At 70.2% G+C, this 57,671-nt stretch carries 46 protein-coding genes, 1 tRNA gene and 1 pseudogene (2 of these 48 running past the window's edge); 29 read left to right on the top strand and 19 right to left on the bottom strand.

The window, feature by feature from the left end; all coding sequences use genetic code 11:
* Both trpA and C4V41_RS20710 read left to right on the top strand, forming a co-directional pair.
* Positions 1–687, top strand: the 3' portion of a protein-coding gene (trpA, locus tag C4V41_RS20715) for a tryptophan synthase subunit alpha (protein ID WP_200824115.1). 108 nt of this gene lie to the left of the window's left edge; 687 of the gene's 795 nt are visible here — the last part of the coding sequence; the start codon falls outside the window, past its left edge; the stop codon is at positions 685–687.
* 166 nt (positions 688–853) lie between these two features.
* Positions 854–4,792, top strand: coding sequence for an endo-alpha-N-acetylgalactosaminidase family protein (locus C4V41_RS20710; RefSeq protein WP_103957546.1), 3,939 nt, complete (start codon positions 854–856; stop codon positions 4,790–4,792).
* On the opposite strand, the gene C4V41_RS20705 is transcribed toward C4V41_RS20710, so the two are convergent.
* Entirely contained in the window at positions 4,779–5,426 is a 648-nt protein-coding gene (locus C4V41_RS20705; RefSeq protein WP_103957545.1) for a VC0807 family protein, read from the bottom strand. The genes C4V41_RS20710 and C4V41_RS20705 overlap by 14 nt on opposite strands.
* Positions 5,423–6,028 (bottom strand): TetR/AcrR family transcriptional regulator, encoded by a 606-nt coding sequence (locus tag C4V41_RS20700; protein ID WP_103957544.1) that lies wholly within the window; start codon positions 6,026–6,028, stop codon positions 5,423–5,425. Before C4V41_RS20700 ends, C4V41_RS20705 begins: the two co-directional genes overlap by 4 nt.
* A 196-nt stretch (positions 6,029–6,224) precedes the next feature.
* Here C4V41_RS20700 and C4V41_RS20695 point away from each other — a divergent pair, with 196 nt between their 5' ends.
* From C4V41_RS20695 to C4V41_RS20665, 7 genes are all read left to right on the top strand, one after another.
* Complete coding sequence (locus C4V41_RS20695) at positions 6,225–6,716, top strand: MauE/DoxX family redox-associated membrane protein (protein ID WP_200824114.1); 492 nt, start codon at positions 6,225–6,227, stop codon at positions 6,714–6,716.
* Complete coding sequence (locus C4V41_RS20690; protein WP_103957542.1) at positions 6,716–7,480, top strand: DsbA family protein; 765 nt, start codon at positions 6,716–6,718, stop codon at positions 7,478–7,480. Before C4V41_RS20695 ends, C4V41_RS20690 begins: the two co-directional genes overlap by 1 nt.
* A 26-nt stretch (positions 7,481–7,506) precedes the next feature.
* Positions 7,507–8,817: a prolipoprotein diacylglyceryl transferase gene (gene lgt, locus C4V41_RS20685; protein ID WP_103957541.1), complete on the top strand. Its 1,311-nt coding sequence runs from the start codon at positions 7,507–7,509 to the stop codon at positions 8,815–8,817.
* On the top strand, positions 8,814–9,518 hold the full coding sequence (locus tag C4V41_RS20680) for a VIT1/CCC1 transporter family protein (RefSeq protein WP_103957540.1): 705 nt from the start codon (positions 8,814–8,816) through the stop codon (positions 9,516–9,518). Before lgt ends, C4V41_RS20680 begins: the two co-directional genes overlap by 4 nt.
* A 951-nt stretch (positions 9,519–10,469) precedes the next feature.
* Positions 10,470–11,465 (top strand): hypothetical protein, encoded by a 996-nt coding sequence (locus C4V41_RS61930; RefSeq protein WP_160150344.1) that lies wholly within the window; start codon positions 10,470–10,472, stop codon positions 11,463–11,465.
* 197 nt (positions 11,466–11,662) lie between these two features.
* Positions 11,663–12,415 (top strand): hypothetical protein, encoded by a 753-nt coding sequence (locus tag C4V41_RS20670; RefSeq protein ID WP_146103721.1) that lies wholly within the window; start codon positions 11,663–11,665, stop codon positions 12,413–12,415.
* Positions 12,415–13,068: a hypothetical protein gene (locus tag C4V41_RS20665; protein WP_103957538.1), complete on the top strand. Its 654-nt coding sequence runs from the start codon at positions 12,415–12,417 to the stop codon at positions 13,066–13,068. Before C4V41_RS20670 ends, C4V41_RS20665 begins: the two co-directional genes overlap by 1 nt.
* A 255-nt stretch (positions 13,069–13,323) precedes the next feature.
* Here the strand turns inward: C4V41_RS20665 and C4V41_RS20660 are convergent, their stop codons facing one another.
* On the bottom strand, positions 13,324–14,871 hold the full coding sequence (locus tag C4V41_RS20660; RefSeq protein WP_235030271.1) for a bis-aminopropyl spermidine synthase family protein: 1,548 nt from the start codon (positions 14,869–14,871) through the stop codon (positions 13,324–13,326).
* A 259-nt stretch (positions 14,872–15,130) separates the two neighbouring features.
* Between C4V41_RS20660 and gltB the strand changes: the two genes are divergently transcribed.
* Both gltB and C4V41_RS20650 read left to right on the top strand, forming a co-directional pair.
* Positions 15,131–19,636, top strand: coding sequence for a glutamate synthase large subunit (gltB, locus tag C4V41_RS20655; protein WP_200824113.1), 4,506 nt, complete (start codon positions 15,131–15,133; stop codon positions 19,634–19,636).
* A 14-nt stretch (positions 19,637–19,650) separates the two neighbouring features.
* Entirely contained in the window at positions 19,651–21,129 is a 1,479-nt protein-coding gene (locus C4V41_RS20650) for a glutamate synthase subunit beta (RefSeq protein ID WP_103957536.1), read from the top strand.
* Positions 21,130–21,173: 44 nt separating this feature from the next.
* Here C4V41_RS20650 and C4V41_RS20645 read toward each other — a convergent pair whose 3' ends face one another.
* Positions 21,174–22,001: a helix-turn-helix domain-containing protein gene (locus tag C4V41_RS20645; RefSeq protein ID WP_103957535.1), complete on the bottom strand. Its 828-nt coding sequence runs from the start codon at positions 21,999–22,001 to the stop codon at positions 21,174–21,176.
* 88 nt (positions 22,002–22,089) lie between these two features.
* On the opposite strand from C4V41_RS20645, the gene C4V41_RS20640 reads away from it, so the two are divergent.
* The 4 genes from C4V41_RS20640 (at position 22,090) to pyk (ending at position 26,694) form a co-directional block, all read left to right on the top strand.
* On the top strand, positions 22,090–23,154 hold the full coding sequence (locus tag C4V41_RS20640) for an aldo/keto reductase (protein WP_103957534.1): 1,065 nt from the start codon (positions 22,090–22,092) through the stop codon (positions 23,152–23,154).
* Positions 23,155–23,270: 116 nt separating this feature from the next.
* A complete protein-coding gene (locus C4V41_RS20635; RefSeq protein ID WP_103957533.1) occupies positions 23,271–24,881 on the top strand; it encodes a S8 family peptidase in 1,611 nt (536 codons plus the stop codon).
* Positions 24,878–25,228, top strand: coding sequence for a DUF2784 domain-containing protein (locus C4V41_RS20630; RefSeq protein WP_103957532.1), 351 nt, complete (start codon positions 24,878–24,880; stop codon positions 25,226–25,228). The genes C4V41_RS20635 and C4V41_RS20630 overlap by 4 nt, the downstream gene beginning before the upstream one ends.
* 35 nt (positions 25,229–25,263) lie before the next feature.
* Positions 25,264–26,694: a pyruvate kinase gene (pyk, locus tag C4V41_RS20625; protein ID WP_103957531.1), complete on the top strand. Its 1,431-nt coding sequence runs from the start codon at positions 25,264–25,266 to the stop codon at positions 26,692–26,694.
* Between the two features lie 206 nt (positions 26,695–26,900).
* Here the strand turns inward: pyk and dapD are convergent, their stop codons facing one another.
* The 3 genes from dapD to C4V41_RS20610 all read right to left on the bottom strand — a co-directional run bounded on the left by dapD (position 26,901) and on the right by C4V41_RS20610 (position 29,445).
* Positions 26,901–27,872 carry a 2,3,4,5-tetrahydropyridine-2,6-dicarboxylate N-succinyltransferase gene (gene dapD / locus C4V41_RS20620; RefSeq protein WP_103957530.1) on the bottom strand — a complete coding sequence of 324 codons (972 nt, stop codon included), beginning with the start codon at positions 27,870–27,872 and terminating at the stop codon, positions 26,901–26,903.
* A 25-nt stretch (positions 27,873–27,897) separates the two neighbouring features.
* Positions 27,898–28,320 carry a pyridoxamine 5'-phosphate oxidase family protein gene (locus C4V41_RS20615; RefSeq protein ID WP_103957925.1) on the bottom strand — a complete coding sequence of 141 codons (423 nt, stop codon included), beginning with the start codon at positions 28,318–28,320 and terminating at the stop codon, positions 27,898–27,900.
* Positions 28,321–28,428: 108 nt separating this feature from the next.
* The gene (locus tag C4V41_RS20610) at positions 28,429–29,445 is read right to left on the bottom strand and encodes a LysR family transcriptional regulator (protein WP_103957529.1); all 1,017 of its coding nucleotides are present in this window, start codon (positions 29,443–29,445) and stop codon (positions 28,429–28,431) included.
* A 71-nt stretch (positions 29,446–29,516) separates the two neighbouring features.
* On the opposite strand from C4V41_RS20610, the gene C4V41_RS20605 reads away from it, so the two are divergent.
* Positions 29,517–30,365: an SDR family NAD(P)-dependent oxidoreductase gene (locus tag C4V41_RS20605; protein WP_103957528.1), complete on the top strand. Its 849-nt coding sequence runs from the start codon at positions 29,517–29,519 to the stop codon at positions 30,363–30,365.
* Positions 30,366–30,372: 7 nt separating this feature from the next.
* On the opposite strand, the gene C4V41_RS20600 is transcribed toward C4V41_RS20605, so the two are convergent.
* A tRNA-Leu gene (locus tag C4V41_RS20600) sits at positions 30,373–30,455 on the bottom strand.
* Positions 30,456–30,564: 109 nt separating this feature from the next.
* Here C4V41_RS20600 and C4V41_RS20595 point away from each other — a divergent pair.
* The 3 genes from C4V41_RS20595 to C4V41_RS20585 all read left to right on the top strand — a co-directional run bounded on the left by C4V41_RS20595 (position 30,565) and on the right by C4V41_RS20585 (position 34,113).
* Positions 30,565–31,149, top strand: coding sequence for an ANTAR domain-containing response regulator (locus C4V41_RS20595; protein WP_235030270.1), 585 nt, complete (start codon positions 30,565–30,567; stop codon positions 31,147–31,149).
* A 152-nt stretch (positions 31,150–31,301) separates the two neighbouring features.
* Positions 31,302–32,585: an ABC transporter substrate-binding protein gene (locus C4V41_RS20590; protein WP_103957526.1), complete on the top strand. Its 1,284-nt coding sequence runs from the start codon at positions 31,302–31,304 to the stop codon at positions 32,583–32,585.
* A 220-nt stretch (positions 32,586–32,805) separates the two neighbouring features.
* A complete protein-coding gene (locus C4V41_RS20585) occupies positions 32,806–34,113 on the top strand; it encodes an ABC transporter substrate-binding protein (protein ID WP_103957525.1) in 1,308 nt (435 codons plus the stop codon).
* Here the strand turns inward: C4V41_RS20585 and C4V41_RS20580 are convergent.
* Positions 34,110–34,928 (bottom strand): hypothetical protein, encoded by an 819-nt coding sequence (locus C4V41_RS20580; protein WP_103957524.1) that lies wholly within the window; start codon positions 34,926–34,928, stop codon positions 34,110–34,112. The two genes, C4V41_RS20585 and C4V41_RS20580, sit on opposite strands and share 4 nt — an antisense overlap.
* 216 nt (positions 34,929–35,144) lie before the next feature.
* Between C4V41_RS20580 and C4V41_RS20575 the strand changes: the two genes are divergently transcribed.
* The gene (locus C4V41_RS20575) at positions 35,145–36,437 is read left to right on the top strand and encodes an ABC transporter substrate-binding protein (RefSeq protein WP_103957523.1); all 1,293 of its coding nucleotides are present in this window, start codon (positions 35,145–35,147) and stop codon (positions 36,435–36,437) included.
* A 50-nt stretch (positions 36,438–36,487) separates the two neighbouring features.
* Here C4V41_RS20575 and C4V41_RS20570 read toward each other — a convergent pair whose 3' ends face one another.
* The 6 genes from C4V41_RS20570 to C4V41_RS20545 form a co-directional block, all read right to left on the bottom strand.
* Positions 36,488–36,889, bottom strand: a complete 402-nt coding sequence (locus tag C4V41_RS20570) for a hypothetical protein (RefSeq protein WP_146103720.1) — start codon at positions 36,887–36,889, stop codon at positions 36,488–36,490.
* A 65-nt stretch (positions 36,890–36,954) separates the two neighbouring features.
* Positions 36,955–37,749, bottom strand: coding sequence for an ABC transporter ATP-binding protein (locus tag C4V41_RS20565; RefSeq protein WP_103957521.1), 795 nt, complete (start codon positions 37,747–37,749; stop codon positions 36,955–36,957).
* Positions 37,746–38,684 carry an ABC transporter ATP-binding protein gene (locus C4V41_RS20560; RefSeq protein ID WP_103957520.1) on the bottom strand — a complete coding sequence of 313 codons (939 nt, stop codon included), beginning with the start codon at positions 38,682–38,684 and terminating at the stop codon, positions 37,746–37,748. The genes C4V41_RS20565 and C4V41_RS20560 overlap by 4 nt, the downstream gene beginning before the upstream one ends.
* On the bottom strand, positions 38,674–39,672 hold the full coding sequence (locus C4V41_RS20555; RefSeq protein WP_103957519.1) for a branched-chain amino acid ABC transporter permease: 999 nt from the start codon (positions 39,670–39,672) through the stop codon (positions 38,674–38,676). Before C4V41_RS20555 ends, C4V41_RS20560 begins: the two co-directional genes overlap by 11 nt.
* A gap of 11 nt (positions 39,673–39,683) precedes the next feature.
* On the bottom strand, positions 39,684–40,976 hold the full coding sequence (locus C4V41_RS20550; RefSeq protein WP_235030269.1) for a branched-chain amino acid ABC transporter permease: 1,293 nt from the start codon (positions 40,974–40,976) through the stop codon (positions 39,684–39,686).
* Positions 40,977–41,374: 398 nt separating this feature from the next.
* The gene (locus C4V41_RS20545) at positions 41,375–41,719 is read right to left on the bottom strand and encodes a hotdog fold thioesterase (protein ID WP_103957923.1); all 345 of its coding nucleotides are present in this window, start codon (positions 41,717–41,719) and stop codon (positions 41,375–41,377) included.
* A gap of 131 nt (positions 41,720–41,850) precedes the next feature.
* Here C4V41_RS20545 and polA point away from each other — a divergent pair, with 131 nt between their 5' ends.
* The 4 genes from polA to C4V41_RS20525 all read left to right on the top strand — a co-directional run bounded on the left by polA (position 41,851) and on the right by C4V41_RS20525 (position 48,674).
* A complete protein-coding gene (gene polA / locus C4V41_RS20540) occupies positions 41,851–44,541 on the top strand; it encodes a DNA polymerase I (RefSeq protein WP_235030268.1) in 2,691 nt (896 codons plus the stop codon).
* 74 nt (positions 44,542–44,615) lie between these two features.
* Entirely contained in the window at positions 44,616–45,716 is a 1,101-nt protein-coding gene (locus tag C4V41_RS20535; protein WP_103957517.1) for a polysaccharide deacetylase family protein, read from the top strand.
* A gap of 192 nt (positions 45,717–45,908) precedes the next feature.
* Positions 45,909–47,396: a 30S ribosomal protein S1 gene (gene rpsA / locus C4V41_RS20530; RefSeq protein ID WP_103957516.1), complete on the top strand. Its 1,488-nt coding sequence runs from the start codon at positions 45,909–45,911 to the stop codon at positions 47,394–47,396.
* Positions 47,397–47,540: 144 nt separating this feature from the next.
* Positions 47,541–48,674, top strand: a complete 1,134-nt coding sequence (locus tag C4V41_RS20525) for an epoxide hydrolase family protein (protein WP_103957515.1) — start codon at positions 47,541–47,543, stop codon at positions 48,672–48,674.
* A 119-nt stretch (positions 48,675–48,793) separates the two neighbouring features.
* Here the strand turns inward: C4V41_RS20525 and C4V41_RS61925 are convergent, their stop codons facing one another.
* Complete coding sequence (locus C4V41_RS61925; protein WP_160150343.1) at positions 48,794–49,369, bottom strand: hypothetical protein; 576 nt, start codon at positions 49,367–49,369, stop codon at positions 48,794–48,796.
* A 163-nt stretch (positions 49,370–49,532) separates the two neighbouring features.
* Here C4V41_RS61925 and C4V41_RS20515 point away from each other — a divergent pair, with 163 nt between their 5' ends.
* Positions 49,533–50,786, top strand: a complete 1,254-nt coding sequence (locus C4V41_RS20515) for an alpha/beta fold hydrolase (protein WP_103957514.1) — start codon at positions 49,533–49,535, stop codon at positions 50,784–50,786.
* 13 nt (positions 50,787–50,799) lie between these two features.
* Positions 50,800–51,270, top strand: coding sequence for a GNAT family N-acetyltransferase (locus C4V41_RS20510; RefSeq protein ID WP_103957922.1), 471 nt, complete (start codon positions 50,800–50,802; stop codon positions 51,268–51,270).
* 433 nt (positions 51,271–51,703) lie between these two features.
* Here C4V41_RS20510 and C4V41_RS64275 read toward each other — a convergent pair.
* Positions 51,704–51,844, bottom strand: a pseudogene (locus C4V41_RS64275) (Clp protease N-terminal domain-containing protein); the annotation flags it as partial.
* A 49-nt stretch (positions 51,845–51,893) separates the two neighbouring features.
* Here C4V41_RS64275 and coaE point away from each other — a divergent pair.
* Together coaE and C4V41_RS20495 are read left to right on the top strand one after the other, a co-directional pair.
* A complete protein-coding gene (gene coaE / locus C4V41_RS20500) occupies positions 51,894–52,496 on the top strand; it encodes a dephospho-CoA kinase (protein ID WP_103957921.1) in 603 nt (200 codons plus the stop codon).
* A 71-nt stretch (positions 52,497–52,567) separates the two neighbouring features.
* Entirely contained in the window at positions 52,568–54,004 is a 1,437-nt protein-coding gene (locus C4V41_RS20495; protein ID WP_103957512.1) for a glycoside hydrolase family 43 protein, read from the top strand.
* A gap of 38 nt (positions 54,005–54,042) precedes the next feature.
* On the opposite strand, the gene C4V41_RS20490 is transcribed toward C4V41_RS20495, so the two are convergent.
* Positions 54,043–54,864 carry an SDR family NAD(P)-dependent oxidoreductase gene (locus tag C4V41_RS20490; protein ID WP_103957511.1) on the bottom strand — a complete coding sequence of 274 codons (822 nt, stop codon included), beginning with the start codon at positions 54,862–54,864 and terminating at the stop codon, positions 54,043–54,045.
* Positions 54,865–54,961: 97 nt separating this feature from the next.
* On the opposite strand from C4V41_RS20490, the gene C4V41_RS20485 reads away from it, so the two are divergent.
* Positions 54,962–55,561, top strand: coding sequence for a TetR/AcrR family transcriptional regulator (locus C4V41_RS20485; RefSeq protein ID WP_103957920.1), 600 nt, complete (start codon positions 54,962–54,964; stop codon positions 55,559–55,561).
* On the opposite strand, the gene C4V41_RS20480 is transcribed toward C4V41_RS20485, so the two are convergent.
* Positions 55,550–57,671, bottom strand: partial view of a WD40 domain-containing protein gene (locus tag C4V41_RS20480; protein ID WP_103957510.1) — the 3' portion only. The gene runs 3,452 nt beyond the window's last position; the window shows 2,122 of its 5,574 coding nt (coding positions 3,453–5,574); the start codon falls outside the window, past its right edge; its stop codon occupies positions 55,550–55,552. The genes C4V41_RS20485 and C4V41_RS20480 overlap by 12 nt on opposite strands.

The following is a 57,671-nucleotide window of genomic DNA, read 5'->3' as shown; positions in this document are numbered from 1 at the left end:
GCCGCGGCCCTGGTGGAGGCCGGCTGCGACGTCATCGAGATCGGCCTGCCCTACTCCGACCCGCTCATGGACGGGCCGACGATCCAGGACGCCGTGCACCGGTCGCTGGTCAACGGCACGCGGATCGCCGACGTCATGCGCACCGTCGAGGGCGTCGCCGCGACCGGCGCGGCCACACTCGTCATGACCTACTGGAACCCGATCGACAAGTACGGCGCCGACCGCTTCGCCCGTGACCTGGCCAACGCCGGCGGCGTGGGCACGATCACGCCCGACCTGACGCCCGAGGAGTCCGAGCCGTGGCGGGCCGCGTCCGCGTCCGCCGGCATCGACACGGTGTTCCTGGTCGCGCCCAGCTCGACGGAGCAGCGCATCAAGGCCGTCGTCGACTGCTGCACCGGCTTCGTCTACGCGGCCTCGCTCATGGGCGTCACCGGCGCCAGGGAGAGCGTCAACGTGGCCGCCGAGGGGCTGGTCAAGCGCACCAAGGCGCACACGGACCTGCCGGTGTGCGTGGGCCTGGGGGTCGGCACCGGGGCGCAGGCGGCCGAGGTGGCCACCTATGCCGACGGGGTCATCGTGGGGTCGGCGTTCATCCGGCGCATCCTCGACGCTCCTGACGAGGCGGCGGGGCGGGAGTCCATCGCGCAGCTCGCCGGGGACATGGCCCGGAGCGTTCGCCGCTGACCTGCCGGTAGCGGAGCGCGGTTCCCTTTGCGGGGGCCGCGCTTTTTTGTAGCGAAATTTCGGGATAAGAGGGAGGATCTGGCGCTCAGGTCCATGGTGTGCGGTCCTGGGCGGGGCGATGATCGGGGCTCCCGAGCGGTGTGACGCATGACCCGGAAGGACAGCTATGCGTCCCGTAACTCTCGCAGCAGCCCTCGCCCTCACGGCCGCCACCCTGGCCGCCACCACCGTTGACCGGCCCTCCTCGGCGCTCGCGGACCCGCCCTCCGAGCGGCCCACGGCGGCGGTCGCCGAGCCGCCCTCCGACCGGCCCACCGGGGCGGTCGCCGAGCCGCCGTCGCCGGAGCCCGACTACGAGTTACCCTCGCCCGACCCCTCGCGTACCGGGCCGGAGCCGCCGCGTCCCACCGTGCAGGAGCTGCCGCCCACGCCCGCGCAGGTGGCCGAGCCCATCGTGATCTCGTCGGCGGCCCTGCGGGTGGAGCTGGACCCGGGGTTCCCGCGCGTCCTGGGCTACACCGACCGGGCGAGCGGCGCCACGATGGGCGGCAGCGCGGCCGTACCCGCCGTCGTGCTCAATGGCGAGCCCCGCGCCGCCGCCGTCACCCTGGCGGCGAACGACGGCGCGACCGCCCGCTACCGGCTCACCTTCGAGGACCTGCCGGGGGTCGCGCTGGCGGCGAGCGTCGGGGTCAGGGGCCGGGTGACGACGTTCGCGATCGACGAGGTGAGCGACACCGAGGCGTTCCGGGTCGGCACGATCGACCTGCCGGGCCACGACCTGGTGTCGGTGTCGAGCACGCAGGCGCGCGCGGCGACCGCGTTCACCCGGCTGGACCCCAACTCCACCCGTACCGCCGACGTGTTCGCGCAGGTCACGGCCGATACGGCGGCGGAGGCAGCGCCGGTGGGGGCGACGTACGCGATTCTCAGCACCGACCGGCTGGCCGCCGCCGTCGAGTCGAACTCCACCTACGACCGCCCCTCCGGCGCGACCGACCGGGACGCGGCCCGGTTCTGGCACCAGGCCAGAAAGGAGGGCGACGGCACGGTACGGGTCGGCGTCTGGAGCGGCCAGTGGACCCACCGCGCGAGCGGCGCCCCGTTCACCGAGGACCTGCCGTGGGCGAAGGTCGTGCTCACCCCCGACGCCAACGGCGACCGTACGCTGGACTGGCAGGACGGCGCGATCGCGTTCAGGACCATCGGCGTCCGGGCTCTCGGCGCGGAGCGGACCAAGGACCGCGTGGTCACGCACATCCCGTTCAACTTCTCCAGCCAGGCCACCCACCCCTTCCTGCGCACGCTCGACGACGTCAAGCGGATCTCGCTGGCCACCGACGGGCTCGGGCAGCTCGCGCTGCTCAAGGGCTACCAGTCGGAGGGCCACGACGCCGCGCACCCCGACTACGGCGGCAACTACAACCGCCGCGCCGGCGGTCTCAAGGACCTGAACACGCTGCTGAGGGCGGGTAAGGGCTGGAACGCCACGTTCGGCGTGCACGTCAACGCCACCGAGTCCTATCCCGAGGCGCGGAGCTTCGACGAGGTCCTGGTGAACAAGGACGCCAAGGGCTGGAACTGGCTCGACCAGGCGTACCTGATCGACCAGCGCGGCGACCTGACCAGAGGCACCCTCGCCGGGCGGCTGCGGCGACTGCGCGACGAGACCGACAAGAACCTCGCGGCGCTGTACGTGGACGTCTTCAGGCCGTTCGGCTGGGTCGCCGACCGTACGCTGGCCGAGCTGCGGAAACAGGGCTGGCAGGTCACCACGGAATGGTCGGACAAGCTGGAACGCTCGTCGCTGTGGGCGCACTGGGCCAACGACCTCAACTACGGCGGCGTCACCAACAAGGGGCTCAACTCGCAGATCATCAGGTTCATCCGCAACGACGAGAAGGACGTCTGGAACGCCCACCCGATCCTCGGCAACGCCCGCATCGTCGAGTTCGAGGGCTGGACGGCGGAGAACGACTTCACCGCCTTCTACCGCAACATCTGGGAGCACAACCTGCCGGTCAAGTTCCTGCAGCAGCACCGGATCATGGACTGGAACGCCGACGAGATCGTGTTCGCGGGCGGGGTGCGCGGGACGTACCGTGACGGCCGGCGGGAGCTGTTCGCCGGTGGGCGCAAGGTGCTGGACGGCGGCGCGTACCTGCTGCCGTGGCAGGGCCGGCACTACCACTACAACGCGGCCGGTGGGGAGACCACGTGGGCGGCCGACCGGGCGATGACCGTCTACCGGCTCACCGACCAGGGCCGCGTGCGGACCGGCAGGGTCGTCCCGTCGGACGGCAGGATCACGCTGCGGGCCGAGGCGGGCGTGCCGTACGTGCTCTATCCCGGCGCCGCGCCCGCGCCGCCCGCGCCGGGCTGGGGGCAGGGGAGCGGGGTGCGCGACCCCGGCTTCAACGGCGACGACCTCACGGGATGGACCCGCAGCGGGCCCGTCAGCGTGGCCGTGAACGACCTGGGGCAGCGGACGGCCGTCCTGGGCGGTGGCGCGCGGGCGCGGCTGGAGCAGCGGCTGAGCGGCCTGCGGCCGGGCCGTACATACACCGCGTCGGCGTTCGTCGAGGTCGAGCCCGGTAAGACGCGGCGGACGACCCTGGAGGCCGGTGGGCGGGCGATCGGCATCGACCGGTCCACGGCCAGGAACTACATCGCCTCCGACGAGAAGCACGACACCTTCTTCCAGCGGCTCAAGGTGACCTTCACCGCGCCGGGGCCGTCGGTCACGCTGCGGATCACGGCGGCGGCCGCCGACGGGGACGTGCGGGTGGACGACGTGCGCCTGTTCGAGCGGGAGCCGGTGGGGGAGGTGGAGACGTTCGAGTCGGCAGAGCCCGGCTGGGGGCCGTTCGTGAAGGGCGACGCGGGCGGGTCGTTCGACGCGCGTACGCATCTGTCGGAGCGGCACGAGCCGTACACGCAGGCCGGGTGGAACGGCAAGACGGTCGACGACGTGCTGAACGGCGACTGGTCGCTGAAGGCGCACGAGGAGCGGCAGGGGCTGATCTACCGGACGCTGCCGCAGACGGCGCGGTTCGAGCCGGGGCGCGCCTACGAGGTGTCGTTCGCCTACCAGAACGCGCTGGCCGGGACCTACGAGTGGGTGACCGGCTACGACAAGGGCGGGACGAGCGTGGAGACCCGGCGCACGCCTCTCCCCGAGCGGCGGAGCACGGCCAGGTTCACCGAGCGGGTGGTCTCCGGGTGCGGCGACGGGTGGGTCGGGCTGCGCTCGCTCAGGGCCGAACTGGCCGGGGCCGACTTCGTCCTCGACGACTTCTCGGTCACCGATCTCGGTATGACGCCGGACGCGCGGGCGTGCGGTTCGCTGGCGCTGGTGCCCGCCTCGGCGGCGTTCGAGCAGGGGGCCGCCAACGAGGTCACCACCACGTTCACGAACCTGGAGGACGTGGCGGTCCGGGACGTGGCCGTGACGCTGGACGTACCGGAAGGGTGGACGGTGGAGGGCGACGGGACCGGCGGCGCGGAGCCCGGCGGGACGCTGAGCACCACCTGGCGGGTCACGCCGCCCGCCGGCGCGCCCTACGACACCTACGAGCTGCGGGCCACCGCCGCCTACACCGTCGGGGGCGCGGCCAGGTCGCTGACCGCCATGGCGAGCGTGCGCACCCTGCCGCCGCCTCCGACGGCCGATGCCTACGCCGGCGACCTGGAGTGGGTCGGCGCGGACAACGGCTGGGGGCCGGTCGAGCGCGACCGGTCCAACGGCGACACCGGACCGGCCGACGGCGGGCCGATCGTCATCGGCGGGCAGACGTATGCCAAGGGGCTGGGCACGCACGCGCCCGCCAAAGTGCGTTTCTACCTGGGTGGCCGGTGTACGGCTTTCACGGCCTTCGTCGGTGTTGACGATGTGCAGGCCACTCGGGGGTCGGTGCGGTTCAGTGTCGTGGCCGACGGGGTGGAGAAGGCGGGGAGCCCGGTGCTGCGGGCCGCCGACGCCGCGTACGAGCTGAGCGCCGACCTGACCGGTGCCCGCTACGCCGACCTCGTGGCCGGCGACGGGGGCGACGGCATCGGCAACGACCACGCGGACTGGGGTGAGGCCCGATTCAGGTGTGCCTGAGCTCCGCGTACAGCGGGGACCATCGATTGAAGACGCCGGTGGGCACCAGGTAGACGTTGATGGCGACCTGCACCAGCAGGAGCCAGACGACGTACTGCGCGGCGTTGACGCCGGGCACGGCGTCCACCGGCAGCGTGTACGCGATGACGAGCCGCACCACGGCGTCGACCAGCAGGCCGACGCCGTAGATGACCGTCACCACCCGCCAGATCCGGCGGAAGGCGGGCAGCCGCTCCCACAGCACGTCCCACGACTCCCGGTTCGGCCCGATACGGCCTTCGAAGATGAAACGGGTGAACGTGAACGCCAGCGGCCGCTCGCCGCGCACGCTGGACAGGAACCACAGGCCCGCGACCGCCGTGAACCAGCCGTCCTTGGCCAGTAACAGCCGGGTGTCGTGGACCACCAGGGACACGACGGCGCCGGCCAGCATCATCGTCGTCATGTACAGGCCCAGCCGGTCCGGTTTACGGCGGCGCACGAGGTCGGAGACGACGCTGAGGCCGGGGATGAGCGAGCTGATCACCAGCGCCGTGTGGAACCCGACGCCGCAGGCGCGCAGCGCGTAATAGAGGCCCATCGGCAGGACGATGTCGATCGCCAGGGTCAGCAGGCTCCGCGTCCGGTGGCTCATGCGCGGGTGGCCCGGGCGAAGAGGGCGGCCAGCTCGTCAGCGTATTCGTCCAGGTCGGCGCCGGGGTCGGCCTCCAGCAGGAACGGCAGCCCGTCCAGCGCTCGCTGGACCGCCATCGCCATCACCCGCGTGTTGAACGCGCGGAACTCGCCGCTCTCCTGCCCCCAGGCCAGCAGCCGTTCGATGTGGGAGAGCGCCGTCAGGTTCGTCGCGGCGTCCTGGGCGCGGGATCCGCCCTCCGGCCGGAAGTTGAGAAAGATCTCCGTGGCCACGCGCATCTCGGCGCGGTGGTCCCTGATGTACTCCACCAGCGACCTGATGTAGGTGTCCAGCGCGCCGCCGGGCGTCGTCTGGGCGCCCACCCGCCGTCCCATGAACGCCGACAGGTCGTCGTAGATGGTGACGAGCGTCTGGCCGATCAGCTCGTCCTTGCCGTCGAAGTGGTACGAGATCAGCCGCGTGCTGCTGAGCCCGGCCCGCTCGGCTATCCGGGCGAAGGACGCCTGGTGGTAACCGAGCTCCGCGATCGTCGCGATCGTCGCCGTCACGATCTGCGCCCGTCTGGCGGAGCTCGTGACCGACTCATCCCTCTTTACTGGCATGAGTAATTTTTAACTTAGATGAGTAACTCGCGCAACCTCGTACCGGTTTCCGGGCGCTGACCTGCCTTAGCGAATGCTTATTCGCCCCGTGGTCACATGGGATCCCGGTACTGTGCGCTTTTCGGCGCAGAGACAGAGGAGAACAGTTGTGGCCGCGTCACCATCGTCACCGAACGCCAGATGGGCGCTACCCTGGGTGACGACCGCCGCCCGGCTCGTGCTGGGCGGGGTGCTGATCGTCGCGGGCGCGCTCAAGATCGGCACCCCGGCCGACTCCGTCGTGGCGGTCAAGGCTTACCAGTTGCTGCCCGAGCCGATCGCCGTCACGGTGGGCTACGCCCTGCCGATCCTGGAGATCGTGGTCGGCGTGCTGCTGGTCGTCGGTCTGCTGACCAGGGTGGCCGCGGTGATCGCCGCGCTGCTCATGCTCGCGTTCGTGTTCGGCATCGGCTGGGCGTGGGCGAAGGGCCTGCGGATCGACTGCGGCTGCTTCGGCGGCGGTGGCCAGCTCGGGAAGGGGCAGGAGCCGACCTACCTGCTCGACATCCTGCGTGACTTCGGCCTCGTGCTGCTGGGCGTCTGGGCCGCCCGTTTCCCGCCGGGACGCTTCGCGCTCGACGGGGCCCTCGGTCTCGGGGGCGACACCGGTGACGACACCGGGGTCGATGATGACTTGGAGGAGGACTGATGGGCAAGGGCGAGCGCACGAAGACGAAGTCGCAGTCGGCGCGCGAGAAGATCAGGGAGCAGCAGGCCGCCGCGCGCGCCCGCGACAAGCGCAAACGGCTGGTGACGTACGTGGCCGCGGGGGTGGTCGCCGTGGCCGCCGTGGGGGCCGGCTGGTGGTACAACGTGAGCACGTACAAGTCGGAGGAGGCCTCCGGCGCCGCGGCGCCGGTCACGGTGCAGCCCGACGGCACGGCGGTGATGGCCAAGAGCGGCGTCACCAAGCCGGTGGTGGACATCTACGAAGACTTCCAGTGCCCGGCCTGCGCGGAGCTGGAGCGGGTCAACGGGCAGACGTTCAAGAACCTCGCCGCCGAGGGCAAGGCCAAGGTCGTCTTCCATCCCATCACGATCTTCTCCCAGGAGCCGACCAAGGCCAACTCCGTACGCGCGGCCAACGCGGCCCGGTGCGTCGCAGACGGCAAGCAGTGGCTGGCCTTCCACGACCTGCTGTTCGAGAACCAGCCTCCCGAGAACGAGCAGGGGTTCCTGCCCGGCCAGCTCAAGCAGTGGGCCAAGCAGGCCGGGGTGACCGACGGGGCCTTCGATGCCTGTGTGACGTCGGAGAAGCACGCGTCGGCGCATCTCGCGTACAGCAAGAAGGTCGGGGACGAGCAGAAGCTCACGCACACGCCGACGGTGAAACTGAACGGAACAGAAATAGACAATCAGGTACTCTTCAGCCCGTCGCAACTGCGCGATGCGATTACCGAGGCGGCTAAGTAGGCTCGCTTCCGCTACCCTCACCTGACATGCCCCTTGCCTCGATTCCCAGCCCTTCCGAAGGGGTCTGGTATCTCGGATTCATCCCGATCCGGGCTTATGCGCTATGCATCGTGCTCGGCGTCATCGTCGCCGTCTGGCTGAGCGAGCGCCGCTGGCGCGCCCGTGGTGGCCAGGCGGGGACGATCATCGACATCGCGGTCCCCGCGGTCATCTTCGGCCTGATCGGCGGCCGGCTCTACCACGTCATCACCGACTGGCAGACCTATTTCGGCAGCCGCGCGATCAAGGAACCCTACCGGGCCCTGTTCATCTGGGAGGGCGGCCTCGGCATCTGGGGCGCGATCGCGCTCGGCGGCGTCGGCGTGTGGTTGTCCGTGCGCAAGCGCGGCATCTCCATGGGCGCCATCGCCGACACCGTCGCGCCCGGCATCGCCTTCGCGCAGGCCATCGGGCGCTGGGGCAACTGGTTCAACCAGGAGCTCTACGGCTCGCCGACGACGCTGCCGTGGGGCCTGGAGATCGACCTCGACCACGGCGGCGAGCCCGGCGTCCTCTACCACCCGACCTTCCTGTACGAGTCGCTGTGGGACGTGGCGCTGGGCTTCGTGCTCATCCTCGTGGGGCGGCGCTTCGCCCTGCACCACGGTCGGCTGTTCGCCCTCTACGTCGCCGGTTACACGCTCGGCCGCTTCTGGATCGAGGGGCTGCGCATCGACCCGGTGGGCGGGGTCGACCACGCCGTGCTGTTCCTGGGGCTGCGGATCAACCAGTGGACGTCGATCGTGCTGTTCCTGGGGGCGATCTTCTACTTCTGGGCGACCAGGAACAAGGACGGGGTCGAGGTCCTGGTGCCGCCGTCCGAAGACCCGGATCCGGCGCACTCGTCGGGTCAGGCGGATCCGGCGACCTCCGATGTCACCGACGGGGAGACCGCGGTGGCACCGGCCGAGTCCGGCGAAGCGACCGCACCACCGGAAACCGAAAAGCCCAAGGCCGAGGCGGCTGAGGCCGCCTCCGCCGAAGCCGAGACGGCCGAGGCCGGAGTCGCCGGGGCCGAGACCGCTGAAGACGAGACCGCGGCGGCCGCGACCTCGAAGCCTGAGGCGTCTGCGTCCAAGCCGGCCGCATCCGAAGCCGAGGCGCCCGCGACCGAGGAGCCTGAAGCCGAGACCCCCGCAGCTCAAGAGGCGGAAGCCGAGACCGCCGCGGCCCAGGAGCCGGAAGCCGAGACCCCTGCGCCCCAGACGGCGGAGAAGACTTCTGACGCTGAAGCGGCGGCGGCGCAGACCGCTGACACCGAAGAAGCAGCCGTGAAGAAGGAGAAGAACTCGCGATGAGCGGTCGCGCGGAGGCCCACCACCATCATCGCGACGTCACCGGAGGCTGGTTGCGGCCATCGGTGTTCGGCGCGATGGACGGCCTGGTGTCGAACTTCGCGCTGATCGCGGGAGTCGCGGGTGGCACCACCAACACGAAGGTCGTCGCGCTCGGCGGGGTCGCCGGGCTCGCGGCCGGGGCGTTGTCCATGGCCGGCGGCGAATACGTGTCGGTGGCCAGCCAGCGGGAGCTCGCCCAGGCGGAGATCGCCGTCGAGCGGCGTGAGCTGGCCGGGCACCCCGAGGAGGAGCAGGCGGAGCTGGCGCAGAGCTTCGCCGACCAGGGCGTGGCGCCCGGCCTGGCCGCCGAGGTGGCCAGGCAGATCTCCCAGAACCCCGACCGAGCGCTGGAGGTCCACTCCCGCAACGAACTGGGCGTGGGGCCGGGCGACCTGCCGTCGCCCCTCGTGGCGGCGGTGTCGTCGTTCCTGTCGTTCGCGGTGGGGGCGGTGCTGCCGCTGCTGCCGTACCTGCTCGGAGCCACGGGGCTGGGGGTGTCGGCGATGGTGTCGTGCGCGGCCCTGTTCGCGGCGGGCGCGCTGGTGTCGGCCGTGACGGCGCGAAGCTGGTGGTATTCCGGGCTACGGCAGCTCCTGGTGGGCTCGGGGACGGCCGCCGTCACCTTCGGCGTCGGCAACCTGATCGGGGCGTCGGGCTTGTGATGGCCAGGAGAAGAGCCGGATCGGGCTCCAGCAACGGCCGCTCGTCCTCCGGCACGGGCCGGTCGAGGGGCAACCGCTCTAACCCGAACACGGACGGCACCGGCTGGGACGCGACCCCCTCGGACGCCCGTCAGGTCGACGACAGAGACGCCGGCCGCCAGACCGGCGACCGGAACGGTGGCCACCCGACCGGAGACGGTGGCCGCCCGGCCGGCGACAGGAACGGTCGCCACCAGGTCGGTGACAGGAACGATGGCCGCCGGGCCGGCGACAGGGGCGGCGGATGGCCGGCCGGTGGCGCGGACGATGGCCGCCAGGTCGGTGACAGGCTCAGCGACCGCCAGACCGGCGGCGCGGAAGGCCGCTGGCAAGCCGGTGGCGCGGACGGTGGTTGGCCAGCCACTGATGGCCGTTCCGGGGCGCACCCGGACGGCGGCGCCTGGGAAGCGGCAGACCGTAGCCGTCCGGCGGACGGTGCCGGTCTGGCGTCGGGCACGGGCGGTCGTGGTCGGCGCGCCGCGCGCACGGATGGCCGCGGCCGGCGTGCTGCGGCCACGGACGGACATGGCTGGCAATCCGCGAGTCCGGATGCCTCTGGCTGGCATTCCGCGAGCGCGGACGGTCACGGTCTCCAGGCCGCAGGCACGGACGGGCGCGGCGGTCGGCGTGGCGCCGGCCCGGATGATCGCGGTCAGCAGCCTGCGGGCACGGACGGCGGTGGCTGGCAGGCCGCCAGCGGGGATGGCCGCGATCGGCGGGCTGGGAGCGGCGCGGATGCCGGGGGCAGGTCGGTCGCGGGTACCGATGCCTTTGGCTGGGAGATCGCCGGCCCGGACGGCCGTGGCTGGCAGGCCGGGAACGCGGACCTCGGCGGCCGGTCGGCCGCGGGCACAGACGCCTTCGGCTGGCAGGTCACAGGCCCCGAAGGCGGCACCGGAGAAGGGGCCAGCGGTGGCCGTCCTGGAATGGGCGCCGATGGGCGCGGCTGGGCCGCCGCAGGCAATGGCTGGTCCGCCGATGGTGCCGGTGGCGATGACCGGTCGGGCGATGGTGCCGGTGGCAATGGTCGGTTGGCCGGTGGCGTCGGTGGCGATGGCTGGTCATCTGCCGGTGCTGGTGGCGGCGGTCGGTCGGCCGGTGGTGCTGGTGGTGATGGCTGGTCATCTGCGGGCGCTGGTGGCGATGGTCGGTTGGCCGCAGGTGCCGGTGGCGACAGTTGGTCGGCCGGTGGCACTGGCGGCGACGGTTGGTCGGCTGCGGGCGGCCGGTCGGCTAGCGCTGCGAGTGGTGGATGGCAGGCGGCTGGGGCGCACGGTGACGGTCAGGCGGCGGGTGTTGCGGACGATGGCCGGTCGGCGCGTGCTGACGATGGTCGGTCGGGCCGCCGCGCCGGCGGTGGTCGATCGGCGGGTGCCGCCGGTGACGGTCAGGAGACAGGAGCCGTTGGCGGCCGGTCGGCGGCCTCCGGTAGAGGCCGTAGGGCGGCGGCGCGGTCAGCGGAGACCGGCGACGCCGGTCAGGCGGCGGCAGCCGACGGCGGTCAGTCGGTGGGAAGCGATGCTGGGCGTCGATCGACGGGAGCCGAGGGTGGCCATCGGTCGGCGGGAGCGGGTGGTCGCGGTCACTCGGGGGCTGCCGATGAGCGGGCGGAGCCTGCCGGCAGGGGCCGTAGAGCGGCGCGCCGGTCCGCAGGAGCCGACGGTGACGGTCGGTCCGAAGCGGGTCGGTCCACAGGAGCCGACGGCGCTGACCGGTCCGAAGCCGGTCGGTCCAATACGGGTTGGTCCGAAGCCAGCCGACCCGAAGCCGGTCGGTCCGAAGCGGGTCGGTCCGAAGCGGGTCGGTCCGAGGCTGGGCGGTCTGCGGGAGCCGATGGTGCTGGGCGGGCCGAAGGTGGGCGGAGTGGTGGACGAGCTGCTGGTGGCGGGGGTAAGCGCGGGCGGTTGATGGGGCTCGCGGGGCGTCGCCGGGCCGGAGATGACGATGGTGGCGAATGGGCCGTCGAGGTCGGTGATGGCGGGCAGTGGCCGGAGGATGCCGGGGTTCGGAATCCTGGGCGGGCCACCGGGGGAAGTGATGCCGGGCAGGTGGAGGGCGGGTCGCGGAAGCGGCGCCGTACCCCCAAGTCCGACTGGCAGTTCCCGGTGCTCACCGACATTGGGCTGCGGCCCGAGCAGCAGAAGCTGATCGTCATCATCGTCACCGTCATCGGTGTGCTGGCGGCGGGTGTGGGGCTGGTGATGGTCGTGACGTCCATCGGTGAATACGCGCCGGAGCGGCAGGCCGATACCACTGTGGTGGGGCCCGACGCGGCGCTGCCGCAGGTGTTCCGTGGATGGAGTTCGCCCAAGCTGTTCGACCCCCTCACAGAACGGACCAAGGACGGTAAGGCGCTGACCGAGAAAGAGGTGTTCGGTCAGAGCGAGTTCGTCGTCAGCAAGAAGCTCAAGCTCAAACTCGTCGCCAAGAAGCTCGAAACCGACTGCGCCGGGGCGGTGTGGGGCCAGCGCCTGGTCGAACAGGTGTCGGACGCCGGATGTACGCAGGTCGCCCGCGGTCTGTACGCCAGCTCAGACGGCCGCTACGTCGGCCAGTACACGTTACTCAACCTGAAAGACGGAAAATCGGCCTCAGAACTGGTCGAGTCATTGAAGACCCTGCACCGGGGCGGCTGGGCGCGCCCCCTGGCCTCCTCCAAGGCGACCTTCCCCGCGGGCGGCTACTCCGAGGCGGGCGGCTACGCCCTCGGCCACTACGTCGGGCTGGTGTGGCTGGGCCGGGCCGACGGCACTGAGCCCACCCCCAAGGACGACTTCGTCTCGCTCACCCTGGCCCTGCGCGGAGCGGAGAAGGCCCTCTACCGCCGCGTCGTCACCATCACCGGGCCGTCGTCCTGATGTCCTCCCGTACCGACACGGTCGAGAGCACAGGAGACGACGACGCGCGTCCGAAGTCGCGCCGTCTGCTCATCTCCATCGTGGCCGTCGTGGTGGTCCTCGCCGTCGCCGGCTGGTGGTTCCTGTGGCCTGACCCTCCCCGCCCGGCCACCCTCCGCGCCGAGCCCACCTCCGCCTTCTACGCGGCCATCGACAGCCGTCAGAACGACGCCGCCCCGCTGACCCTCCAAGAGGTCTTCACCCCGGCCACCCAGAACCTGGGCGGGATGACCCTGGCGGGCAGCCAGGCGTACACCGACTGCGACGAGGTCCTCTGGGGCGTCTCGGCGGCGGGTTGCACGCAGGCGCTGCGGGCCTCGTACAAGGGCGGGGCGATGGCGGGGCAGTTCGTCATCTTCAACCTCGGCGACGGGCGCGCGGCCGACGCGCTGGTGTCGGCGCTGGGCAAGGACGGGTTCGTACGACAGCAGGACGTCGTGTTCGAGGCCGCCGGGAGCAGTGCCCAGGTTCGTGCGATGGGCCACTACGTGACGGTGAGCTGGGCCGGCGCGACGGCCCCCGTGCAGCAGAAGGCGCCGGACCTGACCACCGCCCTCGTGGCGCTCGACGGCCTCGGGCGAGTGGTCCAGAGCCGGATCGTCGCAGCCACCTGACTGGCGACCTGGCTGACGGGGCACGGGTCCTCAGCGGCCGCCTGACCGACCAGGCTCAGCACCTGCTCCAGGGGCTTAAGGGCCGCCTGGCTGACCAGGCTCGGCGCAGTGGTCCCCTGGAGGCTGCCTGGCCGACCCAGGCTCAGCGCCTGTCCTGAAGGCGCCTGGCTGATGCCCGGCCCCCGGCTCCGGCCGCGCCTCGCCGACGGGCTTGAGGTACCCCGGTGTCGGTGCCCTGTAGCTGCGGTGAAGGTGTCAGGTGGTTGTGGTCAGGGCGGAGACCGTGGTGGTGACGGCCGCGGGAAGAGCCGACAGGTGGTGGAGGGAGGCATCCAGGGGGGTCACGTCGTCAGACCAGGGGGCGGCCTCGCGGATCAGTGTGCGGGCCTCGTTCTTGGTCAGGGCCGTGCCCTGGTTGCGGGCCACCGCGATGAGGGCCTCCCGCCACGTGTTGGCCAGCTTGGCGTGCCCGTTGTCCAGGATCCTGCGCAGGACGACGGCCGCGTCGCCGTCCGGCTGGGGCAGGCGTACGGCGTCCAGCACACCCTCGGCCTCGGTGAGCGAGTAGACGGTGGACAGCACCTCGGGCAGCCCCGGCAGGGCGTCGGCGACATGGACGCGGACGTGTGAAGCGCGGGTGGCCAGCAGGACGCGGGGGAGCGTGGCGGAAAGGCCGGGCGGCAGGGACACGGCGACCCGGTCGGGGGCGGCGGCGTGCGGTTTGGCCAGCCACGTCGAGAGCCGCGCCCGGGGCTGGGTGAGCTCCTTGGGCCAGTCGCCCACCAGCAGGCCGGCCTCGAAACCCCCAAGAGCCCCAAGAGCCCCGCTGGGAGCCGAAGGCGTGCTTTCGACGGACTGCGGGCCCTGGGTGTAGATGGCGGTCGCCTGACGGCTCAGCCGGGACGTCACGGCCGGGCGTGTCTTGGTGGTGGGGCGCAGAACGTACAGGTCGGCGGCCGAGCCGATGGCCTCCGCGCCGAAGTAGCGGTTGAAGTCGGGGTGAATGGCCTCGTACGCGAGGTTGAGGTCGGCCAGCGCCTGCTGCACCTTCAGGGCCAGCATCGGCGTACGCTCACTGGCCCCGTACGCCAGCAAAACCCGCCCCTCGTCCTTCAGCCCCTCCACGGCCCGCGCCACGAACAGCCCCACCCCCTCCGGCGTGTACGGCGGATCCGTGATCGCCAGGTCGTGCTCCCGCGCCGAGGTGGGCAGCCCCAGCCGCAGGTCCGCCCAGCGGGTGCGCACGCCCAGCCCCTGCTCGTCGATGTAGGCCAGGATGCGCTCGTCGATGTCGACGACCGTGACGTCGGTCTCGGGATGGACGAGCTTGACGGCCAGCGAGGTCAGATCGTGGTCGCCCACGCACAGCAGGCGCGCGCCGGGCAGCCAGAACCGGGCGCCGAGCAGCAGCGCCCGCCGCAGCACGGTCTCCGGCGTGGCCGAGACGTGGTCGAGCACGTGGCGGGCGCGCGGCGCGCCGGCGACGAGCGCGGTGAGGCGCTCCAGGACGGCGGAATAGTGGGGGACCAGGTGGCCGACCGGGTCTTCGGGCGGCGGTGCCAGCGCGAACAGGTCCTGGAAGGCGGGGGTGTCGATGAGCGGCACCCGGAATCTCTCCCCTTTGCGCTCCAGGGGAAGCTCGCGGAGTAGCGCCTCGATGGTACGCCGGGACGTGGCGGTCTCCCTCACCAGATCGGCCAGGGCCCACCACTGCCCGTCGCACAGCAGGGTCAGCGCGTGCCGCAACCGCCTGCTGTCGGCCCCGGCCTCGGTGAGCAGCCGTTCCACCCCGTCACGATCCATGGGCGAACCCTATCGAGGGTCCCGCGGGTATCGCTCCCCGTGCCGCATTCCGGTGGTCACATCGGGAATTTCGGCGGCCACGTCCGGGGTTTGGGATAGAGAGTTCGGATGCCGAGACCGGGGGAAATGTTCGCAATGCGGACCTGGCGGGCACCATTCCGGCACGGTGGGGTAACCTCTACCCACGATATGCAGCAGGGCCAACGTCGTCCCCGCCTGTAGCGCAGTTCAGACAGACGAAGACGACGGGAGGGATTCAATGCCTGCTGCCCACCTCGGGTTCCCCGAGCCCCAGGGCCTGTACCACCCCGCCAACGAGCACGATGCCTGCGGTGTCGCCATGGTCGCCGACGTCGCGGGACACCGTGGTCATGGCATCGTGGTCAAGGCGCTGACGGCGCTGTGCAATCTTGATCACCGGGGGGCCAAGGGTAGCGAGCCGGACACCGGCGACGGAGCCGGGATCCTGACGCAGATCCCCGATGGGTTCTACCGCGCGAGCGTGCCGCTCACGCTGCCCGCCGCCGGCTCGTACGCGACCGGCATCGCCTTCCTGCCCAGCGACGAAGAGGCCAGGGCCATCGCCGTCCGGCTGATCGAGGAGATCGCGGCCGAGGAGGGCCTCACCGTGCTCGGCTGGCGCGACGTGCCGGTCGACCGCGCCCTGCCGGGGCCGAGCGCCCGGGCCGTCATGCCGCACTTCGGCCAGCTCTTCGTGGAAAGCCCGGACGGGCACGCGGGGCTGGAGCTGGACCGGCTCGCGTTCTGCCTGCGCAAGCGGGCCGAGCACGAGGCCGACGTCTACTTCCCCTCGCTGTCCGCCAGGACGATCGTCTACAAGGGCATGCTCACGCCCGACCAGGTCGAGCCCTTCTTCCCCGACCTGAGCGACGAGCGTTACGAGACCGCGATCGCGCTGGTGCACTCGCGCTTCTCCACCAACACCTTCCCGAGCTGGCCGCTGGCCCACCCTTACCGCTACATCGCCCACAACGGCGAGATCAACACGGTCAAGGGCAACCGCAACTGGATGCGGGCTCGCGAGGCGATGCTGGAGTCCGCCCACATTCCTGGCGATATTTCGCGACTTTTCCCCATCTGTGACCCGGATGGCAGCGACACCGCCAGCTTCGACGAGGCTCTCGAACTGCTGCACATCGGCGGCCGCAGCCTGCCGCACGCCGTGCTGATGATGATCCCCGAGGCGTGGGAGAACCACACCGAGATGGACCCCGCGCGGCGGGCGTTCTACGAGTTCCACTCCTCGATGATGGAGGCGTGGGACGGTCCCGCCTCGATCACCTTCACCGACGGCACGCTGGCCGGCGCCGTGCTCGACCGCAACGGCCTGCGCCCCGGGCGTTTCTGGGTGACCGCCGACGGCCTGGTCGTGCTGGCCTCCGAGGCCGGCGTGCTCGACTTCAAGCCGGAGGACGTGGTCCGCAAGGGCCGCCTGCAGCCGGGCCGCATGTTCCTCATCGACACGGCCCGCGGCAAGATCATCGAGGACGACGAGATCAAGGCCGAGCTCGCGGCCGAGCTCCCCTACGCCGACTGGCTGCACGCCGGCCTGGTCCGCTTCGAGGAGCTGCCGGCCCGCCAGCGCGAGATCCCCACGCACGAGGCGCTCGTCAAGCGGCAGCAGACCTTCGGCTACACCGAGGAAGAGCTGCGCATCATCCTGTCGCCGATGGCGAAGGCCGGCATCGAGCCGATCGGCTCCATGGGCACCGACACGCCCGTCGCCGTGCTGAGCGAGAAGCCGCGGCTCCTGTTCGACTACTTCACCCAGCTGTTCGCGCAGGTCACGAACCCGCCGCTGGACGCCATCCGTGAAGAGCTGGTCACCTCCCTGGCCAGCACCATCGGGCCCGAGGGCAACCTCCTCGACCCGGGGCCGACGTCGTGCAGGCAGCTCGTGCTGCCGTACCCGGTGATCGACAACGACGAGCTCGCCAAGATCATCCACATCAACGACGAGCACGACCTGCCCGGCTTCCACCCGTACGTCATCAGCGGCCTGTACGAGGTCGGCGGCGGCGGCGAGGCGCTGCTGCGGCGGCTGGAGGAGATCAGGGCCGAGGCGTCCAAGGCGATCGCGGACGGCGCGCGCATCATCGTGCTGTCCGACCGCGGCTCGTCCGACGCGCTGGCGCCGATCCCGTCGCTGCTGCTGACCGGCGCGGTGCACCACCACCTGATCCAGGAGAAGACCCGCACCAAGATCGGCCTGGTCATCGAGACCGGCGAGGCCCGCGAGTGCCACCACATGGCGCTGCTGATCGGCTACGGCGCGGGCGCGATCAACCCCTACCTGGCGATCGAGACCATCGAGGACCTGGTCGACACCGGCGCCCTGGAGATGGACAAGCGCAAGGCCGTGCGCAACCTGATCAAGGCGTACGGCAAGGGCGTCATCAAGGTCATGTCCAAGATGGGCGTGTCCACGGTGGCCTCCTACACCGGCGCGCAGATCTTCGAGGCGCTCGGCCTGAGCCAGGAGGTCATCGACTCCTGCTTCGCGGGCACCACCTCCCGCCTGGGCGGCGTCGGCTTCGGCGTGCTGGCCCAGGAGGTCGAGCAGCGGCACCGCCACGCCTACCCGCGCGTGGAGAACGCCCACCGCAGGCTCCAGGTCGGCGGGGAATACCAGTGGCGGCGCGAGGGTGAGCCGCACCTGTTCAACCCCGAGACCGTCTTCAAGCTGCAGCACGCCACCAGGACCCGCCGCTACGAGATCTTCAAGGAGTACACGGGTCTCGTGGACTCCCAGGCGGAGCGGCTGATGACCCTGCGCGGCCTGTTCAAGCTGCGCAAGGGCGACCCGATCCCGCTCGACGAGGTCGAGCCGGTGGAGAGCATCGTCAAGCGGTTCTCGACCGGCGCGATGTCGTACGGCTCCATCTCGATGGAGGCGCACGAGACGCTCGCCATCGCGATGAACCGGCTGGGCGGCAAGTCCAACACCGGTGAGGGCGGCGAGGACCCCGAGCGTCTCTACGACGCCGCCCGCAGGTCCGCGATCAAGCAGGTGGCCTCCGGCCGGTTCGGCGTCACCTCCGAATACCTGGTCAACGCGGCCGACCTGCAGATCAAGATGGCCCAGGGCGCCAAGCCCGGCGAGGGTGGCCAGCTGCCCGGCCACAAGGTCTACCCGTGGATCGCCAAGACCCGGCACTCCACGCCCGGCGTCGGCCTCATCTCGCCGCCGCCGCACCACGACATCTACTCGATCGAGGACCTGGCCCAGCTCATCCACGACCTGAAGAACTCCAACCCGGAGGCCAGGGTCCATGTGAAGCTGGTCGCCGAGGTCGGGGTCGGCACGGTCGCGGCGGGTGTGTCCAAGGCGCACGCCGACGTGGTGCTCATCTCCGGGCACGACGGCGGCACCGGCGCCTCGCCGCTGACGTCGCTCAAGCACGCGGGCGCCCCGTGGGAGCTCGGCCTGGCCGAGACCCAGCAGACGCTCCTGCTCAACGACCTGCGCGACCGCATCGTCGTCCAGGTCGACGGCCAGCTCAAGACCGGCCGCGACGTCGTCATCGCCGCGCTGCTGGGCGCCGAGGAGTACGGCTTCGCCACCGCTCCGCTGGTCGTCTCCGGCTGCGTGATGATGCGGGTCTGCCACCTCGACACCTGCCCGGTGGGCGTGGCCACGCAGAACCCCGAGCTGCGCAAGCGGTTCACCGGCAAGCCCGAGTTCGTGGTCAACTTCTTCGAGTTCATCGCCGAGGAGATCCGCGAATACCTGGCCGAGCTGGGCTTCCGCTCGCTCGACGAGGCGATCGGGCACGTCGAGATGCTCGACATGACGGCGGCCGAGAACCACTGGAAGGCCAGTGGCCTCGACCTGTCGCCGATCCTGCACCGGCCTGAGCTGCCCGCGGGCACCACGCTGCGCCAGGTCATCGAGCAGGATCACGGGCTGCAGCACGCGCTGGACAACACCCTGATCCAGCTCGCCGAGGGCGCGCTCAACGACGGCACCCCGGTCACGCTGGAGCTGCCCATCCGCAACGTGAACCGTACGGTCGGCACCATGCTCGGCTACCAGGTCACCAAGCGCTACGGCGGCAAGGGCCTGCCCGACAACACGATCGACATCTCGTTCACCGGCTCGGCGGGCAACTCGTTCGGCGCGTTCGTGCCGCGCGGGATCACGCAGCGCCTGACCGGCGACGCCAACGACTACCTCGGCAAGGGCCTGTCCGGCGGGCGGATCACCGTCCGGCCGCACGAGGAGGCCCCGCTGGACGGCCACATCATTTCCGGAAATGTCGCCCTGTACGGCGCCACGTCCGGCGAGGTGTTCGTCCGCGGCGTCGTGGGCGAGCGGTTCTGCGTACGCAACTCCGGCGCCACGGCGGTCGTCGAGGGCGTGGGCGACCACGGCTGCGAGTACATGACCGGCGGCAAGGTCGTCGTGCTCGGCCCGACCGGGCGCAACTTCGCGGCCGGCATGTCGGGCGGCGTGGCGTACCTGCTGGACCTGCGGCCCGAGCGCGTCAACCGCGAGATGGTCGCCATCGAGGCGCTCACCGAGCAGGACGCCGAGTTCCTCAAGGAGACGGTCGAGAAGCACTTCGCGGAGACCGGCTCGCCGGTCGCCAAGGAGCTGCTGGCCGACTGGGACGCGGCGCTCGGCCGGTTCGGCAAGATCATGCCGACCGACTACAAGAGGGTGCTGGAGGCCGCCGAGGCCGCCCGCGCCGAGGGCAGGGACATCGACGAGGCGGTCATGGCCGCCGCTGTTAAGGGATAAGGGAGGCGTACCGAATGGCTGACCCGAAGGGTTTTCTCACGCACGACCGGGAGCTGCCGGCGCGCCGCCCCGTGGACGTCCGCATCAGCGACTGGCGCGAGGTCTACCAGGACTTCTCCCAGGAGAAGCTGACCAAGCAGGCGGCCCGCTGCATGGACTGCGGCATCCCGTTCTGCCACAACGGCTGCCCGCTGGGCAACCTCATCCCGGAGTGGAACGACCTCGTCTTCCGCACCGACTGGCGCGAGGCGATCGAGCGGCTGCACGCGACGAACAACTTCCCGGAGTTCACCGGCAGGCTCTGCCCGGCTCCGTGCGAGGCGGCGTGCGTGCTCGGCATCAACTCCGACCCGGTGGCGATCAAGCGGGTCGAGGTCGAGATCATCGACCGCGCGTTCGCCGAGGGCTGGGTGACCCCGCGGCCCCCGGAGGTCAAGACCGGTAAGAAGGTCGCGGTCGTCGGCTCGGGCCCCGCCGGGCTCGCCGCCGCCCAGCAGCTCACCAGGGCCGGGCACGACGTGGTGGTGTTCGAGCGCGCCGACCGCATCGGCGGGCTGCTGCGCTACGGCATCCCCGAGTTCAAGATGGAGAAGCGCCACATCGAGCGGCGCCTGGAGCAGATGCGGGCCGAGGGCACCGAGTTCCGCACCGGCGTCAACGTCGGCGTCGACATCACGGCCGCCGAGCTCCGCGCGGAGTTCGACGCCGTGGTGCTGTCCGGCGGCGCCACCCAGTGGCGCGACCTGCCGGTGACCGGGCGGGAGCTCAAGGGCGTCTACCAGGCCATGGAATACCTGCCGCTGTCCAACAAGGTCCAGGAGGGCGACTACGACCAGCCGCCGATCTCGGCCGAGGGCAAGCACGTGGTGGTGATCGGCGGCGGCGACACCGGCGCCGACTGCATCGGTACGGCGATCAGGCAGGGCGCCAAGTCCGTCACCCAGCTCGAGATCATGCCGAAGCCGCCCGGCAGCAGGCCCGGCAGCCAGCCGTGGCCGACGTTCCCCATGCTGTTCAAGATGGAGAGCGCCCACGAGGAGCTGGCCGACGGCGGGGGAGAGCGCGTCTACGCGGTCTCCACCACCGAGTTCGCCGCCGACGCTGACGGCAACGTGCGCGCGCTGCGGCTGGTCGAGGTCGAGGGGCCGCAGGCCGGGTTCAAGCCGATCCCGGGCACCGAGCGGGAGATCCCGGCCGAGCTGGTCACCCTGTCGATGGGCTTCACCGGCCCGGAGAAGGGGGCGCTGCTGCAGGACCTGGCCTCGGAGGCCGGCGACGGCTTCTACGACGCCAGGGGCAACGTGGCGCGCGACAAGACGTACATGTCCAAGGTGGACGGCGTCTTCGTCGCCGGTGACATGGGACGCGGTCAGTCGCTCATCGTGTGGGCCATCGCCGAGGGGCGGGCCGCCGCCTCGGGCGTGGACCGGTTCCTGACCGGGGACACGGCGCTGCCGTACCCGATCCTGCCGACCGCGCGACCGCTGGTCTGACACACGCAAGAGCCCGGCCGTCACAGGCCGGGCTCTTCCGGATTTCAGCAGTCGCGGGCGATGGCGTCGAGGGCGCGCTGGGAGGCCGGGTCGGCGGCGCGGTAGACGATCAGGCGCTGGCCCGGCGCCTGGAGCGGGGCCAGGACCTCGTATTCGACGGTCAGCGGCCCCTCCGTGGCGTGCCTGAGCCGCTTGCGGCCCCTGGCGTTGACCCTGACGTCGCGCAGCGCCCACAGCCGGGCGCACTCCTCGCTGCCCGACGTCAGCTCGTCGACCAGCTGCGCCAGCGCCTTGTCGTCCGGATGGGCCGCCCACGAGGCCCGCAGGTCGGCGATGCCCTCGCGCAGCGCGCGCTCGCGGTCGAGGAAGAAGCCGCGCAGCCCCGGGTGCAGCATGCACAACCACAGGCTGTTGCGCTGCTCCGGCGGCAGCGTGCCGAAGTCGAGCATCAGGCCCGCCATCTCCGGGTTCCAGGCCAGGATGTCGAAGCGGTGGTTGACCAGCATGGCGGGCAGCGGCGACAGGTCCAGCACGAGCCTGGACAGCGGCCCGGCCTCGTCGTCGGCGGCCGCCTGCCGGGTCGGGCGCTGCTGGGCCAGGTCGAACAGGTAGGCCCGCTCGTCCTCGCTCAGCCGCAGCGCGCCGGCCAGCGCCTCCAGCACCTCGGGCGAAGGCCGCAGCCCGCGCCCCTGCTCCAGGCGGATCACGTAGTCGACGCTGACGCCGGCCAGCTCGGCGACCTCCTCGCGGCGCAGGCCGGGAGTGCGGCGGTGGGCGCGGCGGGCGGGCAGCTCGACGGAGCCGGGATCGAGCCGCTCGCGGCGGGTGCGCAGGAAGACGGCGAGCTCACGGGTCCGGTCGGCGGCGCTCATCCCCTCGATTCTAGGCCTGCCTGGGACGGCCGATCCCAGGAAGAGCCTTCCCTTACCCCCGTCACCCGGGCGGAGCAACCTTGAGGTCATGACGACTCTTGACACCTACCGCCTGCTGGGCCGTTCGGGGCTGCGGGTCTCGCCGCTGTCCCTGGGCACGATGACGTTCGGGACCGACTGGGGCTGGGGCTCGGACAAGGACGAGTCTCGCCGGATCTTCGACACGTACGTCGACCGCGGCGGCAACTTCATCGACACCGCCAGCCAGTACACCGAGGGCACCGCCGAGACGATGGTCGGCGAGTTCGCGACCGGCCGGCGGGAGCGGCTCGTGCTGGCCACCAAGTACACGATGGCCAGGCGCCAGGGCGACCCGAACTCCGGCGGCAACCACCGCAAGAGCATGGTCCAGTCGGTCGAGGCCAGCCTGCGCCGCCTGAACACCGACCACCTCGACCTGCTCTACCTGCACGCCTGGGACTTCACCACCCCCGTGGAGGAGATCCTGCGCGCGATGGACGACCTGGTCAGGATGGGCAAGGTGCTGTACGTCGGCATCTCCGACACGCCCGCCTGGCAGGTCGCCCGCATGCAGGCCATCGCCGACCTGCGCGGATGGACGCCGCTCATCGCCCTGCAGATCGAGTACAGCCTGGTCGAGCGGACCGTGGAGCGCGATCTCATCCCGATGGCACGGGAGCTGGGCCTCGGGGTCATCCCCTGGTCGCCCCTCGCCAGCGGCGTGCTGACCGGCAAGTACAGCCGTGCCGACCTCGAAGGGGAGGTCTCGGCGAGTCCCGCGGGCTCGCGCAAGAACGTCGCGGCGGCCAACGGCTCGCTCACCGTACGGGCGCTGGACATCGCCGACGTGGTCAAGCGGGTCGCCGCCGAGATGGACCGCCCGCCGTCGCAGGTCGCGCTGGCATGGACGCTGCTCAACCCCGGGGTCACGGCGCCCATCGTCGGGGCGCGCACGCTCGGGCAGTTGGAGGACAACCTGGGGGCGCTGGACGTACGCTTCACGGACGCGCAGCTCGCCGCGCTGAACGAGGTCAGCCAGGTGGGCCTGGGCTTCCCGCACGAGTTCCTGGCCCGGCCGATGCCGCGTCACGTGATGCTGGGCGGCGTGGAGATCGACCTCACGCGGGGCTGACCTTTCTTGGGCGTCCGCTTCGCCACTCATCGACCGAAATTTCACCACTAAGTTGCATCACCGGATTACTGTCGGGAAGATGCAGGTTCTGCGGCACTTCGGTGGATGGGGGAGAAATGCGGCGGGTCGGGTCGGGCTTGATGGCGCTGACCGTCGTGGCGTCGCTCGCCGCCTGCTCGCCCACCCGTGAAAGCGCCGCCCCGCAGGCCGAATACCTCGTCTTCTACGCCGGGGGAGCGCGGGCCCAAGCCGAGACGGCCGTCCGGCGGGCCGGCGGCACGACGGTCTCCGGCGACACCAGGCTGGGCTACCTGACGGCCATGGGCGTGCGCGACGGGTTCGAGGAGCGGGTCGGCGCGGACCGGGCCGTCGTGGGCGTCACCCAGGACCGGCGCATCGGGTACGCCACCGCCCGCCGTGCGACCGCCTTCCCCGACGCGCAGTCGTTCACCAAGCGCACGGGAGACCCGCTGACCGGCCACCAGTGGGACATGCGGATGATCGGCGCCGACCGCGCCCACGCCAAGGCCCCCGGCACCAAGCAGGTGCTCGTCGGCGTCATCGACACCGGCGTGGACGGCAGGCACCCCGACCTGGCCTCCAACTTCAACAGGGAGCTCAGCCGCAACTTCGTCACCGACAGGCCCAAGGACGAGTACGGCGAGACGCTCGACGGCCCCTGCGAGGCCAAGGACTGCAAGGACCCCGTGGACGTGGACGACGACGGCCACGGCACGCACGTGGCCAGCACGATCGGCTCCCCGGTGAACGGGGTCGGCATCGCGGGGGTCGCGCCCGGCGTACAGATCCTGAACCTCAGGGCCGGGCAGGACTCCGGCTTCTTCTTCCTCAAGCCCAGCCTCGACGCGCTCACCTACGCCGCCGACATCGGCGTGGACGTCGTGAACATGAGCTACTTCGTCGACCCCTGGCTGTTCAACTGCCCGAAGAACTCCTCCGACACCAAGAAGCAGCAACTGGAGCAGCAGGCCGTCATCACCGGCATGCAGCGCGCGCTCGACTACGCCCGCCAGAAGGACGTCACGCTCATCTCGGCCCTCGGCAACGGCTCCACCGACCTCGGCCGCCCGCAGGTCGACAAGCTGAGCCCGGGCTACCCACGCGGCGACGAGAAGGTGCGCCAGGTCGACAACACCTGCCTCAACGTGCCCGCCGAGTCGAACGGGGTCATCTCCGTCTCCTCGCTCGGCCCCTCCGGCCGCAAGGCCGTCTACAGCGACTACGGGCTGGAGCAGACCGACCTGTCGGCGCCCGGCGGCGACGTGCTCGACGGCGAGGGCACCAAGGCCACCCGGTCGATCCTGGCCGCCGCGCCCGAGCACGTGCTGCGCGCCGCAGGCCGGATCGACGCCTCCGGGCAGCCCAAGGGCGCCGACGTCGTCAAGGACTGCACGAGCGGCACCTGCTCCTACTACCAGTATCTCGAAGGCACCTCCATGGCCTCGCCGCACGCCACCGGCGTCGCCGCGATCCTCATCAGCCGCTTCGGCAAGCCGGGCAGGGGCGGGCTCGACCTCGCGCCCGCCACCACCGAGGACCTGCTCTACAAGACCACCACCCAGAAGGCGTGCCCGTCGCCACGCCAGTACGTGTACAAGGTCTTCGGCCAGAACACGACGCACGTCTGCGAAGGAGAGCGATCTCGTAACGGTTTCTACGGCCACGGGGTCGTGGACGCCTGGAAGGCGGCTACCGTCGAACCATGATGTATCGCCTCATCGCGGATGCCGCGATGGTGGTGCACTTCGCCTTTCTCGTCTACATGGCGGTGGGCGGGTTCGTGGCGTGGCGCTGGCGGCGTACGCTATGGGCGCATCTCTTGGTCGTCGCCTGGGGTGTGCTGTCGATCGTGACCGGTGTCGAATGCCCGCTGACGCTGGCCGAAGACTGGGCACGCCGGCACGCAGGCCAGGCGGGACTGCCCGCCAGCGGCTTCATCGACCACTACATCGAGGGCGTGATCTACCCGGAGGAGTACACGAACTTGGCGCGGCTGGGAGTCGCCGTTCTCGTTCTGTTCTCCTACGTCGGGTACGTTCTCCGTCGTCAGTGACTGCCAAGTGGTCTGTACCAATTAAGGTAGGACTCGTGACTCGTCGCGCGAAAATCGTCTGCACCCTAGGCCCCGCCACATCGTCCAAGGAACGCCTGCGTGATCTCATCGCGGCCGGCATGGACGTGGCCCGGTTCAACCTCAGCCATGGCAACCATGACATGCACAGAGAGGTTTACGACCGCGTCAAGGAGGTGGCGGCCGACCTCGGCCGCGGTGTAGGCGTGCTCGCCGACCTGCAGGGTCCCAAGATCCGGGTCGGCACCTTCGAAGAGGGCCCCGTCCGGCTGGGCTTCGGTGACGTCTTCACCATCACCGTCGAGGATGTTCCGGGAGACCGTGAGCAGGTCTCCACCACCTACAAGGGGCTGCCCAACGACGTGCGCCCCGGTGACACGATCCTCGTCGACGACGGCCGCCTCGTGCTCGAGGTCACCCGCGTCGACGGCGGGCGCATCATCACCCGCGTCGTCATCGGCGGCATGATCTCCGACAACAAGGGCCTCAACCTGCCCGGCGTCAACGTCAGCGCCCCCGCCCTCACCGACAAGGACGAGGCCGACCTGCGCTGGGCGCTGCGCACCGGCTTCGACATGATCGCCCTGTCGTTCGTCCGCCGCCCGTCCGACGCCGACGTGGTGCGCAACATCATGGAGCAGGAGGCCGTCCGCCTCCCGCTGCTCGCCAAGATCGAGAAGCCGCAGGCCGTCGACCGGCTGCCCGAGATCGTCGAGGCGTTCGACGGCATCATGGTCGCCCGCGGCGACCTCGGCGTCGAGCTGCCGCTGGAAGACGTGCCGATCGTGCAGCGGCGCATCATCGAGCTGTGCCGCGAGAAGGCCCGCCCGGTCATCGTCGCCACCCAGATGCTCGACTCGATGATGAGCGCGCCCCGCCCCACCCGCGCCGAAGCCTCCGACGTGGCCTACGCGGTCATGGACGGCGCCGACGCGGTCATGCTGTCGGGCGAGACCTCGGTCGGCAACTACCCGATCGAGTCCGTCTCCACGATGGACCGCATCGCCTGCGCCGCGGAGAAGTCCTGGCTGCAGGCCACGCACACGCTGGAGCGCATGCCGGAGACCACCGGCGGCGCCATCGCGCGGGCCGCGGCCGAGGTGGGCGCGATCGTGGGGGCCAAGGCGCTGGTGGCGTTCACGATGTCGGGGGAGACGGCGCGGCGGCTGGCCCGCTACCGGTCGCCGATCCCGCTGCTGGCCTTCACCTCGGCGCCGCACGTGCGGGGGCAGTTGTCGCTGACGTGGGGGGTGGAGACGTTCCACGTGCCGTTCGTGCACCACACGGATGACATGGTGCGGCAGGTGGAGGCGTCGCTGCTGTCGCTGGGGCGGCTGGAGAAGGGCGACAAGGTCGTCATCGTGGCGGGCTCCCCTCCCGGCACCCCGGGCTCCACCAACGCCCTCCGCGTCCACACGATCGGCTCCGCGGTCTCACACGCGCAGTGATCCTCTACGCGGCCCGCTGCCCGCCGTAACCCTTGGAACGGCCGCTGACCCTGGCGGCAGGTCCATCTTTTACGCGGTGTCGTGGCCGGCCACCCGCCGCAGCCCCCTGAGGGCCCTCCAGGAAACGGCCGCTGACCCTTCAGCGGCCGGGCGCCGTAACGGCGCGTCCTGTGGGCCCTCTTCGTGGTTTTTCTTGGGGTCCCGCGTCAGTTGGCGTGCAGGGCGGCGTTGAGTTCGATGCGGTCGCCCTTGCGGGAGACGGCCTCCACCGCGCCCGACTGCGAGTTGCGGCGCAGCAGGATGCCGTTCGAGCCCGACAGCTCGGCCGCCTTCACCACCGTGCCGTCGGGCAGGGCCACCTTCGTGCCCGCCGTCACGTACAGGCCCGCCTCCACCACGCAGTCGTCGCCCAGCGAGATGCCCAGGCCCGAGTTGGCGCCCAGCAGGCAGCGCTCGCCGACCGAGATGACCTGCTTGCCGCCGCCCGACAGGGTGCCCATGATCGAGGCGCCGCCGCCCACGTCGGAGCCGTCGCCCACGACCACGCCGGCCGAGATCCGGCCCTCGACCATCGAGGTGCCCAGCGTGCCGGCGTTGAAGTTCACGAAGCCCTCGTGCATGACGGTGGTGCCACTGGCCAGGTGGGCGCCCAGCCGGACCCGGTCGGCGTCGGCGATCCGGACACCCGAGGGCAGCACGTAGTCGACCATGCGCGGGAACTTGTCCACCCCGTACACCGCCACCGCCCCCCGGGCCCGCAGCCGCAGCCGCGTCAGCTCGAAGCCGGGCACCGGGCACGGGCCGAAGTTGGTCCACACGACGTTGGCCAGCAGGCCGAAGATCCCGTCGAGGTTGACCCCGTGCGGCTGGACCAGGCGGGCGGAGAGCAGGTGCAGGCGCAGGTAGGCGTCGTGGGCGTCCACGGGTGCCTCGGAGAGCTTGGCGATGCCGGTGCGCACCGCCACGACCTCCACACCCCGGGCCGCGTCGTCGCCCGCCAGCGCGAAGAGCTCGGCCGCCTCGCCGGTCTCACCGGCGGTGAGCCGCTGGGTGCCCGAGTGGGGCGCGTCGCCCAGTCGCGGGGCGGGGAACCAGGTGTCGAGTACGGTGCCGTCGGCGGCGATGGTGGCGAGGCCGACGCCGAAGGCGCCGGTCGAAGTGGGATCGATAGCAGTCACGAGCCCAAAAATACCGGTCCGGGGGTCAGCCCAGAGAGCCCAGGTCGGCCGAGAGCCAGCGTTCGGGCCGCATCCTGAAGGTCACGAGCACGTTGAGGTCCGAGCCGGCCACGTAACCGTCCACGGCGTCGGGCGGCAGGTAGCGGCCGGAGATGCGGGTCAGGTCCTCCAGTGTCGTCGGTCCTGACCGGATGACCGGCCCCTCGACCGAGACGTACCGGTAGGTCGGGCTCGCCCGCTGCACCAGGACCGCGAACCGGCCCGCCTTCGCGATCAGCTTGGCCTTCAGCGAATCGCCGTCGGTCAGGAACCTGATCTCGCCGCCGGGGCTGTAGTCGTACCAGACGGGCACGGTCATGGGTGCCCGGCCCGCACCCGCCTCCACGGCCAGGCTCGCGATGTGCGGCTCCGCCAGGAACGCCTCCCGCGCCGCAACGCTCAACGGCATGCCGCCCACCCCCGTATTCATCGATCTTGAAACGGTCATTCCCGGTGGGAGCGATCCCGAAAAGTCCCACCACCACAGGGAACCCTTCGACGACACGAACCCCAGCCGTCAGCCCGTCCCACGAACAGCGGCCCGTGCAACACCGGTGTCCGTGGTGCCAGCGGCGGTCTGGGCGGCCCTCGCGTTCGTCGTGCCGCCTGTGGCCCGTGTGATGACCGTGCCAGCCGTGCTGACGGCGGCCTGGGCAGCGGCCGTGATCGCCGTGCCGACGGCTGCATGCGCGGTGATCGGGTCCGTCGTGTCGGTGGTCGCTTGGGCGGCGACCGTGACCGCTGTGCTGACGAACGCGGCCAGTGCTCGTGACCGTGCCTGCTCCGACCAGGCCAGCACCATCGTCGTCGGTGGCGCGTCGAGGACGGGCACGCAGGTCAGATCTCGCCGCACCTGGTCACTGACCGACTCCGGCGCCACGGCGATCAACCGGCCCAGCGCCACGAGCTGCATCAGCGACGAAGGATCCGTGATCTCCGGATGCTGCCGGGGCCAGCACGGCGTCGGGTCGGCGTCGAGGTCGGCCAGGTGGACGAAGGGCCGCCGTGCCAGCCGGTGCCCCGCGGGCATGACGGCCACGTTCCCCTCCACCCGCAGCGGCTCACTGTCGAATCCCGTCAGGTCCTCGTACGGCGTGTGCAGGAACGCCACGTTCGCCGTCCCCTCCCGCACCAGCCGCGCCCGCTCCGCCACCCCGCACAGCGCCGGCTCCACCTCCACGGCGTCGGGATGCGCCTGGTAGGCGGCGAGAATGGCGGGCAGCAGCCCGGCGTCGCCGCCCGGCTTCAGCGCCACCACCAGCACGGGATCCACCCGCCCGGCCCGCCGTGTGCGCGCCGTCGCGGCCGTCACCGCGTCCAGGACGTGGGCCGCCTCCCTCACCAGCACCTCGCCCGCCGGGGTCAGCGACACCCCACGGCTGGACCGCTCGAACAGCCGCACCCCGAGTCGCCGCTCCAACCGCTGGATGGCCCTGGAGAGCGGTGGCTGCGCCATCCCCAGCCGCGCGGCCGCCCGCCCGAAGTGCAGTTCCTCCGCGACTGTGGCGAAATAGGTGAGCTCGCGCGTCTCCATACCTTCAGGGTATGGCCGGCCACTCATTCGGTGTTGGCCCGCCGGACGGCCCCGGTGATGTGCTTTGTGGCATGACCGAAAAGACCACCGCCCTGGTGACGGGGGCGAACAAGGGCATCGGCTACGAGGTGGCGGCCGGACTCGCGGCGAGAGGCATGACGGTGCTCCTGGCCTGCCGCGACCGGAACCGCGGCGAGCAGGCCGCCACCCGCCTCCGCACCGAGGCCGTCGCCCGGCCGCGTGCCACGGAAGAGGATCGGCTGCGCGCCGAGGCTGCCGATCGGTCGCGTGCCACGGAAGCCGACTGGCCGCGTGTCACGAACGCCGATCGGCTGGGTGTCACGGGAGTCGACGTTCGGCCGATCGTTCTCGATGTCACCGACCCCGCCTCGATCGAGGCCGCCATCGCCCCGCTCACCCGCCTGGACGTGCTCGTCAACAACGCGGGCGTCTCCGGCCCGACCGGTGAGCCGCCGAGCGCGACGAGTGCGGCGACGGTCAGGGAGGTCTTCGAGACGAACGTGTTCGGCGTCCTCATGCTCACCAACGCCGTCCTCCCCCTGCTCAGACGCTCACCCATGGCCCGGATCGTGAACGTCTCCAGCGGCGTAGGCTCCATGGCCCACCACAGCGACCCCGGCCACTACATGTCGGCCCTGCCCCCATCGGCGGTCTATCCGCCGTCGAAGGCCGCGCTCAACGCCCTCACCGTGCAGTACGCCAAGGAGCTGCGCAAAGACGGCATCCTGGTCAACGCCGCGACCCCGGGCGCCTGCGCCACGGACTTCACCAAGGACCTGCCGTTCGCCATCACCCGCACGGCCGCGCAGGGCGCCGCCATCATCATCGAACTGGCCACGCTGGACGCCGGCGGCCCGACGGGCGGCTTCTTCGACGAGCTGGGCACAGTGCCCTGGTGAGGGAAGGTGCCGGAAGCGGGATTCGAACCCGCACGCCCTTTCGAGCAGACGCTTTTGAGGCGTCCATGTCTGCCATTCCATCATTCCGGCTGATGTAGTCGGATATGTCCGGCTACGGGCCGCATCCTACCGCTGAAGTTGATCAGCTGAAGGGTGCCAGCGTGGATCTAATCTACCGGACGTCTGTACTCTTCTGCTCGTGAGTACGCAGCGGCGAGTAGTGATCGCGGAAGACGAGGCCCTGATCCGCCTCGACCTCAAGGAGATGCTCCAGGAGGACGGCTACGTCGTCGTGGGCGAGGCCGGTGACGGCGAGCAGGCGATCCAGCTGGCCGCCGAGCTGAGGCCCGACCTCGTCATCCTGGACGTGAAGATGCCCGTCCTCGACGGCATCTCGGCGGCCGAGCGCATCGTGTCCGAGCGGATCGCCCCCTGCCTCATTCTGACCGCCTTCTCCCAGCGTGATCTGGTCGAGCGGGCCAGGGACGCCGGGGCGATGGCCTACCTGGTCAAGCCGTTCACGAAGGCGGATCTGGTGCCGGCGATCGAGATGGCGGTCAGCAGGCACGAGGAGATGGTCGCGCTGGCGGCCGAGGTGTCGAGCCTGTCGGAGCGGCTGGAGACCAGGAAGCTGGTCGAGCGGGCCAAGGGACAGCTGATGGCGCAGCACGGCTGGAGTGAGCCGCAGGCGTTCAGATGGATCCAGAAGGCGTCGATGGACCGGCGGCTGAGCATGCGCGAGGTTGCCCAGATCGTTATCGACGACGCTGCGGAGCGATCCTGAAAAATCCCTTTACCAGGTGATTCAGCCCGGTGGGTTGTGGTGCGGTCACGACTGCGCATCCAACCGGCTTCGGGTGCTGTTGCGGGCGGCGTCCCGGCGCGTAACTGATGGGCGGACGGAAGGTCCGCTCATCTGGAACGGAGACGCTTTCGATGATCCGCAATTCCCACGCGCCGCTCGTCGCGATCGTGGCCTGCCTGGCGCTGGCGGCGTGTGCGGGCGGCGGCACGACCGCCGCTCCTGACGCCACGGGCCCGGCTTCCGTGTCGCCCTCTTCCGCGAAGGGGGACGGCACGCTCGCCATCGGCACGCTGCTGCCGCAGACGGGCTCGCTGGCGTACTTGGGGCCGCCCATGTTCACAGGCGTCGATCTGGCGCTCAAGGAGATCAACGAGGCCGGCGGCGTGCTGGGCAAGCCGGTCACGAAGTCCGACACGGACTCGGGTGACACGACCACGAACATCGCCTCGCAGTCGGTGGACAGGCTGCTGGCGCAGAAGGTGGACGCGATCGTGGGCGCGGCGTCCTCGTCGGTGTCGGAGTCGGTCATCGACAAGATCGTCGGGGCGGGGGTCGTGGAGTTCTCGCCGGCCAACACCTCGGACAAGTTCACCTCGATCAACGACAAGGGGCTGTACTTCCGTACGGCGCCGCCGGACAAGCTTCAGGGGCGGGTCCTGGGGGACCTGGTCGTGTCGGACGGCAACGACACGATCGGGATCCTGGCCATGCAGGACTCATATGGTTCCGGACTGGCCGATCAGGTGACCGAAACCGCCACGGCGGCCGGCGCGACCGTGGTGGAGCGGGTGGACTACGACCCCAAGGCGGCCGACTTCTCCGCCGACGTCGCCAAGATCAAGGCGAAGGACCCGAAGGGGATCGTGCTGATCGGCTTCCAGGAGACCGCGAAGGTCGTCCAGGAGCTGGTCAAGCAGGGTCTGACGGTCGACAAGCACAAGTGGTACATGGTGGACGGCAACATGTCGAACACCAACTTCGTCAGGGCGCCCAAGGGCACGCTGAAAGGAGTCAAGGGCACGGTGCCGGGGGCCGCGGCGCCCGGAGAGTTCCAGAAGCGGCTGCTGGCGGTCAACGAGAAGCTGACCGAGTACACGTACGCGGCGGAGTCGTACGACGCCGTGACGCTCGTCGCCCTCGCGGCCGAGGCGGCCAAGGACGACGCGGGCGCGGCCGTCGCGGCGAAGCTGGTCGAGGTGAGCAAGGGCGGCGAGAAGTGCACTGGCTTCAAGGAGTGCGCCGACCTGCTCAAGGCCAGTAAGGACATCGATTACGAGGGCGTCAGCGGCCCTGTCGACTTCAACGACGTGGGCGACCCGTCGGTGGCGACCATCGGCGTCTACCAGTACGGGGCGAACAACATGTTCAACGCCGCCAAGGCGATCGAATATCGCAAGGGGAGCATCGCGGGCTGATCCCACATTCCGGCCCTGATCCAGAAATTTCGGATCAGGGCCGCATCATGCGCGGGGGTGTCCGTAACTCTCCTGAAACAGACCATTACTATGGGTGTTTGGGACATTACGAATCCGCATAAAAGCCGCGTAAGAACTCCCCATGCCTTCCGGGAAGAGGCATGCTGAGCTCGGAAAACGCAGCGAAGGTCCTTCGCTGAGACAAGGGGGAGTCTCTTCTATGATCCGCATTGCTCCAGCGGGGCGCATGCTGGCCGTCGCGGCCGCGGCGAGCCTGGCCCTGACGGCCTGCGGCGGCGGCGGTGGCGACACCACGGCCCAGCAGTCCGGCTCCGCGGCACCGTCCACGGCCGCCGCCTCGGCGCCGGCGGCGGCGACGGGCGACGGCACGCTGACCCTTGGCACGGTGCTGCCGCAGACCGGTTCGCTGGCGTTCCTCGGGCCGCCCGAGTTCGCCGGTGTGGACCTGGCCGTCAAGGAGATCAACGAAGCCGGAGGCGTCCTCGGCAAGCCGGTCACCAAGGTCCACACGGACTCGGGTGACACGACCACGAACATCGCCTCGCAGTCGGTGGACAAGCTGCTGGCGCAGAAGGCCGACGCCATCATCGGCGCCGCCTCCTCGTCGGTGTCGGAGTCGATCATCGACAAGATCACCGGTGCCGGCGTGGTGCAGTTCTCGCCCGCCAACACCTCCGACAAGTTCACCACGATCAGCGACGGCGGGCTCTACTTCCGCACCGCGCCCCCGGACAAGCTCCAGGGCCGCGTGCTGGGCGACCTGGTCGTCGCCGACGGCAACGACACCGTCGGCATCCTGGCCATGCAGGACTCGTACGGCTCCGGCCTGGCCGACCAGATCACCAAGACGGCCGAGGAGGGCGGCGCCAGCGTCGTCGAGCGGGTCGACTACGACCCCAAGGCCGCCGAGTTCTCCGCCGACGTCGCCAAGATCAAGGCCAAGAACCCGAAGGCGGTCGTGCTGATCGGCTTCGAGGAGGGCGCCAAGGTCGTCGCGGAGCTGGTCAAGCAGGGGCTGAGCGCCGACAAGGTGAAGTGGTACATGGTGGACGGCAACATGTCGAACACCAACTACCTGAAGATGCCCAAGGGCACCCTCAAGGGCGTCAAGGGCACCATTCCCGGCGCCGAGGCTCCCGAGGACTTCAGGAAGAAGCTCCTGGCGGTCGACGCCAAGCTCGACGACTTCACCTACGCGGCGGAGTCGTACGACGCGGCGAACCTCATCGCCTTGGCTGCCGAGGCGGCCAAGGACGACACGGGCAAGTCGATCGCGGCCAAGCTGCCCGAGGTGAGCAAGGGCGGCGAGAAGTGCAAGACCTTCAAGGAGTGCGCCGACCTGCTCAAGGACGGTAAGGACATCGACTACGACGGCATCAGCGGTCCGGTCGAGTTCGACGCCGCGGGCGACCCGGCCGTGGCCACGATCGGCGTCTACCAGTACGGCGACGACAACAAGTACCCCGGCAAGGCCCTGGAGTACCGCACCGGCAAGATCGAAGGCTAACCGGCGGGCAGACCGCACACCCGCATCGCGTACGCCGTCAGACGCTCCTGCAGCGGCTCTGGCGGCGTCACGATGACGACGCGCTCCTCGCCGCCGTCGATGCTGGCCCGCACGGGGAACAGGAAGGCCTTCTTGGCCTCCGCGAACGCGTGCGGGTCACAGCGGCCGGGGGTGAGCTCGATGGGCACCTCCAGCCGCCGCGCCCCGGCCTCCAGCACGCCCAGGGGCCGCTCCTTGGGCGTGGCGATGTAGTGCGTGGTGCCGGCCACGTCGTTGAGCGTCACCGCGCCGGGCCCGCGCCTGGTGACCACGAGGTCGCCCCGCATCACCTTGCCCGACTCCTTCCACTCCGGGCCGAACTCGATGCTCGCCGCCTGCTTGATCAGGAACTCCGAGCATTCGTCGCGCAGCAGCCTGGCCAGCAGCGGATCGGGGTGCGGCACCGTGAAGACCACCCTGCGCGGCGGCTCGGAGCCGGTGCTGAGATGGGCCACGACCGTCGCGGGCCGCACCTCGGGCAGCCCCCGCGGGGAGCAGACGGCGGCGCCGTACGGGATGCGCAGGTCCGTACGCTCGGTCTTCTTGATGACCGCGTCGGTGCGCCGCGCGGGCAGCGTGGCGAAAGACGGCGTCACGAGCTGGACGTCGGCAAAACGGACCGGCGTCTCACCGGTATTGCGGACGGCCACCTGAAGCGCGTGCGCCGGCTCGTCGGAGCGCCATTGCGCCAGTGAGACCGAGACCCCGGCCGGCGGAGCGGCGGACGGAGAGGCGCCCGTCGCGCCCGAATCGCAACCGGCGAGAAGGACCGCCATAACGAGGGAGAGCGTAATGCGCTTCACTCGTCGCACAGTAAGTGTCCCTGCCCAGGTCCCGTAAGTTGAGGAGTGATTACGACTCAGCATCCAAGTGCCGACAGTTCACCTGAGCATCTGGTTGGAGCGTGCTCGCTTTTTATAACGTTTCCGTCATTCGATCGGGAACGTTCGGCGGTGCTGACGTATCCCGGCCTGGAATGAAGGAGACACTTCATGATCCGCATTGCTCCCGTGGGGCGGGCGCTGGCTGTCGTGGCTGCCACCAGCCTGGCCCTGACAGCCTGCGGTGGTGGCGGTGACACCGCTACGCAGACTTCCCCAAGTGCCGCGCCTGCCTCGTCGGCACCGGCGGCAAAGGGCGACGGCGTCCTCACCCTTGGCACGCTGCTCCCGCAGACCGGGTCTCTGGCGTTCCTCGGCCCGCCCGAGTTCGCCGGGGTCGACCTCGCGCTCAAGGAGATCAACGAGGCCGGGGGCGTGCTCGGCAAGCCTGTCGCCAAGTTCGACACGGACTCGGGCGACACGACGACCAACATCGCCTCGCAGTCGGTGGACAAGCTGCTGGCGCAGAAGGCCGACGCCATCATCGGCGCCGCCTCCTCGTCGGTGTCGGAGTCGGTGATCGACAAGATCACGGGTGCCGGCGTGGTGCACTTCTCGCCCGCCAACACCTCCGACAAGTTCACCACGATCGAGGACAAGGGTCTCTACTTCCGCACCTCGCCGCCGGACAAGCTGCAGGGCCGCGTGCTCGGTGACCTGATCGTGGCGGACGGCAACGACACGGTCGGCATCCTCGCGATGCAGGACTCGTACGGCACCGGCCTGGCCGACCAGGTCCAGAAGACGGTCACCGACGGCGGTGCCGAAGTCGTCGAGCGCGTCGACTACGACCCCAAGGCCGCCGACTTCTCGGCCGACGTGGCCAAGCTCAAGGCCAAGAACCCCAAGGGCATCGTGCTGATCGGCTTCGAGGAGACCGCCAAGGTCGTCCAGGAGCTGGTCAAGCAGGGCCTGCCGGCCAGCAAGCACAAGTGGTACATGGTGGACGGCAACACGTCCAACACGAACTACATCAAGATGCCCAAGGGCACGCTCGACGGCGTCAAGGGCACCATCCCCGGTGCCGCGGCTCCCGAGGACTTCCAGAAGAAGCTCCTGGGCGTCAACAGCAAGCTCGAGGACTTCAGCTACGCCCCCGAGTCCTACGACGCCGCCAACCTGGTCGCGCTGGCCGCCGAGGCCGCCAAGAGCGACGCGGGCACCGACATCGCGACCAAGCTGGCCGAGGTCAGCAAGGGCGGCGAGAAGTGCACCAACTTCAAGGCCTGCGTCGACCTGCTGAAGGCCGGCAAGGACATCGACTACGAGGGCGTGAGCGGCCCGGTCGAGTTCAACGACGCCGGTGACCCGGCCGTCGCCACCATCGGTATCTACCAGTACGGCGACGACAACAAGTACGCCACCAAGGCGCTCGAGTACCGCACCGGCAACATCGCCGGCTGAGCAGTAAGCAGAAAAAAGGGCCCGGTCACCACGACCGGGCCCTTTTCATGTCATTCGCACCCGGCCACGATCTGGTCGGCCGCACCCCGGTAGCGCTTCAGCAGCGCCACCTGCCGCTCCCGCGGCACGTCGTTCCTGGAAAGCCCCTCAGTCGTCTCCTCAATGGTCTCTACGGCCCCGCGGAGCGAATCGGGCAGCCGGGTGCCGAACTGCAGCGTGATGCCGCGTACCTCCGACAGACGGCCGATCACGGCGTCCTCGAAGTTCTGCGCCTCTTCCTGCCCCTTCGGCTTCAGCATCAGGCCCGCGTACCCGATGGAGGAGACCACACGGGCGCACGGGCTGTCGGTGGCGTCGCCGCCCGTGCTGTACCGGTCCGCCGAGGAGGCGTCGTCCTGGCAGCCGGCGAGCAGGAAGGGCAGAATGAGCGCGGCTGTCGCCAAACGTTTCACATCAGTCATTAAAAAACGGAGAAGGGGCCCGTGGGGAGCCCCTTCTCCGTTCTGAGACGACCTGGTTACGCTTTGGCCAGCGTGCCGAGATAGAGCTCGATGACCTTGGGGTCGTTGGCGAGCTGCTGCCCGGTGCCGGTGTAGGCGTTGCGGCCCTGGTCGAGCACGTAGCCGCGGTGGCAGATCTGCAGGCAGCGCCGCGCGTTCTGCTCCACCATGATGACCGTCACGCCGGCCTTGTTGATCTGCTGGGCCTGGATGAACACCAGGTCCTGCAGCTTGGGCGACAGACCGGCCGACGGCTCGTCGAGCAGCAGCACCGAGGGCTCGGTCATGAGCGCCCTGGCCATGGCCACCATCTGCCGCTCACCGCCGGACAGGGAGCCGGCGCGCTGCTTGCGCCGCTCCTTGAGCGCGGGGAACAGCTCGGCCACGAACTCGAAGCGCTCCTTGAACTTCTTCGGCACCTGGAAGGCGCCCATTTCGAGGTTCTCCTCGATGGTGAGGCTGGGGAAGACGTTGTTGGTCTGCGGCACGTAACCGACGCCCCGCGCGACAAGCGAGTGCGCCTTCATGTTCGTGATGTCCTCACCCTTCAGCAGGACCTTGCCGCTGCGGATGTTGACCAGCCCGAACATGGCCTTGAGCAGGGTCGACTTACCGGCGCCGTTGGGGCCGATGATGCCGATCAGCTCGCCGTCCCCCACGTAGAGGTCGGAGTTGTTGAGGATGTTGACGCCCGGCAGGTAGCCCGCGATCAGCTCGTCGCACCGCAGCACGGCGTTCTCGGCCCCTGCCAGGTGGGCGCTGCGGTCGATGACCGCCGCCTTCGACTCGACCGGCGCTTCGTCGGCGCTCACTTCTGCGTCTCCTCTTCGATCTCGGCCTCCAGAGCGGCCTCGGCCTCGTGGAGCTGGGCCTCGAGCTCGCTCTCCGACAGCGGGGCGTCGTGGTGGGCGCCCAGGTAGGCGTCGATCACGCGCTCGTCGGACATGATCGTCGAGGGCGGGCCCTCGGCGATGACCGCACCCTGCGCCATGACGATCACCCAGTCGCTGATGTCGCGGACCATGTCCATGTCGTGCTCCACGAACAGCACCGTCATGCCCTGCTCGCGCAGGTCCTTGACGTGGCCGAGCAGCGACTGCGTCAGCGCCGGGTTCACCCCGGCCATCGGCTCGTCGAGCATGACCAGCTCGGGATGGACCATGAGCGCGCGGGCCATCTCCAGCAGTTTACGCTGGCCGCCGGACAGCGACCCGGCGAAGTCGTCGCGCTTGGCGTCGAGCTTGAACCGGGCCAGCAACTCCTCGGCCCGCACCGTGATCTCGTCCTCCTGACGGCGCCAGGTGGACGGGATGAGGGCCCGCCAGAAGTTCTCGCCCTTCTGCTGCTGCGCGCCCAGGCGCATGTTCTCCAGCACCGTCAGGCGCGACAGCGCCTTGGTGAGCTGGAAGGTGCGCACCATGCCGGAGCGCGCCACCTTGTGCGCGGGCACGCCGTTCATGGAGCGCCCGTTGAACGTCCAGGCGCCGGAGTCGGCCTTGTCGAACCCGGTGAGCTGGTTGAAGAACGTGGTCTTGCCCGCCCCGTTGGGCCCGATCAGCGCGGTGATGGAGCCGCGCTGGATCTCGACGTGGTCCACCTCGACGGCGGTGAGCCCGCCGAAGCGGCGCACCACGTTGTCCACCACGAGGATGGGGTCGGGCTTCGGCACGCCGGGCTCGCGGGCCAGGTCCTTGAACGCGGCCAGCGCCTCGGACTTGCGGTTGGTCGATACGGTCTCAGCGTGCATCGATTGCTATCTCCCTCTTGTCACCGAAGATGCCCTGTGGCCGGAAGATGAGCAACAGGATCAGGCCGAGACCGACCAGGATCCAGCGCATGGCGCCGACCTGGTTGGTGTCCATGAACGTGATGATCCCGGCGCCGACCGCCTCGGACATCACACCGTAGATGAGCACCAGCAGCACCCAGAAGAGGCTCGCGCCGACGACGGGGCCGAGCACGCGCGCCGCGCCACCGAGGATGAGCATCGTGTACATGTAGAAGGTCGTCTCGGTGCCGAACACGTCGGGCTGCACCGAGGCGTAGGCCAGGCCGTAGATGAAGCCGCCGAGCGAGCCGATGACGCCGCCCAGGATGAGCGACTGCATCTTGTACGAGAACACGCTCTTGCCGAGGCTGCGCACCGCGTCCTCGTCCTCGCGGATGGCCTTGAGCACGCGGCCCCAGGGACTCTTCATCAGCAGGTAGACGATGAAGCAGCACAGCGCGATCAGCAACCAGCCGACGGTCAGCACCCAGAGCGTGCGGTGGCCGTAGAACAGCGGCACGGGACCGAGGTTGAAACCGTATTCACCCTCGGGGAACGGGTTGAGCGCGTAGAAGCCCTCGCTGAAGCCGCGCTGGCCGTCGGAGCCGCCGAAGACTCCCTTGAACTGCACCGAGCGGAAGACGAGCCGGACGATCTCGGCCGCCGCGATGGTGACGATGGCCAGGTAGTCGGCGCGCAGCTGCAGGGTCGGAATGCCCAGCAGGATCGCCAGGATGACGGCGGCGACCAGGCCGACGATGATGCCGACCCAGAACGGCAGGCCCATGACCGTGACCGTGACGGCCAGGCCGTAGCCGGCCACGCCCATGAACGCGGCCTGGCCGAAGTTCAGCAGGCCGGTGTAGCCGAAGTGCACGTTGAGGCCGATGGCGGCCAGCGCGTACAGCACCGTCTCGACGCCCACGGCGGCCTTGAGGGTGGTGCTGATGATCGTGATCCAGTCCATGTTTCCCCCGATCAGCCGATCCGCTCGCGGCGGCCGAGAATGCCCTGTGGCCGGACGAGGAGCACGATGATGAGCACGGCGAGCGCGCCCACGCTCTTGAGCTCCGGCGGCACCCACAGGGTCGAGACCTGGATGAACAGGCCGACCACGAGCGATCCCACCAGGGCGCCGAACGCGGTGCCGAGCCCCCCGAGCGTCACACCGGCGAAGATGAGCAGCAGGATGTCCTGGCCCATCGTGTACTTCAGGTTCTGCGAGAGCCCGAGCATGATGCCGGCCAGCGCGGCGATGGCGCCGCCCGTCGTCCAGATGATCCGGATGACCTGGTCGACGTTGATGCCGGAGGAGGCCGCGAGCGCGGGGTTGTCGGCCACGGCGCGGGCCGCCTTGCCCGTGCGGGTGCGCAGCAGCGCGATGCCGACGATGATGAGGACCAGAAGCTCGACGCCCATGGCCACGAAGTTCTTGGGCGCGGCCGAGATCGGCCCCACCTCGATGCCGGGCTGCGCGGTGTACTGCGCGTAGGCCTCGGTCTGCCCCCCGAAGAAGATCAGGAACACGTAGCGCATGAAGAGCGCGACGCCGATCGAGATGATCATCATGGCGATGATGCCGGTGCCGCGCCTGCGCAGCTGCCCCCAGAACAGACGGTCCTGGAAGTAGCCGAGGACGCCGCCGGCGATGACGGCGATCAGCGCGGCCGGGATGAGATGCAGCCCCATGCCTACGTTGAAGGCATAGGCCAGGATCGCTCCCAGGGTGACCAGCTCGCCGTGGGCGAAGTTGGTCAGGCCGGTGGTGCCGTAGATGAGCGACAGGCCCAGCGCGGCCAGGGCGATGATCAGACCGAGGTTCAGCCCCTCGAAGGTGAGCTGGGCGGCCTGGGTCCAGAAGGTGCTCCCGCCGCCGCCCTCCCCCTGCGTCGGCTGGCCAGGCGCGCTCTTCGGCTGGAGCGCGAACAGGACGGTGGAGCAGTTGCCCTCGTAGACGGTCGGCGTGCGCACGTTGTTGCCACCGCGCACTTCGCTGTTCTGCGGAAGGGAACTGGCGTCCAGGGTGACCTTGTACTTGCCGGGGTCATCGACCTGAACGTCCCACGCGCCTTGTGCGTTGGATGTGACCTCCTTGACGGGTTGTCCGCCCTCGGTGGTCACGGCGATTTTGGCGCCGTTCACTGGCTGGCCTTGGAGTTTGAGTGTGCCCTTCAGTCCTTGGCAGTCAGCCGGGCCCGCGTAGGCGGGACCGGCGAGCAGGAAGATGAGTCCACCCAGAAAGGCCGTGAACGCGATCACGGCTCTGCGCAATGGTGCTCCCTCAAGTTAGGTCAAGGCGGGGTTGTGCCCCTCCATCTCGACACGCGCGCATCGCAGGCACAACTGGGATGCGATGGCGGGAGCTTATTCTGGTCGCGCCCGTTTCAGTATCGTTCGTCACCAATTAGTGACAACTGCGTGTCACTCATGTGAGGAATCAACGACCCTGGTCAGGGGCTAAATCGAGGTAGACGCCTGGCGTCTTGGGGAAACGAATCGATAACGATCGCCGTGATTTCACCTACGAGCCCGCGAGGCGGCCTTTGGGGCCATGTAGGGCTTCCCCGGCCGTACACGTTATCTACTGGGCCTCCCCGCGGGCTCTGCTCGGACAACCGTAGCGACCCGCGGGGCTCACGCGCAAAGGGTCGGCGAAAGTGACCTTTGGGTCAGACGTCGCGCAGCATGCACGTGAGACGCGAGGTGCACACGCGCCGCCCCTCCTCGTCGGTGATCACGATGTCGTACGTTGCCAAAGTGCGACCGCCGTGCAACCTTGTCGCGACCCCCGTGACGTGGCCGGAGGTCGCCGAGCGGTGGTGGGTGGCGTTGATCTCGATGCCCACGGCGATCCGCCCGGCGCCGGCGTGGATGGCCGCCGCCACCGAGCCCAGGGTCTCGGCGAGCACCGCGGAGGCGCCGCCGTGCAGCAGCCCGTACGGCTGGGTGTTGCCCTCGACGGGCATCCGGCCCACGACCCGCTCGGCCCCGGCCTCGACGAACTCGATGCCCATCCGGTCCGCCAGGGTGCCCTGGTGCAGGTCGCCGAGCACGGACGTCTCCAGGGGGTTGGTCTGTGTCAAAGGGACGTCTCCACTCTTCCGAGCTCAGGTTTTCTGTCGGAGACGCAGACTAGGCTGCGTACGTGCCGAAGAGTGAAGTGACCCCCAGCCGCCCGTGCCTGCTGCTGCTTGACGGGCATTCCCTGGCCTATCGCGCGTTCTACGCGCTCAAGGACGCCAACCTGATGACCACCGACGGTCAGCACACCGAGGCGGTCTACGGGTTCACCTCGATGCTGACGAATATTCTGCGCGATGAGCAGCCGACCCACGTGGCGGTGGCCTTCGACAGGTCGGAGCCGACGTTCCGCCACGAGGAATACGCCGAATACAAGGCCAACAGGAGCGAGACCCCCGAGGACTTCCGCGGTCAGATGCAGCTCATCTACGAGCTGCTCGACACGCTGCGCGTCCCGCACCTGTCCAAGGCGGGCTTCGAGGCCGACGACCTCATCGCCACCCTCGCCACGCGCGCGGGCGCGGCGGGGATGAGCGTCCTGATCGTCACCGGCGACCGCGACGCGCTGCAGCTCGTCAACGACGACGTCACCGTGCTCATGACGCGGCGCGGCATCAGCGACATGACCCGGTTCACGCCCGAGGCGGTCGAGGAGAAATACGGTCTCACCCCGGCGCAATACCCCGACTTCGCCGCCCTGCGCGGCGACCCCAGCGACAACCTGCTGAGCATCCCCAGCGTGGGGGAGAAGACCGCGGCCAAGTGGGTGCGCGAGTTCGGCTCGCTGACCGAGCTGGTCGACCGGGTCGACGAGGTCAAGGGCAAGGTCGGCGAGAAGCTGCGCGAGCACGTCGCCCAGGTGCTGATGAACCGCCGGCTCACCGAGCTGCTGCGCGACGTCCCCCTGGAGGTCGACATCGCCGAGCTCACGCAGGGCGCGTGGGACCGCGAGGAGATCAACAAGCTGTTCGACACCCTGCAGATCCGCGGCGAGCTGCGCGAGCGGGTGTTCAAGGTGCTCGGCACCGGCGAGCAGGAGCCCGAGCAGGGCTTCGAGGTCGAGACCGTGATCCTCGGCCCCGACCGCGTCGCCGGCTGGCTGTCCGCGCTGCCCGAGGGCCGCGCCGGGCTCGCGCTCAAGGGCGCCTACGGCAGCGGCACCGGCCGCATCGAGGCCATCGCCATCGCCTCGCCCGACGGCACGGCCGCCCACATCGACCGCGTCAAGCTCACCGAGGCCGACGAGACGGCGCTGCGGGCCTGGCTGGGCGACGCCACCAAGCCCAAGGCCGTCCACGACGCCAAGGGCCCCATCCTGGCCCTCTGGGCGCAGGGCATGGAGCTGTGCGGCCTGAGCTGCGACACCGCCCTGGCCGCCTACCTGGCGATGCCCGGGCAGCGCACGTTCGCGCTCGAAGACCTGGCCAGGCGCTACCTCAACCGCGACCTGCGGGCCGAGGAGGAGCCCAGCGGGCAGGCCGCGCTGTTCGGCGACGACGAGGACGCCCCGGCCAAGGACCTCGCGCTGCGCGCCCACGCCGTGCTCGAGCTGGCCGACTCCCTGGAGACCTTCCTGTCCGGGCGCGGCGGCACCCAGCTCCTGGCCGACGTGGAGCTGCCGCTGCTGTCGGTGCTGGCCGAGATGGAGCGCGCGGGCATCGCCGTCGACAGCGCCTACTTCACCGGCCTGGAGGCCGAGTTCGGGGCCGCGGTCAAGCACGCCGTGGAGGAGGCCCACCGCTCCGTCGGCGAGCAGTTCAACCTGGGCTCGCCCAAGCAGCTCCAGGAGATCCTGTTCACCCGGCTCAACCTGCCCAAGACGAAAAAGATCAAGACCGGCTACAGCACCGACGCCGACCAGCTCGCCTGGCTCGTCACCCAGACCGAGCACGAGCTGCCGACGATCATGCTGCGCCACCGCGACCAGCAGAAGCTGCGCACCACGGTCGAGGGCCTGATCAAGGAGATCGCCGACGACGGGCGCATCCACACCACGTTCAACCAGATCATCGCCGCCACCGGCCGGCTGTCGTCGGAGAAGCCCAACCTCCAGAACATCCCGATCCGCACCGCCGAGGGCCGCCGCATCCGGCAGGGCTTCACGGTCGGCGAGGGTTACGAGACGCTGCTGACCGCCGACTACAGCCAGATCGAGCTGCGCATCATGGCCCACCTGTCGGGCGACGAGTCGCTGATCGCCGCGTTCGAGTCGGGCCACGACTTCCACCAGGCCACCGCGGCCCGGGTGTTCGACCTGCCGCCCGAGCAGATCGACGGCGAGTTGCGGGCCCGCATCAAGGCGATGAACTACGGCCTGGCCTACGGCCTGTCCGACTTCGGGCTGTCCACCCAGCTCAACATCCCGGTGTCCGAGGCGCGGGCGCTGAAGGAGGAATACTTCCAGGAGTTCGGCGGCGTGCGCGACTTCCTCAACGCCATCGTCTCCCAGGCTCGCACCGACGGCTACACCGAGACGATCATGGGCCGCCGCCGCTACCTGCCCGACCTCACCAGCGACAACCGCCAGCGCCGCGAGATGGCCGAGCGGATGGCGCTCAACGCCCCGATCCAGGGCTCGGCCGCCGACATCATCAAGGTCGCCATGCTCAACGTGCGCCAGGCGCTCGGCGAGGAGGGGCTGGCCTCCCGGATGCTGCTGCAGGTCCACGACGAGCTCGTGTTCGAGGTGGTGCCGGGCGAGCTGGAGCGGCTCACACAGCTCGTACGCGACCAGATGAACGCGGCCTACCACCTGAGGGTCCCGCTGGAGGTCTCCGTGGGCGTGGGACGCACCTGGGAGGACGCGGGCCACTAGGGGCTCAAGGCCGCTTCCCGGGAGGTTCTGCACTAGCCTGGACACCCTGTTCCACCGAGCGGCCCGGGAGTTCTGTGCGGATATCAGCGTCCCTCACGCGGATCATCGGCATCGCGAACGTGGTGGTGGTAACAGTCGCCATCGCGGGGCTGAGCCTCATGCCGTCGGAGAGCCGCCCGCACGCCAAGCCGAAGGACGTGGCCAAGGTCCAGGGCGGCGAGCCGTCGCCCGCCCCGACCCTGGCCCCCGTCGGTGAGCCGCCCGGGGTCGTGGCCACGCCCGAGTTCGCCCGGCAGGTGAAGGCCAACGAGGTCGGGCTGGTGCCGGTCCTGATGTACCACCGGATCCTCGCCAAGCGCCTGGCCTCGCTCGACAGGTCGCCGTCCCAGCTCAGGAAAGAGCTGGAGGAGCTGGCGAAGCAGGGCTACGTGCCGATCACCGCCAAGGAGTTCGCCGCCGGCCGGATCCGGGTGCCGGCGGGGAAGTTCCCGGTCGTGCTGACGTTCGACGACGGGCATCCCAGTCACTTCGCGCTGGACGAGAGCGGCAACCCGCGGCCCGACACGGCCGTGGGGGTGATTCAGGAGGTGTCCAGGAAACACCCGTCGTTCCGGCCGGTGGCCACGTTCTGGGTCAACAGGGAGCCGTTCGGGCTGCGCGACCACGAGTCGCAGGCGGCGGCCGTGCGGTGGCTGGTCGACCACGGCTACGAGGTGGCCAACCACACCTGGCGCCATCCCAACCTGCGGGTGCTGCGCAAGAAGAAGGTCAGCGAGCAGATCGTCAGGATCGAACGCCTGCTCAAGAAACTCGGCGCGCCGCCCTCCGAGACCATCGCGCTGCCGTACGGGTCGATGCCGCGTCCCAAGAAGGCCGCCCGCACCGGATCATGGGACGGCAGCCGGTATGATTTCACCGGCGTGTTCCTCGCCGGAGCCGAGCCATCGGTTTCGCCCTACGCGAAAAAATTCGACCGCGGGGCGATCCAGCGGATCCAGAGCAACGGCAAGAAGGGCGAGTGCCGCAAGTGGTGCTCGCAATACTGGCTGGAGTGGCTGCGCAAGCACCCCAGTGAGCGCTATGTCAGCGACGGTGATCCGGAGCGGATCTCCATCCCGGAGGAACTTCGAGGTAATATCGGCGCCAAACGGGGGCTCCAGGTGAACAGCTATTGACTTCTCCCCGGATTGACCTCCCGACGATGGTCTCATATGCTGATCGCTGCGTTGTGGGCTCGCGCGCGCCTCAGACGGAGCGGGCTCGCGCTCGGTCACGTCGATGTCGTAATTGCTCGGCTTGATGCGGAAGAGGGCCTGCTGCGCATCCGCCACATCGACATCCTGTCCGCGTTCGGAGCAATTCCACACATGACGTCCAGCACTGAGGCCACCTCGAGCACCCCGCAGGTAGCGGTCAACGACATCGGGTCCGAGGAAGCCTTCCTCGCCGCGATCGATGAGACCATCAAGTACTTCAACGACGGCGACATTGTCGAAGGAACCGTCGTCAAGGTCGATCGAGACGAGGTCCTTCTCGATATCGGCTACAAGACCGAGGGTGTCATCCCCTCGCGTGAGCTTTCCATCAAGCACGATGTCGACCCTGCTGACGTCGTGGAAGTCGGCGAACACGTCGAAGCCCTCGTTCTCCAGAAGGAGGACAAGGAGGGCCGGCTGATCCTGTCCAAGAAGCGTGCTCAGTACGAGCGCGCCTGGGGCACGATCGAGAAGATCAAGGACGAAGACGGCATCGTCACCGGTACGGTCATCGAGGTCGTCAAGGGTGGTCTCATCCTTGACATCGGCCTGCGTGGCTTCCTTCCGGCGTCCCTGGTCGAGATGCGCCGTGTCCGCGATCTGCAGCCGTACGTCGGTCGCGAGCTCGAAGCCAAGATCATTGAGCTCGACAAGAACCGCAACAACGTGGTCCTGTCGCGCCGCGCCTGGCTTGAGCAGACGCAGTCGGAGGTTCGCCAGACGTTCCTCAACACCCTCCAGAAGGGTCAGGTCCGCAAGGGCGTCGTCTCCTCGATCGTCAACTTCGGTGCGTTCGTGGACCTCGGCGGCGTCGACGGTCTGGTCCACGTGTCCGAGCTGTCCTGGAAGCACATCGACCACCCTTCCGAGGTTGTCGAGGTCGGCCAGGAGGTCACGGTCGAGGTCCTCGACGTCGACATGGAGCGCGAGCGCGTCTCCCTGTCGCTCAAGGCCACTCAGGAAGACCCGTGGCAGCAGTTCGCCCGCACCCACCAGATCGGCCAGGTCGTTCCGGGCCGCGTCACCAAGCTGGTGCCGTTCGGTGCGTTCGTCCGGGTCGAGGAGGGCATCGAGGGCCTGGTCCACATCTCCGAGCTGGCCGAGCGCCACGTGGAGATTCCGGAGCAGGTCGTCCAGGTCGGCGACGAGATCTTCGTGAAGATCATCGACATCGACCTCGACCGTCGCCGCATCAGCCTCTCGCTGAAGCAGGCCAACGAGGGTGTCGGCACCGAGGTCGAGTTCGACCCGACCCTCTACGGCATGGCGGCGACCTACGACGACCAGGGCAACTACATCTACCCCGAGGGCTTCGACTCGGAGACCGGTGAGTGGCTCGAGGGCTTCGACAAGCAGCGTGAGGAGTGGGAGCGGCAGTACGCCGAGGCTCAGACCCGCTTCGAGGCGCACCGCAAGCAGATCGAAGAGGCCCGCAAGGCCGAGGCCGAGGCCGGGGAGGCGGCTCCGTCGTCCTACAGCGGCGAGACGCAGCCCCAGCAGGGCGGCTCCTCGTCGTCGTCGGCTCCGGCCAGTGGCGCCCTCGCCTCTGACGAGGCGCTGGCGGCTCTGCGCGAGAAGCTGGCCGGCGGCCAGAGCTGAGGCTCTGTCCTGAGGCGTAGCTAGTTTTCCGAAAGGCCCCGCACGGCACACCGTGCGGGGCCTTTCGCATGCCCGGGGCCCTTCGGTCAATCGGGCTACGAATGCGGAACGAACCTTGCCGCATTCGTGTCTACGGTTTCGTTCATGGACGAGATCACACCTTTTCGTATCGACATTCCGCAGGCCGACCTCGACGACCTCCGGGAGCGGCTGCGGCGTACCAGGTGGGCCGCGCAGTTGCCCGGCGGGTGGGGACGGGGCGTGCCCGTGGCCTACCTGCGGGAGCTGGCCGAATACTGGGCCGACGGGTTCGACTGGCGGGCGCGGGAGGCCAGGCTGAACGCCTTTCCGCAGTTCACCACCCGCATCGATGGGCAGGACGTGCATTTCCTGCACGTACGCTCGCCCGAGCCGGACGCGGTGCCGCTGATCATGACGCACAGCTGGCCGAACACGATCGCCGAGTTCCTCGACGTCATCGGGCCGCTCACCGACCCGCGCGGCCACGGGCTCGACCCCGCCGTCGCCTTCCACGTCGTGGCGCCGTCCCTGCCCGGATTCGCGTTCTCGCGGTTCCCCGAGCCCGCCGACGAGCGGCCGTGGAGCATCGACCGGGTGGCCCGCACCTGGGCCGAGCTGATGCGCCGGCTCGGGTACGACCGGTACGGCGCCCAGGGCAACGACGCCGGGGCGCTCGTCACGCCGAGGCTGGCCGCGCTGGACGGCGAACACGTCATCGGCTCGCTCATCACGGCCGGGCTCGGCATTCCCACGGGCGACCCGGCGGACTTCGAGGGCGCGACCGAGGAGGAGCTGAAGACGCTGGAGGAGATGTCCGAGTGGATGTCGGGCGGCAGCGGCTACGGGCCGTACCTGGCCGCCAGGCCGCAGACGCTCGCGTACGGGTTCGCCGACTCGCCGGTCGCCCAGCTTGCCTACCTGGTGGAGCGGTTCAAGGAGTTCGACGGGTGGGGGTCGGGGGCCGAGCCCATCGACCGCGACCAGGTGCTGACCAACGCCTCCCTGTACTGGCTGACGGACACCGCCGGCTCTTCCTCGTGGACCTACTACGAAGGGGCGGCCGGGCTGCCCGTCGACCAGCGCGAGGTGCCGACCGGGGTGACGCACGGCGGCTCGGCCCTGATGCGGCGCATCGCCGAGCGGGGCAACGACATCGTGTACTGGGGTGAGGCGCACAGCCCCAGCCACATGGTGGCGATGGCGGCGCCGGGGTCGCTGGTGGCGGGCATAAGGGAGTTTTTCCGGATGATCCGCTGAGGGGGCGGCAGATTTTACCCAAGGCTCTTTTGCAAGCCTCTGACCTGCGGGGTTGGAGGTTGAGAGACTGGGCTGCGGCTGTTACACCGACTTCCGGGGGCAACTGCAGTGGGCATGGTTCAGCGACTGACCCAGGTGACGGCCGCACTCATGGCCGCCGTCACCACCACCATCCCAGCCACCGCGGCCACCCCGCCGTCCCAGGCGGCATCCCGGCCACAGGCGGCAACCTGGCCACAGGCGGCAACCTGGTTCCAGACGTCACCCCGGTCCCAGGCCACCCCGCCGGGCCAGACCGGCGAGCCGGTGCGGGCCGCACCGCCGGGACAGGTCGCTCCGCTGGGGCAGGCTGGGCAGCAGGGACCGGCGGAACGGATCGGGCAGTCGGCGCCGTTCGGGCCGTCGGAGCGGGCCGGATCGTCGGGGGCGGTCGTGACGGTGGCGTCGGCCGTGCGGCCCGCGCACCCGCCGTCCTCAGCGTGGTCGCCGCAGGTGGCTTCGCCTGGGTCGGCGGCGCCCGCCGGGTCGGTGGCGTCGGCTGTGCGGTCCGCACGCCCGCCGTCCTCGGTGCGGTGGCCGCAGGTGGCTTCGTCTGGGTCGGCAGTGTCCGCCGGGTCGGTGGTGTGGTTGCCGCAGGTGGCGTTTCCTGGGGTGGCTGGGTTGGGCGTGCCTGCTGGAAGCGGTGTGTCCGCCAAGTCGGGTGAGTGGGGTGGTGTGCAGCCGCCTGGGCCTCGGCCTGGTGGGCGGCGGGGGCTGGGGTGGTGGGACTGCGGGGACGGGTTGCAGTGTGGGCGGCTTTCGGTGCCGGTCGACTGGGCTCGGCCGCGTGGCGAGCGTACCCGGATCGATGTGGCGCGGATGCTCGCGCGGGACCCCGCGCGCAGTCTTGGGGCGCTGGTGGTGAACACCGGGGAAGGGTCGACCATCCAGGGGGTGCGGGCCAGGCCGGACACCGTGAATGAGCTGGCGCGCTGGTTCGATGTGGTGCTCGTCGAGGCGCGGGGGATCGGTGACCGGGGGAGTCCGGCCATGGTGCGGTGTTCGGTGCCGCAGCCCGATCCGCTGCGGTTGCAGCTCATCCCCGGAGCCGCTCAGTGGCGCTCCTACGCCCGTGACAACGCCGCCTATGACCGCAGTTGCCGCATCGCCGCCGGACCCGCCTACGCCGGCCTCACGTCCTGGCAGGTGGCCCACGACCTCGACGCCCTGCGCGCCGCCCTCGGGGAGCCGCGGCTGCGGTACTTCGGGAACTCCTATGGGGCGGTGTACGGGCAGGCGTACCTGGAGCTGTTTCCGCGCCGGGTCGAGCGGATGTACCTGGAGGGCGTGCCCGACCACGGGGAGCCAGGGCTGGGGCGGCGGCTGATCGCCCACGCGCGGGCGATCGAGCGGCAACTGACCTCCTTCCGCGACTGGTGCCGGGGCCGCATGGGGTGTCCGCTGGGCGACGGCGACGCCGTGGCGGTCCTCGACGACCTGCTCGACCGGGCGCCTCTGCCCGCCGGCCCCGGCCGTACGGTGGACGACCGGCGGATCGTGGCGGCGGTGACCGCCGGGCTCGTCCCGGGGCGATGGGGCGAGCTGGCCCACGCCATGGCCGCGGCGGCGGAGGGTGACGCGAGCGCCCTGGCCGTGATGGCGGTCATGGCCCGGCCGGTGGCGCCGGGGACGGTGGCGCGGTCGATGGCGTGCCACGACTTCATGCCCGCCGTGCCCGGTTACCGGCGGTTCCTGGCGATGGAGTCCCGGCTTCGCGAGGTGGCGCCCCGGGTGGGCTGGATGAGCGGCCGCCACGAGATCGCCCGCTGCCTCGGCCTGCGCCAGGGCCCGAGCTGGCCACCCCACCTCCCACGCAAGGACGCGAGGAAGAAGGCGGCGGTGCTGGTGGGGGTGGGGCGGCTGGACACCGTCGCGCCGCCGGCTTCGGCGGCCAGGGTGGCGGGGCGCGTTCCGGGGGGCGTGGTGCTGTGGCATGGTGACGGGCACGGTGCGTACCTGCTCCAGGGCCTGGGCAAGCTGCGCGCCACCTGCCTGCGCGCCCGCGTGCACGACTACCTCGTCAACGGCGCGCTGCCCCCGCGCGGAACGGTGTGCCCGGCGGGTATGGAATAGGCTGCCGTACGTGGTGATCGAACGGGCGGCGACCGCCGACGCGGGTGAGATCCTCACCGTGCAGCGGGCCGCCTACGTGGCCGAGGCCCAGCTCTACGGCGACCCGTTCATCCCGCCGCTGGTCGAGTCACTGGAGCAGGTGCGCAAGGTCATCGAGACCGCCGTCGTGCTCAAGGCGATCGACGACGGCCGGATCATCGGGGCGGTGCGCGGGCGGCTGTCCGGCACGACCTGCCTGGTCGGACGCCTGGTCGTCGTCCCCGACCGGCAGGGTCAGGGGCTGGGCACGGCCCTGCTGAGCGCCCTGCACGAGCGGGTGCCGGAGGCGGAGGCGTTCGACCTGTTCACCGGTCACCTGTCGGCGGGAAACCTGCGGCTCTATCGCCGCCTGGGCTACCGGGAGACGAGCCGTGAGCGGATGGACGACCATCTGACGCTGGTGCACCTGCGCAGGACGCCAGATCGATCCCCTCCTCAGCGGTGATCATGGCGCGGCCCAGGTCGTCGTCCACCCAGTTCCAGCCCCACCGCCACTCCGAGCCCGCCGGGTGCTCGGCGTTGAGGCGGTCGAGCACGGCCTGAAGGGCGGCGGCGGGCACCACGATCTGGTGGTGGCCACGCCAGGGCACGTGCTCGGGCACGCCGATCGGCGGCGTCTGGACGCCGTGCCGCCGCAGCGCCGCCACCACCACGGCCGGGTCCACCTCGAACAGGTGCAGCGGCGTCGGCTCCCTGTCCATCTCGGCGTCGTAGGCCAGGGCGAGCAGCCAGTGCTCCGGCGCGGGCTCGCGCGCGCCCGAGGCGAGGGCCAGGCCGGTCGCGATGCCGAACAGCTTGTGGAAGCTCGGATTGGCGAAGCCGCCCGCCCGGTGGCCGCGCCTCGCGTGGCGGGGCAGGCACTCCAGGGCGCGCGCGTGGTCGAGCCCGGCCTCGGCCAGCACCCGGGCGGCGAGGGAGTCGTCGTTCAGCAGGGCGAGCACCACGTGGGGCGGCCCCACCCAGTCGTCCCCGGCGGCGGCCGCCTGATCATGGGCGGCCCGTACGATCCTGGTGAGCATGCCTCCGATGATGGACCCGTACGGCACGATGGTGGATAGGCTTTGGGCCGTGTTGAAGATTGGGCTCACCGGCGGGATCGGCTCGGGCAAGAGCGAGGTGTCGAAACGGCTCGCGGCCAGGGGCGCCGTCGTGATCGACGCGGACAAGATCGCACGTCAGGTGGTCGAGCCCGGCACGCCCGGGCTGGCGCGGGTGGTGGCCGTGTTCGGGGACGAGGTGCTGCGCCCCGACGGCTCCCTCGACCGGGAGAAACTGGGGTCGATCGTCTTCGCCGACTCCGAGCGGCTGGGCGCGCTCAACGCGATCGTGCACCCGCTGGTGGGGGAGCGGGTCGCGGAGCTGCAGGGGCGGGCGGCCGACGACGCGGTGCTGGTCTATGACGTGCCGCTGCTGGTGGAGAACAAGCTGGCACCCATGTACGACGTCGTCATCGTCGTCGACGCGGCCGACGACGTGCGCATCAGGCGCCTGGCCGAGCACCGTGACATGCCGGAGGCCGACGCCAAGGCCCGCATCGCCGCGCAGGCCGGCCGCGAGGAACGGCTGGCCGCGGCCGACATCGTGATCCCGAATGAGGGCCCGCTGGAGGAGCTCGACGCCCGGGTGGCCGAGGTCTGGGACGAACTGCTGAGGCGTGCCGCCCGCGGTTGACCATTGACGGATATGACCGTCGTCCATGACTATCGGAAATATCGCCCGACCGGATTCTGGAGGGACCGTATATGCCGCGTTTACAACGTTGTAGTGTCGCCCTGGCCATCGCTCTGAGCCTGATCGCACCGGTGGCCCCGGCGAGTGCCGCAGTGGCCCCGGCGAGTGCCGGCGCCGTGGCCGAGGCGAGCGCCGCGGCGACGCAGTCGTTCCGTAACCCGGTCAACGCCGGCGCCGACCCCAGCCTGATGTTCCACAACGGCGACTACTACGTGGCCACCACGCGCGGCGACCGGATCGGCATCTGGAGGTCGCGCAGCCTCGCGACCCTGCTGGCCGCGCCGGAGCAGGTCGTCTGGCGCGACACCGACACCAGCCGCAACACCCAGATGTGGGCCCCCGCCTTCCGCCATGTCGGCTCGCGCTGGTACATCTACTACACCGCCTCCGACGGCGTCGACGCCAACCACCGGATGTACGTGCTGGAGTCCGCGGCCGACGACCCGATGGGCCCGTACAGCTTCAAGGCGAAGATCGCCGACTTCGGCGAGTACGCCATCGACGGCGAGCCGATCACCCATAACGGCCAGTCCTATTTCGTCTGGACCAGCCCGGGGCGCGGCATGGGCGGCCCTCAGCAGCTCTACATCGCCAGGATGAGCAACCCGTGGACCGTCACCGGCGGCCGGGTGGCCATTCCCGCCAACGGCGGCTGCACGGAGGTCCGCGAGGGGCCCACCCCGCTCTACCGCAACGGCAGGACGTTCCTGACCTACTCCACCTGCGACACCGGCAAGCCGGACTACCAGTTGTGGATGAAGAGCATCGCGAACGGCGCCGACCCGATGGTGGCGGCCAACTGGACGCAGCACGCCGGGCCGGTGTTCTCCCGCAATGACACGACCGGCGTGTGGGGTCCCGGGCACCACTCGTTCTTCCGCTCGCCGGACGGCACCGAGGACTGGATCGCCTACCACGGCAAGAACACCAGCACCAACACCTACAACTTCCGTACCGCGCGGGTGCAGAAGTTCACCTGGAACGGCGACGGCACCCCGAACTTCGGCCGTCCGCTCGCCGCGGGCGCCACGCAGCAGTTGCCCGCCGGCGATCCTGGCGCGGCCACGTCGGTGATCGACGACTTCAGCCCGGAGGTGACGTACGGGGGCTCGTGGCAGTCCGGGTCCGCCTGCGGCAACCAGTGTTTCTGGGGCAACGACCACTGGAGCGGCCAGGCGGGCGCGACCGCGACCGTGACCTTCACCGGCACCCGGGTCGCCCTGCTGAGCGTGCGCGACACGGGCAACGGCATCGCCGCCATCTCCATCGACGGCGGTCCGGAACAGCGCGTCGACTACCACAGCGCCATCCGGGTCGGCGAACAGCTCAACTACATGAGCCCGGTGCTGGCGCCGGGGCAGCACACGCTGAAGGTACGTGTCACCGGCGAGCGCAACTCGGCCTCGACCAGCACGGTGATCAGCATGGACCGGATCGAGGTGTACTAAGCCGCGGGTGGATCGGCCTCACCGCCTCCCTGTCCTGGCTAGGGGAGCAGGTGGCGGGTGAGGTCGTAGAGGCGGGCGGCGTTCCCCGGGTCGAGGGTCTTCAGCGACGGATCGACCGGGGTTCGCCGGTCGTAGGCGAGCAGGCCTGTGCCCGGCGGGGCGTCCATCAGCTCGATGATCGGCGCGATGGCCTTCTCGACCGGCTGCCCCGCGACCTTGGCCAGCAGTTTGACGATCGCCTTGGTGGGCTGCCCGAGGCTGTCCGTGCCGCTGTCGGTGAAGCCGGGGTGGTGCAGCAGATAGCGGGTACGGCCACCGGGGTGGGCCGCGGCGTACGCGACGCCCTGCAGGTCGGTGGCGCGGCCGCCCTGGAGCATGGCCTTGAGGCCGCCGTAGCCGTGTTCGAGGGACAGGTCGTCCCAGTGGATCCGGCCCTTGGTGACGCCGACGCCGCAGATGTTCACGATCATCGGGTCGGCACCCTTCTCCAGCAGGTCCGTCAGCCCGTGGCTGAGCAGGAAGCGGCTGACGTAGTAGAGGGCGAAGGTGGATTCGTACCCGTCGGGGGTCTCCGCCCGCTGGGAGAAGTACCGGTTCGCGGTCAGCACCAGGCCGTCCAGCGCGTCGTGCCGCGTGTGCACCTCCTCGATCACCCGCCGGTTCTCCGCGACCGAGGTCAGGTCGGCGCGGATGTACGTGGCCCGATCCGAGGCTCCGAGCCGGTCGGCCTCCTGAAGGAAGCGCTCGCCCTTCTCCGGGGAACTGCCCACGACGGTCACCTGGTCGCCCCGGCGCAGGAAGTGCAGGGCGAGCCCTCTGCCCATGCCGGTCGTGCCACCCGCCACCACATAAGTCCGCATATTTCGTCCTTTAAGTCATCGAACGCTGACTTGAGGGAACGTAGCACAGCCACGGCGTACAATGTCAACGATCGATGACTACGGAGAGGAGCCCCGCGTGCCGAAGAGGGACCGGGAGGCCACCAGGGCGCGCCTGCTGGAGGCCGCCAGGCTGCGCTTCGCCCGCGAGGGCTACGACGCCACCAGCGTCCGCGACATCGCCAAGGACTCAGGCGTCGACGCGACGCTGATCTTCCGCTACTTCGGCTCCAAGAAGCGCCTCTTCGACGAGGCCACCGCCGCGCACGCCCCGCCCGGCCTGCTCGACGGCCCGGCGGAGGAGCTGGTCGCCCGCATGGTCCGCGCGGTCGTCCTGCACGACTGGACCGAGTACGGCGGCGAGCACCCCCTGGTCGCCATGCTGCGCTCCTCGGCCCACGAGGACACCCGGCAGCGCATCCGCGAGGAGGTCTGCGACACCTACGTGACAGCTCTGCGCGACCTGGCCGGCGGCGAAAAGACGGAGGACGCCGAGCTGCGGGCCGAGCTGCTCAGCGCCTGGCTGGTCGGCATCGGCATCCTGCGCTCGGTCGTCGCCACCCCCGAGCTGGCCAAGGCCGAGGCCGGCGACCTGGCCCCGCACGTCGCCGCCGTGGCCACGGCCCTGCTGGGCCGCCCGATGTCGGGACTCCCCAAGGACGGCGGGTCAGAAGGGTGAGTCGAGCGGCACCTGCCGCACCCCCGGCAGGTAGGGGTCGAGCTCGCCCAGCTCGAACCGTGACATCCCGACCACGTGCCAGAACTGCCCGGCCGGCTCGCCCTGGATCTTGTACCGGCCGTCGGGCGCCAGCGCCGCCCACCCCTCGGCCAGCCCCAGCAGGGTCGCCCGCCGCTCCCCGCCCTCCCAGAGGATCACCACGCCGTCGTCACCGGCGCTGGCCAGTAGGTCGGCCGACGGGCTGAAGGCGACCGACCACACCCGGCGCGTGTGCCCGGCCAGCGTGTGCCGCAGCCGCCCGGTGGCGGTGTCCCAGACGCGTATCAGCAGGTCGTCGCCCCCGGTGGCCAGGTGGCGGCCGTCAGAGGAGAAGGCCACGCTCCACAGCCGCCCGTCGGCCCGGCCGAGCGTGTGGGCCAGGCGCGGCTGCCACGGCTGGCCGGGCCGCAGCTCCCACACCATGGCCCGGCCGTCGTTGCCGGCGCTGGCCAGGTGGCGGCCGTCGGGGGAGAAGGCCACCGAGTAGACCCGGTCGGTGTGCCCTTCGAGGGTCGCCACCCGGCCGCCGGAGGCCACGTGCCACAGGCGGACCAGCTTGTCGTCGCAGCCGGTCGCGATGTACTGGCCGTCGGGGCTGAACGCGATCGAGCGCACCCGCCCGTGGTGGTCGGTCAGGTTGCCCGCCAGCCGCCCGGTCGGGCGATACCAGATGTGCACGCTGTCGTCGTCGTTGGCCGTGGCCAGCATGTCGCCGTCGGGGCTGAACGCCTCGGCCCACACGTGCTCGGTCTCGGCGTGCAGCTCGCGCTCGTAGTCGCCGGTGACGGCGTTCCAGAAGTGCACGCCGCCGTCGTTGCTGGAGGTGGCCAGCACCGGGCCGGCGGGGGAGAAGGAGGCCGAGATGAGCCGGTCGGCGATGCCGCTGAACTCGCGCAGCCGCCGCCCGGTGTGCGGCTCCCACACGCGTACGACGCCGTCGTTGCCGCTGGTCGCCAGCATGGTGCCGTCGGCGCTGAACCGGACCGAGGAGATCCGCCGCCCGTGGCCGCGCAGCACCCGCTGGCACTGGCCGGAGCCGGGGTCCCACAGGCGCACGGTGCCGTCGTTGCTGCTGGTGGCGAGCTGCTGCCCGTCGGGGCTGAACACGAACGGCCACACCGAGCTGCGGTGGCCCGTCAGCTCGACGCGCTGGCCGCCGCCGAGCCGCTGCAGCCGTACGACGCCGTTGGCGTCGCCGGTGGCCAGGATGTGCCCATCGGGGCTGAACGTCACCTGGTAGACGGCCGCCGCGTGCGTGGTGAGCAGGCCGCGGGCCGCGCCGGACGGATCCCACACGCGCACACCGCCCGCCGTGTCGCCGGTCGCCAGCAGCGAGCCGTCGGGCGAGAACGCCACGCAGTAGACGCTGCCCGTGTGACCGGTCAGCGTGTGCAGCGGCGTCCACGTGGCGGTGTCCCAGAGCCTGACGGCGCCCGCCTCGTCGCCGGTGGCCAGCAGCCGGCCGTCGGGGCTGTGCACGGCGCGGTAGACGCTGCCGCGGTGCTCGTCCAGCGTCTCCTTCACCTGCCCGGACTCCAGGTCCCAGACGCGCACCACGCCCGCCGAGTCGCCGGTGACCAGCGCGGACCGGCCGAATGAGGCCGTGTAGATCGGCGCCCGGTGCCCGGCCAGCTCGTGGACGAGCCGCCCGGTGGCCGTCTCCCAGACGCGGACGACGCCGTCGCCGCCGCCCGCCGCGACCAGGTCGCCGGAAGGGCTCAGGCGCAGCGGCCACACGCCGTCGGCGTGGCCTCGGAGGGCGCGCAGGCGCTCGCCGGTCAGGGCGTCCCACAGCAGCACCTGCCCGTCGCTCGCGCCCGTGGCCAGCAGGTCGCCCGCGAACACGACCGCGTAGACGCGGCCCCGGTGCCCCTGCAGCGTGCGTACGGGGGCGCCGCCCACACACAGCAGGACGCCGCCGTCCTCGTTGCCGATCGCGATCGTGGCGCCGTCGGGGCTGTAGGCGATCGGCTCGGGCAGGCGGCTGGTCTGGAAGTGGTAGCCGTACGGGACCCCGATGCCGGCCGGCGCGAACTCCACCTCGACCGGCTGCCCCGGCACAACGGCCGCG

It is taken from the genome of Nonomuraea solani, from assembly GCF_900108335.1.
Classification (GTDB): Bacteria; Actinomycetota; Actinomycetes; order Streptosporangiales; family Streptosporangiaceae; genus Nonomuraea; species Nonomuraea solani.
This window is presented reverse-complemented; position numbering and strand designations above follow the sequence as displayed.

Coding starts and splice junctions, on each gene's coding strand:
- lgt (WP_103957541.1), top strand. CDS start 7,507: ATGCCCCTTGCCTCGATTCCCAGCCCTTCCGAAGGGGTCTGGTATCTC.
- rpsA (WP_103957516.1), top strand. CDS start 45,909: ATGACGTCCAGCACTGAGGCCACCTCGAGCACCCCGCAGGTAGCGGTC.
- C4V41_RS20525 (WP_103957515.1), top strand. CDS start 47,541: ATGGACGAGATCACACCTTTTCGTATCGACATTCCGCAGGCCGACCTC.
- gltB (WP_200824113.1), top strand. CDS start 15,131: ATGCCTGCTGCCCACCTCGGGTTCCCCGAGCCCCAGGGCCTGTACCAC.
- C4V41_RS20545 (WP_103957923.1), bottom strand. CDS start 41,719: ATGGGCATCGAGTTCGTCGAGGCCGGGGCCGAGCGGGTCGTGGGCCGG.
- C4V41_RS20630 (WP_103957532.1), top strand. CDS start 24,878: ATGATGTATCGCCTCATCGCGGATGCCGCGATGGTGGTGCACTTCGCC.
- C4V41_RS20640 (WP_103957534.1), top strand. CDS start 22,090: ATGACGACTCTTGACACCTACCGCCTGCTGGGCCGTTCGGGGCTGCGG.
- C4V41_RS20605 (WP_103957528.1), top strand. CDS start 29,517: ATGACCGAAAAGACCACCGCCCTGGTGACGGGGGCGAACAAGGGCATC.
- C4V41_RS20585 (WP_103957525.1), top strand. CDS start 32,806: ATGATCCGCATTGCTCCAGCGGGGCGCATGCTGGCCGTCGCGGCCGCG.
- C4V41_RS20645 (WP_103957535.1), bottom strand. CDS start 22,001: ATGAGCGCCGCCGACCGGACCCGTGAGCTCGCCGTCTTCCTGCGCACC.
- C4V41_RS20660 (WP_235030271.1), bottom strand. CDS start 14,871: ATGGATCGTGACGGGGTGGAACGGCTGCTCACCGAGGCCGGGGCCGAC.
- C4V41_RS20555 (WP_103957519.1), bottom strand. CDS start 39,672: ATGGACTGGATCACGATCATCAGCACCACCCTCAAGGCCGCCGTGGGC.
- C4V41_RS20560 (WP_103957520.1), bottom strand. CDS start 38,684: ATGCACGCTGAGACCGTATCGACCAACCGCAAGTCCGAGGCGCTGGCC.
- C4V41_RS20690 (WP_103957542.1), top strand. CDS start 6,716: ATGGGCAAGGGCGAGCGCACGAAGACGAAGTCGCAGTCGGCGCGCGAG.
- C4V41_RS20700 (WP_103957544.1), bottom strand. CDS start 6,028: ATGCCAGTAAAGAGGGATGAGTCGGTCACGAGCTCCGCCAGACGGGCG.
- C4V41_RS20680 (WP_103957540.1), top strand. CDS start 8,814: ATGAGCGGTCGCGCGGAGGCCCACCACCATCATCGCGACGTCACCGGA.
- C4V41_RS20665 (WP_103957538.1), top strand. CDS start 12,415: ATGTCCTCCCGTACCGACACGGTCGAGAGCACAGGAGACGACGACGCG.
- C4V41_RS20615 (WP_103957925.1), bottom strand. CDS start 28,320: ATGCCGTTGAGCGTTGCGGCGCGGGAGGCGTTCCTGGCGGAGCCGCAC.
- C4V41_RS20590 (WP_103957526.1), top strand. CDS start 31,302: ATGATCCGCAATTCCCACGCGCCGCTCGTCGCGATCGTGGCCTGCCTG.
- C4V41_RS20495 (WP_103957512.1), top strand. CDS start 52,568: ATGCCGCGTTTACAACGTTGTAGTGTCGCCCTGGCCATCGCTCTGAGC.
- C4V41_RS20610 (WP_103957529.1), bottom strand. CDS start 29,445: ATGGAGACGCGCGAGCTCACCTATTTCGCCACAGTCGCGGAGGAACTG.
- C4V41_RS20635 (WP_103957533.1), top strand. CDS start 23,271: ATGCGGCGGGTCGGGTCGGGCTTGATGGCGCTGACCGTCGTGGCGTCG.
- C4V41_RS20705 (WP_103957545.1), bottom strand. CDS start 5,426: ATGAGCCACCGGACGCGGAGCCTGCTGACCCTGGCGATCGACATCGTC.
- C4V41_RS20490 (WP_103957511.1), bottom strand. CDS start 54,864: ATGCGGACTTATGTGGTGGCGGGTGGCACGACCGGCATGGGCAGAGGG.
- C4V41_RS20650 (WP_103957536.1), top strand. CDS start 19,651: ATGGCTGACCCGAAGGGTTTTCTCACGCACGACCGGGAGCTGCCGGCG.
- C4V41_RS20710 (WP_103957546.1), top strand. CDS start 854: ATGCGTCCCGTAACTCTCGCAGCAGCCCTCGCCCTCACGGCCGCCACC.
- C4V41_RS20515 (WP_103957514.1), top strand. CDS start 49,533: ATGCTCGCGCGGGACCCCGCGCGCAGTCTTGGGGCGCTGGTGGTGAAC.
- C4V41_RS20575 (WP_103957523.1), top strand. CDS start 35,145: ATGATCCGCATTGCTCCCGTGGGGCGGGCGCTGGCTGTCGTGGCTGCC.
- C4V41_RS20580 (WP_103957524.1), bottom strand. CDS start 34,928: ATGGCGGTCCTTCTCGCCGGTTGCGATTCGGGCGCGACGGGCGCCTCT.